Origin of the sequence: Yersinia canariae, assembly GCF_009831415.1 — a bacterium.
Lineage (GTDB): Bacteria > Pseudomonadota > Gammaproteobacteria > Enterobacterales > Enterobacteriaceae > Yersinia > Yersinia canariae.
This window is the reverse complement of the sequence record NZ_CP043727.1, coordinates 1,153,429-1,211,099: the sequence shown is the minus strand read 5'-3', so window position 1 is coordinate 1,211,099 and position 57,671 is coordinate 1,153,429. Positions and strand designations below refer to the sequence as shown.

Below are 57,671 nucleotides of genomic sequence, written 5' to 3'. Positions count from 1 at the left end.
ATCAGCCGCTTAGATACCCATATTTTGTTATAACATAACATAAACCGCATGAATCAATCCTTGGAAATTCCGCAATAACTGTGATGTAAGTTGTAAGTCGATGTAAAAGCCCATTCCCCCAGTAAACCGGATAGAATCTCTTTTGCTATGCTTAAGACTGATGAATAACAACACATCCATCACGGACGGTTATATGCACTTGGACACTTCTTCTGTGCCCCAGTTACTCAGTCAACCACTATCCGGTCAACAACGCCGCTGCCATATGTTACTGATGCTCTTTATGCCCGCAAGCACAGTACAACTGGACACGATCAGCCAATTTAACCGTGTCGGGCAGCCAACTACCCGGCAAGATATAGCCGAGGTTGCCAATGAAATCCAGCGTTTCTACCATTTGCAACTGAGTGCTCATGCCGATAATAGTTGCTTAATTGAGGGTAATCGGCTCGATAAAAGACTGTGCTTAATCCACTGGCTACGCCGGGGGGTACGCTATTGCCCTGAGTTTGTTGAGCACCATTTCGCCCCCAGCTTATATGATGCGCTGTCATGGGATAACCGGCTGATTTCAGAAGACTTACCAAAAATAATTGCCCAATGCGAACCCTATCTGAGCCGCCAGCTTAATGAAAAAGATCGCCAGTTTTTGCAACTGTATTTGGCTTATTGTGCTTGGGAAAATCGGCAACATGCTCCGCCAGAGTTATCTCTCACCCAGCAATATTGGCTAACACGCAAACCGGCCCTGGCGGCGGCTGACAGTTTATTTGATTTATTTAATCCACTGCTAAGTAATCCACTCGATAGAGTCGAGCGCGACGTGCTCATCCTGATGCTTACAATGATTAAGGCGCACAGTTATCACAGCACCCAATCAGCGGAAGATTCGCGTCTGCTTAATGCTATTGACCAGTTAGTGCTGCATTTTCAACAACTTTCCGGTATGACACTGGGGAACAATAAGATTTTGATGAGCCAGCTTTTTGCTCACCTCGCCCCAGCCATTGAGCGCTGTTATTTTAATATAGGTATTGATAACTCATCACTAGAAGAGGTTAACCGCCAATATCCCCGGCTGTTACGGACCACTCAGCAAGCGCTGATAGCCTTCGAACAAGAGTATCAAATCCAATTTTCTGCTGATGAAGTGGCCCTGATAGCCATTAGTTTTGGCGCCTGTTTGATGCAGGAAAATGCATTGCAGGAAAAACAAATTTTGTTGCTCACGCGGAATAATACCGATTTAGAACAACAAGTTGAGCAGCAAATCCGTGAGTTAACTCTGTTGCCATTGCATATTAAATACTTGCCCCATGATGTGTACCTTCAATCTGGCGCGCCCTCCGGGACAGCTGTGGTGCTAACCCCTTATGCCGTACAACGACCTGAATCAACGCCCCCACTGATTCAGGTGTCATTGCCCATAAACGAACAACAAAACAAGCAGTTACGCAGCCTGTTAGATTTACCCTAATGGGCAAGATCTTCCGAATTTGCAACCACCCGAGGGCGAATAAATAGCGCAGGGATAACTATCAATGCCATTACCCAGAACACCCCTCCCTGATAATGTTCGAACAAGAAGCCCGAAATAACCGTCATTACCGCAATGCCGCCGCCCATCGCTAATGCAGAATAAACCGACTGCAAACGAATAACATCCGCCCCACGCCGGGCGGCAATAAAGCGCATCGCCGCCAAGTGGCAAACAGTGAATGAGCCGCAATGCAGAATTTGAATCAGAATTAGCCACGATAATTCCGTGGTTGAGGCCATCAGGCTCCAGCGGATAATGCCACTCACGGCAGAAAGCAGTAACAGGCTACGGGCCGTCCAGCGGCGGAAAAGAACATTGCTGAACGCGAATACCAGAATCTCAGCCACCACACCCAGCGACCATAAATAGCCAATCGTTGCGGCGGAATAACCGGCCTCCTTCCAGTAAATGGAACTGAAACTGTAATAGCCGGCATGTGCGCCTTGTAATAGGGTCACACACAGTAAAAAACGCCATATTTGCGGCTCAGCTAGCAGTACTTTCCACTTGGTCGCGACCACATTGCGGTGCTTAACTTCCCCCTGCGGCATCACACTGGGTTTCAGCAATGCACCCAGTAACATGGCTGAAACACCGAACAACAAGCTGTACAGGATCGCCGGGTGGCCCCAGACCGAAACTAACTTGCCGGTCAATGCAGATCCAATAACAAACGCCAGTGATCCCCAGAGCCGGACTTTGCCATAATCCATAGTTATCTGTTTTTGCCAGGTAGCCGCCAGCGCATCCGTCAGGGGCACTAGTGGGCCAAAAAACAGGTTAAAGCCAGCAATAATTATCATCAGCCAGGCCCAACCATGACCAAACCAAAAACCAACAGCAAAAGCCAATGTCAGTAATGCCAGAATGCGGATTGCAGTGACCAGATGGGAGGGGTCTTTAACACTGGGGGCTATAATCAAGCTGCCGAGAAAACGGGAAATCAATCCTGCGCCCAGCAAAATACCAATGGTTTCAGGCGGTATCCCTTCCCCTTGCAACCAGATGCCCCAAAAAGGCAGGAAAATCCCATAAGAAAAGAAATAGGTGAAATAGCTGAGCGACAGCCAACGTGTTGATTGCAGTACCATGAATCCCTCCGAGGTCAGCCCGCCACTGTGACAGAGGCCCCGTCCGCTAGCAACCTTGTCATTTTACAAACACATAATTTGGGATTAGCTTCACATTTACATAACGTGAATAACAAAAAACCCGCATTTCGCGGGTTTTTATTAGAAAAATCAATCGGCCGAAATTATGCGTAAACCGGGAAACGGGCGCAAATAGCCAGAACTTTCTGTTTGATACGTTCGATAGTTGCTTCGTCGGTAATGTTATCCAACACATCACACATCCAGCCAGCCAGCTCGCGAGACTCTTCTTCTTTGAAGCCACGGCGAGTGATTGCCGGGCTACCAATGCGCACACCAGAAGTGACAAACGGGCTTTTCGGATCATTAGGCACACTGTTCTTGTTCACAGTGATATTGGCACGACCCAACGCAGCATCGGCATCTTTACCGGTGATGTTTTTATCTACCAAATCAAGCAAGAACAAGTGGTTATCTGTACCACCAGACACCACTTTGTAGCCACGGTCTAAGAATACAGACACCATGGCTTTGGCATTCTTAGCAACTTGCTGCTGATAAACTTTGAACTCAGGCTCCATGGCCTCTTTCAATGCAACCGCTTTACCCGCGATAACATGCATCAATGGGCCGCCCTGGTTCGCTGGGAACACAGATGAGTTCAGTTTTTTGTACAGCTCTTCATCGCCACCTTTCGCCAAAATCAAACCGCCGCGTGGGCCAGCCAATGTTTTGTGCGTAGTCGTGGTCACAATGTGAGCATGTGGAACCGGGTTAGGATAAACGCCCGCCGCCACCAGACCTGCTACATGAGCCATATCAACAAAGAACCATGCGCCGATGCTGTCAGCGATTTCACGCATTTTTGCCCAATCAACGATACCGGAATACGCGGAGAAGCCACCGATGATCATTTTTGGTTTATGAATTTCGGCCTGACGCGCCATATCTTCATAATCAATTTTGCCAGACTCATCAATACCATAAGGAACGATATTGTACAGTTTGCCGGAGAAGTTAACCGGTGAGCCGTGGGTTAAATGGCCGCCGTGCGCCAGATTCATCCCCAGAACAGTGTCACCGGGTTGCAGCAAGGCAGAGTAAACCGCCACGTTCGCCTGAGAACCAGAATGCGGCTGAACGTTTGCGTAATCCGCACCAAACAGCTCTTTTGCACGGTCAATAGCCAGTTGTTCAACAATGTCGACATACTCACAGCCACCGTAGTAACGCTTGCCCGGATAGCCTTCAGCATATTTGTTCGTCAACTGAGAACCTTGCGCCTGCATAACACGCGGGCTGGTGTAGTTCTCAGAGGCAATCAGCTCGATGTGCTCTTCCTGGCGCACCACTTCTTGCTCCATTGCACGCCATAGATCTGCATCATAATCGGCAATGTTCATTTCACGCTTTAACATCCGGCTCTCCTGACTTAGCTAACAAAATAGACCTAGTGAACTGCCCTTTTGGGCTTTATGACACAGTGTAAACTGTTTCCCCCCCCTTAAGATAGGTCTTGACAGAGGTTTTTACGCAAACGATTGGCTCCAGGCTGTGTAAGGCTTTGACCTGTTCAGACTTCATCCAGCGCAACGGAATTATCCTCATATTCATTATGTGATTTTTTCACATTCTGTGAACTGGCACCGCGCAGCAATCCTTATAAGAAGGATGCGCATTTACAAATTAAGCAACAATCTATAAGATGCATTTTAAATACATGTATTGTTTTACACACTAAAAACACCCGAAATCATTGGCTTTGCAGCAAAGACGAAGGGGATAAAAATATTTAAGGAGCACCGCATGCTGGATAGCCAAACCATCGCCACCGTTAAATCCACCATCCCGTTACTTGCCGCCACCGGCCCCAAGCTAACGGCGCATTTCTATGATCGTATGTTCGAGCATAATCCTGAACTCAAACACATTTTCAATATGAGCAACCAGTTTAATGGCGACCAACGTGAAGCCCTGTTCAACGCCATTTGCGCATATGCAGCAAATCTTGAGAATCTGGCCGCTTTATTGCCGGCAGTTGAACGTATTGCTCAGAAACATACCAGCCTAAACATTCAACCCGAGCATTACTCGGTAGTCGGTCATCACCTGATAAGGACATTGGATGAAATGTTCTCCCCCGGTCAGGAAGTATTGGATGCATGGACCAGAGCCTATGGGGTGCTGGCGGATGTATTTATTGCGCGGGAAAGCCAGATTTATCAACAAGGTGAAAACAGCACTGGCGGCTGGCGAACCTTACGCCGTTTCCGCATCATGAAAAAAGAGATGCAAAGTGATGTTATTTGCAGTTTTGTGTTAGCACCAGAGGATGGTGGCCGGGTGCTGGATTTCAAACCGGGCCAATATTTGGGTATCTATATCGAAGATGAGCGGCTTGAATATCAGGAAATTCGCCAATATTCCCTGACCGCGGCCCCTAACGGAAAAACCTACCGCATTGCCGTAAAACGCGAGGAGCAAGGTACCGTTTCTAATTATTTACACCGTGAATTGCACGAAGGCGACAGTGTTCGCATCGCTCCCCCTCGCGGTGATTTTTTCTTGGATATTGCCCCAAGCACCCCGGTGGCGCTAATTTCTGCCGGAGTGGGTCAAACCCCGATGTTGAGTATGCTCAATACTCTGCATAATCAGCAACATGCCGCGCCAGTGCATTGGCTGCATGCCGCTGAAAATGGGCGCGTTCATGCTTTTGCCGATGAAGTCGCCACGATAGCAGACAATATGCCAAACCTTAGCCGCCACGTGTGGTATCGCGAGCCGACGGCGCAAGATACTCACGGAAAGGATTATCACAGTACCGGGCTGATGGACCTCAGTTCGCATCAGTGGCTGGCAGCCGATCCCGACAGGCACTATTACTTCTGCGGCCCATTAGCTTTTATGCAATTTGCCGGCCGCCAACTATTAGCGCAAGGGGTGGCAGCGGAGCGAATTCACTATGAGTGCTTCGGCCCACATAAAGTCATTTAATAACTGAATGTTATTTCATTTCCCATGGGGATGCCATTCCGGCATCCCTACATATTCGTTATAAAAAATCCGTCTACTTATTGCGTTTAAATTTGGTAGAACGTGATTTAGTTCTCATATATCCTAATTTAATATTGCCACGATGAGGCATTCAGATGAATGTCTAAATATTCATATAACTGAAAATTAATAGTGTGGCTGACATTATTCCTTACTATTTATTGCCTGCTAGCACAGGGTAAATTAAGGCTGAATTGACCTACCATGAGTAAGAAATTCATAAAAAAAGAAGGGCTGGCATTGGTATCCATGGCGCGCTATTTAATTGGTGAACGCCCCGGTAATCGGCTTAAAACTATCGATGAGTTATCCGATGATTTCGGGATTTCCGTCGGAGTGGTACAGCACGCATTAAAAGTGTTGGAAGCTGAGGGCGCTATCATTGTTGAGCGCCGAGGCCGAAATGGGACCTTACTCATTGACCTGAATATGCCGCAGTTACTGCAACAGGCTGATTTGGGTAATATGGTGTGCGCCATGCCACTGCCTTACACCAAGCTTTATGAAGGTTTAGCCAGCGGTTTAAGAGAGCAATTTACCTTACTTCCCCTATATTTTGCCCATATGCGTGGGGCAGAAGTGCGAATTGAGTGCCTGATAGACGGTATTTACGACATGGCGGTTGTCTCGCATCTGGCGGCTAAAAGCTATCTGGAGCAAGGGAAAGTCACTCTGGCACTGAATTTGGGAAATGGCTCCTACGTGGATGGCCACCAACTTATTTGCCGCCGTGGCGAACAGAATAATATCCGCCGCGTGGGGTTAGATCCGCGCTCCCCCGACCAATGTCTGCTAAGGAAGGTGCGAACAAGTCCCTGATATGAGATCATGTTTGTCATCTGGAGCCATGGAACAGGGTTCATCATGAGTCATCAACTTACCTTCGCCGACAGTGAATTCAGCAGTAAGCGCCGTCAGACCAGAAAAGAGATTTTCTTGTCCCGCATGGAGCAGATTCTGCCATGGCAAAACATGGTGGAAGTCATCGAGCCGTTTTACCCCAAGGCTGGTAATGGCCGGCGACCTTATCCGCTGGAAACCATGCTACGCATTCACTGCATGCAGCATTGGTACAACCTGAGCGATGGCGCGATGGAAGATGCTCTGTACGAAATCGCCTCCATGCGTCTGTTTGCCCGGTTATCCCTGGATAGCGCCTTGCCGGACCGCACCACCATCATGAATTTCCGCCACCTGCTGGAGCAGCATCAACTGGCCCGCCAATTGTTCAAGACCATCAATCGCTGGCTGGCCGAAGCAGGCGTCATGATGACTCAAGGCACCTTGGTCGATGCCACCATCATTGAGGCACCCAGCTCGACCAAGAACAAAGAGCAGCAACGCGATCCGGAGATGCATCAGACCAAGAAAGGCAATCAGTGGCACTTTGGCATGAAGGCCCACATTGGTGTCGATGCCAAGAGTGGCCTGACCCACAGCCTAGTCACCACCGCGGCCAACGAGCATGACCTCAATCAGCTGGGTAATCTGCTGCATGGAGAGGAGCAATTTGTCTCAGCCGATGCCGGCTACCAAGGGGCGCCACAGCGCGAGGAGCTGGCCGAGGTGGATGTGGACTGGCTGATCGCCGAGCGCCCCGGCAAGGTAAGAACCTTGAAACAGCATCCACGCAAGAACAAAACGGCCATCAACATCGAATACATGAAAGCCAGCATCCGGGCCAGGGTGGAGCACCCATTTCGCATCATCAAGCGACAGTTCGGCTTCGTGAAAGCCAGATACAAGGGGTTGCTGAAAAACGATAACCAACTGGCGATGTTATTCACGCTGGCCAACCTGTTTCGGGCGGACCAAATGATACGTCAGTGGGAGAGATCTCACTAAAAACTGGGGATAACGCCTTAAATGGCGAAGAAACGGTCTAAATAGGCTGATTCAAGGCATTTACGGGAGAAAAAAATCGGCTCAAACATGAAGAAATGAAATGACTGAGTCAGCCGAGAAGAATTTCCCCGCTTATTCGCACCTTCCCTAACTGAAATTAAATTTTCCGGACAACCTATCGAATTAGTCGAATTACCTTATAGCGACTGTATCGCGCATATAAATCGTGGTGATATTGATGCTGCAATTTGGAATCTGGCTGATAATATTCCTCACGAAGACTTACAGGCAATAAAACTGCAAGGTGACGAGCGCTATATTCAAGCTTCACAAGCAGTTATCCTTATCCGGCCAGATAACCACCCCATTAAATTGCTGCTGGAAAAAGGAATTAATGAAACATTATTGCTTTGCCACCAGCGAGCCGTACAAAATGGTGAGATAGAACCTCGCTATTAATCATATTACTCTGCCAGCAAGCCAGGCTATTTTCGGGAGGCCACTCTTTGAAGATTTGTATTGATGCGCGTCTTAATATTCTGTGTCAGTCAGGTGTTATTGATCACGATATTGGCCAAGGATTAGACCAAGTTATCAACCGGTTAGAGCATTTTTGGCAACTACCGGTGCAAGGTTATCAAGGGGTGGTGGCTATCACCCATATGGCAAATGCATTAATGCGAACCCGACGAGGTGAAGAGATAGCTGCGCTGGATCCGGCAATATTAGCGGAAATTGTCCAAAGTGAAGAGATTCACTATATCCGGGAGATAAATCAGGATTTATTGGCCTTTTTTTCACTGAAGCCCGCAGAAAATGAAATCGGATATTTACTCGCGAACCTATACGGTCTATACCTTTCTAGTGATACACCTTTGCTGCGTTAAAATAGTTTTGGGATAAGGTTCGAAAATACAACATCAGGGTCTTTTTTATCATAAATATTCAAAATAATAATAATTTAATAAGTATAATTATGCCTAGGGCGTTCAGGACATATAATGTTTTTAAAAACCCTATTAAAACAAAACAGTAAGCTTATTGATGTCGCAATTTCCTTCTGGCGTCAGGGGAAAATCGGCCCTGATAGCTATGTCATAGATGTAGAACAAACTGAAGCTAATGCCCGTTTACTGCTTCAAACTGCGCATCATCACCAGATAAAACTATATTTGATGAGCAAACAGTTTGGGCGTAATCCGGAGCTGTGTCGCCGCCTGCTAGCGTGCAGTTATCAAGGTACACGTTATCACGGTATGGTGGCGGTTGATTTTAAAGAAGCGCGCCAACTCTATCGCCATGCTATTCCTGTTGCCCACATTGGCCATCTGGTACAACCGCCTTGTGCCATGCTAGCGGAGATAATCCGTCAGCGGCCGGAAGTGATAACCGTTTTCTCATTGGAAAAGGCACTGGAAATCTCGCAGGTCGCGCATCGCCAACATATTATCCAACCGCTAATGCTGAAGGTTTGCCAATCGGGAGATTTACTCTATTCCGGGCAGGAATCAGGGTTCGAGTTACATCATTTACCAGCAGTCATTGCAGCCCTTCGAGAAATGCCGGGGGTGCGATTGGTCGGGATAACGCATTTTCCTTGCCTAATGTATGACCCCTTGCACCAACAGACATTGCCAACAACCAACATGCAAACCTTACTGGCTGCGCGGGATATTCTGCAAGCAGAAGGAGTGGCCATTGAACAAGTAAATGCCCCCTCAGCAACCAGTTGCACCACCTTGGCCCAACTGGCCACATTGGGCATCACACACAGTGAACCCGGCCATGCCCTTACCGGGACTATCCCTGCCAATCAACATGGCGACCAACCAGAACAAATATCAATGCTGTATCTATCTGAAATTTCTCACCATTTTTCTGGCAACAGCTATTTATTTGGTGGCGGTTACTATCGCCGTGGTCATTTGAAAAATGCATTAATTTGGCATGATAACCACTTCAGCCAAGCCTCTGTATTGCCGATTGATAATGACAGCATTGATTACTGTCTGCATTTGGCCGGTCAATTCCCGATAAGTAGCCCGGTTATCATGAGTTTTCGCACCCAGATATTCGTGACTCGCAGTGACGTTGTGTTAATTGATGGTATCCAAAGTGGGGCTCCCCACATCCTTGGTTACTATGACAGCCAGGGTAATACGCTGGGTTAACTTATAAAAAAGCTGATTAGCCCAATGCGTTAGTTTATTTAATGTATTCCCATGATAGTCTTAACTATTCATATTTAATTTCTTCGGAGTCCGCCCGATGATTAATCCCGATGGATACACCTACGCGCACGAACATCTCCATATTGATTTATCCGGATTTAAAAATAATCTGGACTGCCGGTTGGATCAATATCAGCCCATTTGTGACGAAATGTGTGAATTAGTGAGTAAAGGGGTGGTGAATATCGTCGAAGTCACTAACCGATATATGGGCAGGAATCCGCAGTTTTTATTGAATTTAATGCGAGATAGTGGCATCAATGTTATCGCCTCAACCGGCTATTATACCGACAGTTTCTATCCACCGATGGTTCGTGAGAGTAGCGCGCAACAGTTGGCGAAAACCATGATTGATGAAATCGAGGTTGGCATTGACGGCACTGAACTGAAGGCCGGTGTAATAGCCGAAATTGGCACCAGCGAGGGCGTGATTACCCCTGACGAAGCCAAAGTCTTTCATGCCGCAGCACTGGCTCACCATGCCACCGGCCTACCCATCTCGACCCATACCAGTTTCAGTACTATGGGATTGGAGCAAATCGCGCTGCTCAAGCAACATGGTGTATCGCCCGAGCGCGTGGTCATTGGCCATTGTGACCTGAAAGAGCAGCCCGACCTTATTATGAAAATGATCGATATGGGCGTATATGTCCAATTCGATACTATTGGTAAAAATAGCTATTTCCCAGATGAACGCCGTGTCGCCATGTTAGTCATGCTCGCTGAGCGCGGGTTATTGGATAAAGTCATGCTCTCTATGGATATAACCCGCCGCTCACATTTAAAAGCCAATGGCGGCAGTGGATTTAGCTATTTAGTTGATTCATTTGTTCCCATGTTACTGGCCGCAGGGATTTCCCCCGATAAGGTGGAAATGATGTTGCGCCACAATCCTAATAAATTTTTCACCACGCAAGGAAAGTGATTATGAAGAAGATTGGCATTGCCGGGCTGCAACGAGAGTTAATCCGCGAAATGATTGAGCAGACGGCACCGAATACTTTTGAAACATTTATTCTCTCGGATATGGATGCCGCTATCAAAGTGAAAGAAGGCCAATTGGATTATTATATTGGTGCCTGTAACACTGGGGCCGGAGCCGCATTATCAATGGCTATCGCGATTATTGGGTACAACAAAAGCGCCACGATCGCCAAGCCCGGTATCAAAGCAAAACCAGAACAAATAGAAAAATTTGTCACTGAGGGCAAAGTGGCGTTTGGCTTATCGGTTGAACATATTGAGCATGCTATCCCACTGCTTATCACGCAGTTGCGCTAAGGGGACCACCGTGGATTATATTCATATTGTTGTGGTTGCCCTGCTGACAGGGATGACCGCGCTGCTTTCTCACCGCAGCGTCGCCGTGTTCCATGACGGCATCCGCCCGATTTTGCCACAATTGGTTGAAGGTAATATGAGTCGCCGTGAAGCGGGCAGTATCGCTTTTGGCCTGAGTGTCGGCTTTATTGCCTCCGTCGGCATTTCTTTCACACTCTCAACCGGTTTGCTTAACTCTTGGCTGCTGTTTCTGCCGACCGACATCATTGGCGTGCTGGCGATCAATAGCTATTTGGCCTTCGCACTTGGCGCTGCCTGGGGTATTTTAGCCCTGACCAGCTTACCGGCTGTTAATACCGCGCTGACTTCATTGCCAGTAAACTTTATTGGCTCATTAGGGGAGCTGAGCAGCCCGGTAATTTCAGCCTTTGCCCTGTTCCCGTTGGTCGCCATTTTCTACCAGTTTGGCTGGAAAACTGCCATCGTCTCTGCTTTTATCGTGCTGCTGACCCGCCTACTCATTACCCGTTTCACAGGGTTATTCCCTGAATCTATTGAGATTTTCGTCGGTATGATTCTGCTTATCGGCATTGCTATCGCGCAAGACATAAAAGCCAAAACTCACCTGGGAGGGGGTGGCGGGCACTCTGTTTTTGAAGAGCGAACCCAGCGAATTATTAAAAATCTCCCCATGTTGGCAATTGTCGGCGGGTTAATTTCTGCGGTCGCCAGCATGAAGATCTTCGGCGGCAGTGAAGTGTCAATTTATACACTGGCCAAAGCCTATGCGCCGGGCATCACACCGGAAGAGTCACTGGCATTAATCCATCAGGCATCATTGGCCGAGTTTATGCGCGGCCTCGGCTTTGTGCCGTTAATTGCCACTACAGCGCTGGCAACCGGTGTTTATGCAGTAGCCGGTTTCACCTTCGTGTTTGTGGTCGGCTATCTGGTGCCGAATCCATTGCTGGCAGGGATAATTGGGGCGGTAGTGATATCGCTGGAAGTGCTGATGCTGCGCTCAATCGGCAAATGGCTGGGCCGCTTCCCGTCCGTGCGTAATGCCTCCGACAATATTCGTAATGCCATGAACTTGCTGATGGAATACGCGCTGTTAATCGGGGCTATTTTCGCGTCTATCAAGATGGCGGGCTATACCGGTTTTACTATCACAACGGCGCTCTATTTCCTCAACGAAGCTATTGGCCGCCCAGTCATGAAGATTGCCGCGCCGGTTGTCGCCGTGATTATCGCCGGTGTTGTGCTGAATCTGTTCTATTGGCTGGGGTTGTTTGTTCCCGCCTAATCACACCAATTTGAAGTTATTTATAGAGACATAAAACTAAAAAGCCCGTTCGTCGCAAAACGAAACGGGCTTTTTACTGCATCAGACAGAAATTAAATCGCTTCTTCGTCTTGCTCACCAGTACGAATACGCACCACGCGGGAAACATCAAAGACAAAGATTTTGCCATCACCGATTTTGCCGGTCTGAGCCGTTTGCATAATCGCTTCTACGCAGGTATCCACAATATCGTCAGCAACAACAATTTCAATTTTTACTTTTGGCAGGAAATCCACCATATACTCAGCGCCGCGGTACAGTTCGGTATGCCCTTTCTGGCGACCAAAACCTTTTACTTCTGTTACCGTCATCCCGGTGATACCGACTTCAGCTAGCGCCTCACGGACATCATCGAGTTTGAATGGCTTAATAATCGCGTCAATTTTTTTCATGGTGAATCCCTGTTTACCAATTCTTGCGGCCAAAGCCTGATGTAATCGGATAGCGTCTATCTTTACCAAAATTGCGGGCGGTGATGCGCGGCCCGACAGCAGACTGACGCCGTTTGTATTCGTTGATATCTACCAAGCGGATGACTTTACGCACGATAGTTTCATCAAAACCGTCAGCCACCAAATCGGCAACTGACTTATCCTGCTCGACATACCCTTCGAGAATGGCGTCCAAAATATCATAAGGTGGCAGGCTGTCCTCATCTTTCTGATCAGGTGCCAACTCCGCTGATGGTGGGCGGGTAATAACCCGCTGCGGAATCACGTAGGAAACAGTATTGCGATATTCTGATAGTTTAAATACCAAGGTTTTGGGCACATCTTTCAGAACATCAAAGCCCCCCGCCATATCACCGTACAGTGTGGCGTAGCCTACGGCCATTTCGCTTTTGTTACCGGTAGTTAATACAATACTGCGGCGCTTGTTCGACAAAGCCATCAGCACCACACCACGGCAGCGCGCCTGAAGATTTTCTTCGGTAGTATCACGCGCGGTGCCAGCAAACATGGGTGACAATTGGCTCATAAAGGCATCAAACATCGGCTCGATGGAGAGTACATCAAACTCGATACCCAGAATTTCAGCTTCTTCTTTGGCATCAGCAATACTGATATCTGCGGTGTAACGGAAAGGCATCATCAATGCCTGAACCTTATCTTTACCCAACGCATCCACGGCAATCGCCAGTGTCAATGCGGAGTCAATCCCGCCCGATAACCCGAGAACTGCACCATTAAAACCATTTTTAGTCACATAATCGCGAACCGCCAACACCAAAGCTTCATAGACTTGTGCCAATGGCGGTAGCTCAGCGGCAGGGGCCATCATTGGCACCACTTCGCACTCATTGAACTGCAATAAGGTGGTTTGTTCGGCAAATGCCGCCAGACGGTGAGTCATATTGCCGGCAGCATCAAATACTTTGGAGCAACCATCAAAAATCAGCTCATCCTGCCCACCAATTTGGTTGAGATACACCAATGGTAAACCGGTGCGCTGGCAGTGAGCCGCCATCAGCGTTTTACGAATATAGGGTTTTTCACGGTTATACGGCGAGGCATTGATAGACAACACAATTTCCGCACCCGCGGCTTTGACTGCATCAACTGGGCCATCAAACCATAAGTCTTCACAGATAAGCAGGCCCAGACGATAGTCTTGTAACTCCACCACACAGGTTTCATGACCGGCGGAGAAATAGCGTTTTTCGTCGAATACACCGTAGTTGGGCAATTGCTGTTTGAAATAGCGCCCCTGCAATTTGCCGTCAGAAAACAGTGACAACGCATTGTACAGCTTGCCACCCTCGCGCCATGGATGCCCGACCAATACGGCAATCTGTTGCGTGGCCGCCTGCAAACGATCCAATTGCGCTTCGCAGCGTTGATAGAAATCATCACGATACAACAGATCTTCTGGCGGATAACCGGACAAAGCCAGCTCAGAGAACATGACCAGTGAAGCTCCCGCTTTCTGCTGCTCATGCAAGGTTTGCAACATACGTTCAGTGTTGCCTTCAATATCGCCGACCAGCCAATTCAACTGGGCTAACGCAATGGCAAGTTTTCTGCTCATGGTATTTAAACTCGGTTATCAGTGTGTCAGTAACCCGGATTATCCGCGACTAACAACAGTTATTCTTTAAAATCATTGGCATCCAGTTCATGGCGTGACAACAATTTGTAAAATTCAGTGCGGTTACGCCCTGCCATTCTCGCGGCCTGGGTCACATTGCCCTTAGTGATTTGTAACAGTTTACGCAAATAATTCAATTCGAATTGATTACGCGCCTCTACAAAAGTCGGTAAAGCCGTGTTTTCGCCTTCCAGCGCCTGTTCAACCAGAGCTTCACTGATAACCGGCGCGGAGGTAAGTGCCACACATTGCTCAATCACATTGACTAACTGGCGCACATTACCCGGCCAACTGGCGGTCATGAGCCGTTTCATGGCGTCGGTTGAGAAGCTGCGGACAAATGGCTTATGGCGTTTGGCTGATTCGCGTAACAGGTGGTTAGCCAGCAGCGGGATATCTTCTGAGCGCTCATGTAGCGCGGGGATCTTAAGATTCACCACATTCAAACGATAGTAGAGATCTTCACGAAATTCATTTTTTGCCATCGCTTTGGGCAAATCGCGGTGAGTGGCGGAAATCACTCGAACATCAATACTTAAATCACGGTTACTGCCCAATGGGCGCACTTTGCGTTCCTGCAACACTCGCAGCAGTTTCACCTGTAAAGACAACGGCATATCGCCGATTTCATCTAAGAATAATGTTCCACCTTCGGCGGCCTGAAATAGCCCTTCGCGGCTACTGACTGCACCGGTAAAAGCACCTTTAGCATGGCCGAATAATTCTGATTCCAGCAATTGCTCAGGTAATGCACCACAGTTGATGGCGATAAAAGCTTTCTTCGCTCTTGGGCTGGCGGCATGAATCGCTTGCGCCAATACTTCTTTACCGGTGCCGCTTTGCCCATTGATCAACACGCTAACATCAGACTGTGCCACCATTTTGGCCTGCTCGAGCAAACGCAACATCACAGGGCTGCGGGTCACTATTTCTTCACGCCAGGTATCATCACCGGCAGGAATAGAAAGTTCTAATGCTGCATCAATCGCTTTGTATAACGCATCGCGATCAACCGGTTTAGTCAGGAAACTGAACACGCCCTGTTGAGTGGCGGCTACCGCATCCGGAATAGAGCCATGTGCGGTCAGAATAATCACCGGCATACCCGGCTGGTGCTTTTGAATTTCAGCAAACAGCGCCATGCCATCCATTTCATCCATCCGCAAGTCACTGATAACAAGATCAATTTTCTCACGCATCAACAGACGCAATGCTTCCTGCCCACTTTCAGCGGTGGTGACATTAAAACCTTCACTGGTTAAACGCATTCCCAGCAACTTCAGTAAGCTGGGGTCGTCGTCAACCAGCAGTAGATTGGCCGGTTTGCGTGGCGTCATGTGATTCCTTATTGGTCGCAGGTGGGACGTCAGCTGGCGGTACGACTGGCGGTGTATAAGTATCCGCCGGTTTTTCTACCGGTTGCGGCGCGGGTTTGGTGTCAGCTTGTGGCTCTGCAGGTTTACTCTCAACAGGACTGGCCTCCGCAGGTTTGGCTTCCACCGGCTTGGTTTCAGCCGGTTTAGCGGGCTCTACTTTGGGCTGGGGTTTGGCCTCTGCTGGCTTAGCTTCTGTTGGTTTAGTTTCTGCTAGCTTAGTTTCCGCTGGTTTGGCCGCTGCTGCTTTGCTATCAGCATCGGTTTCCGGGATCTCATTTTGCAGTTGCTTACGTGATGAAAGCTGCCGTTCGATATCGGTTAAATTTTCCAGTTTCCGGGTAGTGTCCAGCAAATTATATTGTAGCCGAACCTGACTTTCCCTCAAACGGTCAATCTGCGCGTCGGACTCTTCTTGTAAACGCTGATAACGCGTGCGCTCCTCAGCCAGCGAAATGCGCAGAACCTGCTGCTCACGCCACAGTTGAATCAAGGGACGCACAGCACCGGGGAAACTTTGGCTGTAACTGTTCAGGCGCTCCACCACCTGACGGCGCTCAGCAATTGAAGGCTCGGAACTGCTCACTAAAATGCCCTGTTTAAAGGCCGCTGACCACGTCACTGCCGGCAATGTTTTGGCGAGTGCCCGTGCTTGAGTTGACCCCATACGTTCAGCACAATCCATCGCCCGTAGCCAGTAAAGTGAATTTTCTAACGTCTCTTTATCGTCAAGATTCCACAGCACATCACAGGATAACGTCCGATAATCAACAATCTTCGTTTCTGGGATAACCATCTGCACAGCTTGAGAAAAACGGCCACTGGTCGGGTTATCAGTACATCCCGTGAGTAATAGAGGGGCCAGCAACAAAGCTCGCCAAAAAATACTCGTGCCAAATTTACCTGCGGGCATGACTGCCGCAGTTGACACGTTACTTGTTAAAAAGACGGTCTTTTTCATCAAGTTGCTCATAGACCATGTGTACATTATTTATTCATTCTCGGCGGTTAATGGCAATTCCACACGGAAGCAGACTGCGGCGTAATCCACGGACACCAATTGCAAGTCACCCTGCATACGTTTGATGCAGTCCTGAGCAATACTCAACCCCAGCCCGCTGCCTTTGACGGCCCCTTTTCGCTGATGACTTCCCTGGAAAAAAGGCTCAAATATCATTGTTTCTTCCGATACCGGGATCGATGCGCCGGTATTGGCAATATCAATTTGCACGCGGTTATTCACCAGACGGCTACTCACCCAAATGGTACCGGATTCCTCGCCATAGTGCACCGCATTGGAGTAGAGATTATCTAATACCCGCATCAATAGTGTCGGATCTGCCCAACAAATATCCGCTTGAAGATCCGTCTCGGTACGAATCATCTTGGCGCGCGCGGGCAAACTATGGGCCGAAATCACATCTTCGACCATTTCGACCAATTCAACATTTTCAAGTTCACCGGGGCCATCGGCTAATTTACGGTTATAGTCCAATAATTGCTCAATCAATAATTGTAAATGGCGGCTGCTATTATCAAGGATGGCAACCACTTCTTTTTGATCTTGGGTCAATGGCCCGGCCACCTCATCAGCCAATAATTCAGTACCTTCGCGCATACTGGCCAGCGGCGTTTTCAACTCATGAGAAATATGGCGCAAAAACTCATGGCGCTGTGATTCGAGCCAGGCCAAACGCTCGCTGAGCCAAATAATGCGCTGTGCCAGTGAGCGTAATTCGCGCGGCCCTTTAAACAACGCAGTATTGCCCAGCGGCCGCCCTTCCCCCAGCCGATTAATCATCCGTTCGATACCCTTAACTGGCCCAATAATCATGCGGGTGAATAACACCACCAGTAACACACTGACCAAGAACAGTAGCAGGGATTGCCAGCCAAAAAATTGCCCACGCTCGGCGATATCTTTTTGCAACTGTTGCCCGCGAGAGAAAATCACATCACGAGTTGCCTGCACCATTTCCGCATTGGAGCGGGAAAACTGCTCTAATAAGGCGGATGCATTTTGTGCCGGGCCGCTATTTTTACATTGAATATCAGAAAGTTGTGTCAATAATCCACGCAAAGTCTGGTAATAGCGGGCGTCGGGTAGGATGGGCGCATGAGTATCCAGCATTTGGGCATATTGTTTACGCTGATGCTGATAGAGTTTTGCCAGCGTCGCGTCATCTAAGACACAATATTGGCGATAGCTGCGCTCCATTTCGAGTGCCACACTGGTCATTGCTTCGCTGCGCCGGGCATCTGCCAGCGTAGTGCGATTAATATCTGCCGCCTGGGTGCTGAGGTGGTCAAGACTTTGATATGCCTGATAGGCCAGCACCAGCAGAGGGAGCAGCACCAACAGAAACGCCATGAGCACCAATTGGCGTAAAGATCGGGGGAATAAACGCCATCTTTTCAACGAAATCATCTCATTACCTATCATTCTGTTGTGATGCTAACTGACTTTGCCAGGATTACAATGCCTGTAAGCCAATTAATATCGCCATACCCGAACCCGAGATAAAAAAAAAGCACTTAGCGTTGAGCAAAGTGCTTTTAATTAAGACTGTTTGTTCATTATCGTCAGACTTATCATCTGACCTACTTTTATTGTCAGTGGCAGTAAAAACCGGAGCTTTAGCGTGTCTTTGACCATAATATGCCCTAAATAATTCGAGTTACAGGAAGGCGACAAGTGAGAAAAAAATTGGTCGGGAACCGATTTGAACAGCATTTATGCTGCCCACAGGGTCAGCCAACACACATGCAGCTTGAACTATGACGGGTATAGATGTGACAACGGGGCAATAAATGCCCCGTCGCAGAATATGTGGATGCCCTTAAACATCGTCTCCAGTTTGATGAAGCCGAGGCAATCATCGGGAGGATGAGACGAATAGCATCCAGACATGTCCAAAATTGATGAACTACTCATCACAGCAGGACATAGGCGGCGCCTCACTCAACGTGTCGTCCGATGTTTGATATGTGCATTCACACGATATCGGTTTAGATGGACGATAGGCACCAGTCTTAGGCATCATTCGGTGGCTTATGAAGTGCATATTCCGCTTGACGGCGGGACTATCATAAAGAGGTGAATGAGCAACTGATAGTAATAATGCAGTTAGCGTGCCAACTCTAAAAAACAAAACATAATACACTGAATTTAATCACTAATTATTTTTATATTTTGGCTTTAATATGAGTAGCACTCACCCGATAGAGCCGCTGACTGCTGTTTTGTCGCCAATCCCCGACACTCGACCACCTTAAAAATAAATATCATATAAATCAATTATTTAAATGTCTCTTTTTTGAGACAAATAACTTGTTGATTGTCGTGATTTACCGACAAGATATATAAAATACTTAAAAATCAGTGTATTAAATAAATCTCAGTAACTAAAATGCCCTTTGCTTTCTTATCGATCTCAACCCTTCCCCCGAGAGCAGACTGCGGCACAAATCATCAGAGAGTTATAAATTATGAGATTTAATCAGTTTCATAAATGAGTCACGCTAATCATCTGGCTCGGGTAACGGATATGCAGAGAGCCAAAGTACAGAATGCCAATTAGACATATCACATTAATGAATACAACAAGTGGGGATTATTCTCGTTAATATTTCACTGTCATGCAAAGGAATATAACTATGATAAATATCACTGCCTTCTTACTTTCTCATCTTATCCTTTTCTCCTCTCCATCGGCATCCGGTTTTGATAACCTTTTCAGTAAAATAAAAATCAATAATTTATACACTAATAGCATGAAATGCATGCCAACCGTAAATCAAGTGAATGGTTATTTAGCTAAATATAATAATGATGTTTTTCCTGACTTTATTCTCAATTTTAATTACTCATCTTATCATAAGGCTATTTCTGCATATAAAATTTCATTTTCTCTAGAATCAGAAGTGATGTTGCATTACAGCGCATCTCTCCTCGACAGCCACAATATCGAATTAGATAACAAGAGTGGTTTTGTCAATAACAACATAAAAACAGTGAATTTAGAAATACTTGATATCCAGCCAGGGGAGTATCAATTTATTCTTGAGATTATTGATGATAACAAACAGATGAAAGAGATAACTCAAACAATAGTTATTCCATGAATAAATAAAATTACCGTATGAAAACGAAATAAGAGGGGCATAACGCCCCTCTATTCATTAACCTAATTGCTTACGCGCATTACGGAACATCCGCATCCATGGGCTATCTTCACCCCATTCTTCTGGATGCCACGAGTTACTGACCGTGCGGAAGACGCGCTCTGGGTGCGGCATCATGACGGTTGCCCGCCCGCTGATGCTGGTCACCGCGGTGATACCATGTGCTGAGCCATTCGGGTTAGCCGGGTACTGTTCAGTCACCACACCTTGGTTATTGACAAAGCGCAATGCCACTAAGTTGTTCTGTTCCAGTGTCGCCAAATGCGCAGCATCACGCACTTCAACCCGCCCTTCACCATGAGAAACCGCGATTGGCATGCGGGAGCCCGCCATATCTTGCATAAACAATGAGGGGCTATTTGCCACTTCGACCAAGCTGAAACGCGCTTCAAAGCGATCTGACAGATTACGGACAAATCGCGGCCAGTGCTCAGCACCGGGGATAAGTTCGCGCAGGTTAGACATCATCTGGCAGCCGTTACACACCCCTAATGCCAATGTTTCTGGGCGGTGGAAGAAAGCTTCGAACTCATCGCGCACCCGGTCATTAAACAAAATGGACTTCGCCCAACCTTCACCGGCACCCAGCACGTCGCCGTAAGAGAAACCGCCGCAAGCGACTAAAGTCTGGAAGGATTGCAAATCAGTGCGCCCAGCCAACAGATCACTCATATGCACATCTACAGCATCAAAACCGGCGCGGTGGAAGGCGGCCGCCATCTCAACATGGGAGTTAACTCCCTGCTCACGCAGCACGGCAACTTTTGGTCGCGCCTGCTTGATGATATAAGGTGCGGCAATATCTTCGGCGGGATCAAAGGTCAGTTTCACATTTAAGCCCGGATCCTGTTCATCCTGTTTAGCTTGATGCTCTTGATCCGCACAATCCGGGTTATCACGTAGGCGCTGCATCTGCCAAGTGGTTTCAGCCCACCACAAGCGCAAGGTGCTGCGTTTTTCACTGTATACCACGTCAGTGCCGCTGCGAATATCGAAGACATCTCCCTCAACAGCACCGCCCAGATAATGCACACAATTTGCCAGGCCATGGTCTGCCAGCACTTTTTCCACGGCAGCTCGCTGCTCAGCGCGCACCTGAATAACCGCCCCCAACTCCTCATTAAACAAGGCCGCCAGCGCATCGTCACCCAAGGATTGAATATCAACTTGTACACCGCAATGACCTGCAAAAGCCATCTCAGCCAGTGTCACTAACAGGCCGCCGTCAGAGCGGTCGTGATAAGCCAACAAGGCCTGATCAGTGACCAAACGTTGCATTGCATTGAAGAAGCCAGCCAGCTGTTGCACGTCGCGCACATCAGCCGGTTTATCCCCTAACTGGCGATAAACCTGAGTCAATGCCGTGGCCCCCAGCGCATTATGGCCCGCGCCCAGATCAATCAGCAGCAACGCGTTGTCGCCCTTATCTGTGCGCAACTGTGGGGTCACCGTGTGACGGACATCTTCGATGCGGGCGAAAGCAGTGATCACCAATGACAACGGCGAGGTCATTTCGCGCTGCTCGCCACCTTCCTGCCAGCGGGTCTTCATCGACATAGAGTCTTTGCCCACTGGGATGGTAATCTCCAGCGCCGGGCATAATTCTTCGCCCACTGCGCGCACTGCGTCATATAAGCCGGCATCTTCACCGGGGTGACCGGCCGCAGACATCCAGTTAGCAGACAGTTTAATCCGCTTGAGTTCGCCAATTTGCGTCGCCGCGATATTGGTCAATGCTTCGCCAACCGCCAAACGGGCGGAAGCCGCAAAGTCCAGCAAAGCCACGGGCGCACGTTCGCCCAGAGACATCGCCTCGCCATAGTAACTGTCCAGACTGGCGCTGGTTACCGCGCAGTCAGCCACTGGGATCTGCCATGGGCCAACCATCTGATCACGGGTCACCATACCGGTTACGGTGCGGTCACCAATAGTGATGAGGAAGGTTTTCTCCGCCACGGCCGGCAAATGCATCACGCGTTTTACCGCATCAGCAATATTGATTTCGGCCCGTTGCAGAGCATCACCCTGAGCTTGCAGGCGGGTGACATCACGCAGCATTTTCGGCGTTTTGCCTAACAGCACATCCAGCGGCATATCAATTGGTTGGTTATCGAAATGGCGGTCATTCAGGGTCAGATGCAACTCTTCCGTGGCTTCACCAATAACCGCATAAGGGGCGCGTTCACGGCGGCAAATCTCATCAAACTGGGCCATCTGCGCAGGAGCGATCGCCATGACGTAACGTTCCTGAGACTCGTTACACCACACTTCCAGCGGGCTCATGCCCGGCTCGTCATTAAGAATGTCACGCAGCTCAAAGCGGCCGCCACGACCGCCGTCACTGACCAATTCTGGCATAGCGTTGGACAAACCGCCGGCCCCGACATCATGAATGAACAGGATTGGGTTGTGGTCCCCTAACTGCCAGCAGCGGTCAATCACTTCCTGACAGCGGCGTTCCATTTCCGGGTTATCGCGCTGGACGGAAGCAAAATCCAGATCCGCATCAGACTGGCCGGATGCCATAGAAGAAGCCGCGCCGCCGCCCAGACCGATATTCATCGATGGGCCACCGAGCACCACCAGCTTGGCACCCACGGTGATTTCACCTTTTTGCACATGATTGGCGCGAATATTGCCAATCCCACCAGCCAGCATGATGGGCTTATGATAGCCACGTAGCTCAGTGCCGTTATGGCTGTTTACGCGCTCTTCATAGGTGCGGAAATAACCCAGCAGCGCCGGGCGACCAAATTCATTGTTAAATGCCGCGCCACCCAGTGGGCCTTCGGTCATGATATCCAATGCAGTAACAATGCGGTCCGGCTTGCCGAAATTCTCTTCCCACGGCTGTTCAAAGCCGGGAATACGCAAGTTAGACACGGAGAAGCCCACCAAACCGGCTTTCGGCTTAGCACCGCGCCCGGTGGCACCTTCATCACGAATCTCACCACCCGAGCCGGTAGCGGCACCCGGCCACGGAGAAATCGCCGTCGGGTGATTATGAGTTTCCACTTTCATCAGGATATGCGCCTCTTCCTGATGGTAGCCATACACCCCATTTTCGGGCGCAGCAAAGAAGCGCCCAACCTGAGAACCTTCCATTACCGCGGCATTGTCTTTATAGGCAGACAGCACGTAATCCGGTGTATGTTCAAAGGTATTTTTGATCATTTTGAACAGCGATTTTGGCTGCTCAACACCATCAATTTTCCAGTCCGCATTAAAAATCTTATGACGGCAATGCTCAGAGTTGGCCTGAGCAAACATATACAGCTCGATATCCGTCGGGTTGCGCCCCAGACCAGTAAAGGCTGCCAGCAGATAATCAATTTCATCGGGAGCCAGTGCCAGGCCCAATTTGATATTGGCCTGATCCAGTGCACTGCGGCCCTGAGCCAGAATATCCACCCGTTGTACCGGGGCTGGCTGGTGGTGAGAGAACAGTTGCGCGGCTTGCTGTAAATCAGTGAAGACCGTTTCCATCATGCGGTCGTGCAGCAGTGCCGACAATTGCTGCCATTGATTTTCGGTCAGATTCGGGCCTTGTATATAGAAAGCCAGACCGCGCTCTAAACGCAAAACCTGCGGCAATGCACAGTTGTGTGCAATATCAGTCGCTTTGGAAGACCATGGAGAAATTGTCCCCGGCCTTGGGGTCACCAGCAGTAAACGCCCTTCTGGCGCATGTTCGGGGAGAGAGGGTCCATACTTGAGCAGCCGCTGGAGTCTGGCGTGTTCGTCAGCGCTCAATGGGGCGCTAACATCGGCAAAGTGAACATATTCGGCGTAAATGTCATCTACTGGCAGATGAGCATCCTGGCAACGGGACAGCAGTTTGGTAATACGAAAAGCCGACAAAGCGGGCGAACCACGCAGTATTTCCATAATCTAAGTTTCTCTCGTCTTCGAAGCGACTGGGACAGCACTTCATTGGGCGCAACAGGGGAAAACGCGCGCCATTATAGTGAATCTAAGCCGCCGACGAAACCGTTTGCGTAGCTATTATTCATAATTGCGTCAGAAACCTCGGTGAGAGATATCCGTTGAATGCCGGATAAATAGCTAGCAATTAAAGTTGCACACTGACGATTTGTTGCGCAAAATGCCACTCCACTGGGGATTTAACCATGTCGATTTTCAGCTTCATGACACACATATAAAGAGCGCTGCCGAGAGATAACTATTTGACGCGCATAAAATTAAATTACTTTGTTATCGGTGTAATCGCCTTACTTCTGGCCCTCGCGCTGTGGCCTAATATTCCCTGGCGCAGTAGTCAAGAAGGGCAACTGGACCGTATAAAAGCCCGTGGCGAACTGCGAGTTGGCACAATAAGTTCACCGCTTATCTACTCTACCGGAAAGGATGGCCCTTCCGGTCTCGACTATGAGCTGGCAAAACGTTTTGCTGACTATCTGGGGGTTAAGTTGGTGGTGACCCCACATCATAATATCAACGATCTATTTGATGCTTTAGATAGCGATGATGCAGACCTGATTGCTGCCGGGCTAATTTATAACAGCGAACGTCTTAACCGGGCGCGCACCGGCCCTGCCTATTATTCTGTCTCACAACAGTTGGTCTACCGGTTGGGGGCTACACGGCCAAAATCATTCAGTGACCTGAAAGGCCAGTTGATTGTGGCTTCCGGTTCGGCCCATATGACGACCTTAAAGCAGCTTAAACAGACCAAATACCCCGACCTTAACTGGGGCTCGTCCGTTGACCGCTCTGGAAAAGAGTTATTGGAGCAAGTCGCTGATGGTAAGCTCGATTATACCCTCGGGGATTCCGTCACCATTGCCCTGCTGCAACGCATTCACCCGCAATTAGCCGTAGCATTTGACGTCACAGATGAAGAACCGGTGACTTGGTATTTCCAACAGAGCAATGATGACAGCCTGTATGCGGCGATGCTTGATTTCTACAGTCAGACGGTGGAAGACGGCAGTTTGGCGCGTCTGGAGGAAAAATATCTCGGCCATGTCGGCAGTTTTGATTATGTCGATACCAAAACATTTCTTTCCGCCATCGACGCCGTATTGCCCTCTTTCCGGCCATTGTTTGAAAAACATGCCGGTGAAATTGACTGGCAACTACTGGCCGCAATCGCTTACCAGGAATCCCATTGGAATCCACAAGCTACCTCCCCCACCGGGGTGCGCGGCTTGATGATGCTCACGCGAGCAACTGCCAGTGGCTTGGGAGTCAAAGACAGGATTGATCCCGAAGAGAGCATTAAAGGCGGCTCGGTTTACTTACAGCGGTTAATGCAAAAAGTGCCGGATACCATTCCTGAAGATGAACGCATTTGGTTCGCGCTGGCGGCATATAACTTGGGTTACGGCCATATGCTTGATGCCCGCAAGCTGACCAAAAGCCAAAATGGCAATCCCGACAGTTGGGTTGACGTAAAAATGCGGCTACCAATGTTGAGCCAAAAACGCTACTACCCGAGCACCACTTATGGTTACGCCCGGGGTCATGAAGCCTATAACTATGTCGAAAACATTCGCCGCTATCAGGTCAGTCTGGAAGGATACTTGCAGGAAAAAGAGAAAAAAGCTGCACAACATGCTGCTATTGAGGCCGAACTGGGTAAAGGTTACCCGGTGGTCGGCCCCGGCTGGTCAATCAATAATTAGTGAGATGGCGAGATAACTCATTGATCATTCGATACCCGCATGGCGAGTTTCAACGCTTTTTGTTGCTCGCGCCGCAAGCGAAAAAACGCACTCAATTGGTGGGAGCAAGCATCAGCCAACACTCCCGCAGTAATCTCTATCTGATGATTCATCCCAGGATGGCGCAAAATATCCATCAATGATCCTGCTGCGCCAGTTTTCAAATCATTAGCGCCATACACCAAGCGGCGAATCCGGCTGTGCACCATGGCCCCGGCACACATCACGCACGGCTCCAGAGTGATATATAAAGTGGCATCTATCAGGCGATAGTTCTGCACTGCTTGCCCACCTTGGCGCAACGCCATGATTTCGGCATGAGCGGTTGGATCATTATCACGAATAGACCGGTTCCATCCCTCACCAATAACCTGATTGTCCAGCACCAATATTGCGCCCACCGGAACTTCGCCCTCTGCTTGCGCGCGCAGCGCTAATGCTAATGCTCGCTGCATCCAGTATTCATCGCTGTATTCCGCGGGCGAAGTACATTCAGAAGACAAATTCTTATCAGTAGACACATTAACCTCTCTGGCACTTTTGCGGCGTGCATTATACACAGCAATCGCTATCCCCACTAAATTCACTATAAAGTAGCTCAATACATGATGATCAGTTAATGTGCCGACAGAATAGGAAACATTCCTGATGTAAATGATATGCAACTATATGGAAGCCAGGTCAATGAAGCTCAGCAAGAAAAATGCGGCCACAGTACGCAAAACCCTTGATGGATGGGCCCAGGAAGGTGTAATTCCTGAAGAAGAGCATCAGCGTTTGTTGGCAAATATTGATGTTCAACCCTTTGACTGGCGCAGACTGGCGGGTTACGCCTTCCTTGCCGCGCTGGCCTCACTGGTCATCGCGATTGGCAGCCTGATGGCTGATACTTTCCTATTAGCCTGGATCAGCCAATTCTTCCGCTTTGATCCCCCCGTTCGGGTGATCGTCACGGGTATATTGGCTGCGGCTTTTTACAGTTGGGGCTTTTACCGCCGTCAACGAGACTCCAGTAAAATCTACAGTAATGAGGCCGTGTTATTTCTTGGCGTCATTATGACCGCCGCGGCTATCGGCCAACTCGGCATATGGCTGGATAATGGCAGTGGCCGTGTCTCGGTATTATTACTACTCGGCACCCTTATCTATGGCGTGGTCGGTTGGTTTGGCCGCTCGCCACTGGTATGGCTATTTGCCTTACTATCATTGGGGAATACTTTTGGCGCAGAAACCGGTTATCTGTCCGGCTGGGGCGCTTACTGGCTAGGAATGAGTTACCCTGTCCGCTTTATCGCCTTTGGCTTACTGCTTTGCGCCAGCGCGTTAACATTACAACCTCAATTAGCGGCACGCCGGCTGGATAGAGTTTCTCAAGCTATGGGGCTGCTTTATCTGTTTATTGCCTTATGGTTGCTGTCTATTTTTGGTAATTACGGCGATATCGACAATTGGTATCAAGTACGCCAGATTGAACTGCTGCATTGGAGTCTATTATTTGCTCTCGCGGCAGCCGCCGCAATCTGGCTGGGGTTAAAACGCGATGATGCCATGCTGCGCGGTTTTGGCCTGACATTCTTGGCCATCAACCTGTACACCCGCTTCTTCGAGTTCTTTTGGGATTCCATGCCAAAAACTGTCTTTTTCCTGCTGCTGGGGATCAGTTTATGGTTGCTGGGCAGACATGCTGAGCGGATCTGGCAGCTCGGCCACCACAAAAATGATGTGACTCACTAAAACACACGGCGAATAAAACGGCAGTGGGCTTTACCCCGCTGTCGTGATTCCCACCAAGATTTATTCCAATTGCTGTAATTCGCCTGTTTTACTCACCCGCCAGCGGTGCTCACAAAAATGCAGCAGTGGGTTATCTTGCTTGCTGTCACTGTAGCCACTGTGGAGTTTCAGCGGTATTCCCAAGCGCTGCTCTAATTGCACCACTTTTTCTGGCCCTAAGCAGCGCAGTGGCAACACCCATCCCCCATTGCGCCGCGCCATACGGCTGCCCACCAGCCGTAAACGGTGAATAAAATCCGAATCGTGATAAACCTGCTCGACCAGCCGTTGCGGTGAACCCGTAATCAGCCAAACCTGAGTATCTGTACTGTCCAGATATTGGCGTAATCGCATCATTACCACCGGAAATTCAGTCACTTTTTGGCGAAAATCATTCACAAAACGTAATTCCAGATCCTTCAGATGAGCTTCACGTCGACCAAAAGTTGTCGCCCACAGCAACAAACTCATGGGCCACCGAGCACATCGCCCACCAATCAATAACCCCAACCCAATAACCGGCAGCAAGGGGATGACCAACAATAGATTGAGTGGTAAATGGCGCAGCAGAAAGCGTAAAAAGCGGCCAAACATATCCTGCTGATGCAAAGTGCCATCTAAATCAAAGAAGACAACGCGTTTGACACTTTCCAATTGTGGTTCTGCCGCCATGTCAGCTTGTTCTGCACTCAAAACGTTAGTCATTGAAATCCCATAAATCTAGTCGATAAAATCCACCGGTATGGTGACAACCCTCGCGGCTAAATACACTATCACTTTACTAACCCCACGGGCTCGCGGCAACCCCAGCTAATCAGACTTACAATGCTGCGCGCAAATACCCATTATGCTGTTGTAAGCTCTGGCGGGCTTGTTCGGCACTGACACCTTTTAGAATCATTAAAATAGCCGGTTTAACTTCAAACTCAGTTTGCGACAATGCATTTTCAGCCTCAAGGCGGCTGGCACCGGTTGCTTCAATCACAATGCGGCATGCGCGGTCCACTAATTTCACATTAGTCGCCTTCACATCCACCATGAGATTCTGATAGACCTTGCCAAGCTTCACCATCGCGCCGGTAGATAACATATTCAGCACCAGTTTTTGTGCTGTACCCGATTTCATGCGGGTAGAGCCGGTAAGGGCTTCAGGGCCGACGACGGGCGAAATCGCGACCAGTGCCTCTTGCGCGATAGGGGAGTCTGGATTACAGGAAATGGCCGCCGTTGGGCACCCGAGTTGACGAGCATAACGCAGTGCGCCGATAACATATGGGGTGCGGCCAGAGGCCGCTAACCCGACCACCATATCCGTTGCAGTTAACTGTAAATCTTGCAAATCGCGCTCACCGAGTGACATATCATCTTCAGCTCCCTCTACCGCTTTGAGTAACGCACCAGGGCCACCAGCAATTAAACCTATCACCCTGCCATGAGGTACACCAAAGGTCGGCGGGCACTCGGAAGCATCTAAAACGCCAAGCCGCCCACTGGTACCCGCCCCCAGATAAATCAGCCGCCCTCCATCCTGCAAAGCTTTAGCTGCTAAATCAACCGCTTGGGCAATACTGGGTATCACCAACCGAATCGCCTCGGGGACTTTACGGTCTTCATCGTTAATGCGGGTCAACATCTCCAATGTGGAGAGTTTATCCAGATCCATCGTGGCTGGATTGCGGCTTTCAGAAACCAAAGCGCCCAAATTCATGATTTTTCCCTCATTGGATTTTTTATTCATAATAATTTAGTTGTAACTGAAAATAGGTAAAAGCGTGTGTTTTCTTGTCCCATTCACCGGACTCTCACAAAAAAAGAGTGTTATGCTCCATTACTTGGCCTTTGACTTCATTCTTTATGGGTATTATTAACCAACTTGGCAGAATAACGGCCCATATTCAGGAACTGATTTATGAGTAGTCTTCTTCGCATTCGTCAGCTCTATCCAACGCTGGCACAAAATGATCGTAAGTTAGCTGATTTCCTGCTGACTCATCCCGAGCAGGCACGCCATCTCAGTTCACAAAAACTGGCACAACAAACCGGTGTTAGCCAATCCGCCGTGGTCAAGTTTGCACAAAAATTAGGCTATAAAGGTTTTCCCGCACTGAAACAAGCATTGAGTGAGATTGTAGCTACACCCGAACAAGTCGTGACTCTTCACAATCAAATTTTAAGTACTGACAGTTTAAAAACAGTTGGCGAAAAGTTATTGGCCGAAAAGGCTGCTGCGCTACGAGCAACTTTGGATATCAATAGCGAACAACGTCTAACAGAAGCATTAGAGATGCTACGGGCGGCGCGAAGAATTATTTTGACCGGTCTGGGAGCGTCTGGTTTAGTGGCGAAAGACCTTGCCTATAAGCTGTTGAAAATTGGCATTATGGCCGTATCTGAGACCGATATGCATGCCCAACTGGCTGCCGTTCAGGCCCTGGATGGCCGGGATTTACTGCTGGCTATCTCCTTTAGTGGTGAGCGCCGTGAGATTAATTTGGCCGCAGAAGAAGCACAACGATGTGGTGCCAAAGTATTAGCATTGACCAGTTTCACCCCGAATAGCTTGCAGCAGAGGGCTGATCATTGTTTGTATACAATCTCGGAAGAACCCGCCATTCGCAGCGCTGCCATTTCGTCTAGCACCGCACAATATGCCCTGACTGACTTATTATTTATGGCGATGATCCAGCAAGACCTTGAAAGTGCACAAGATCATATTAAGCACAGTGCCGCGCTAGTGAAAAAACTGGTCTAAGGATACCAGAGGGGTATAATCCCCCGCTGTTAAGAATACCCGACCTAAGGTAAGAGGAATCATGGCCCTGTTGATCACTCGTAAATGTATAAATTGCGACATGTGCGAGCCGGAATGCCCTAACGAGGCAATTTCCATGGGTGCAGAAATCTATCAAATTGACCCGATGCGCTGCACAGAATGTGTCGGTCATTACGAAACCCCAACCTGCCAGTTGGTCTGCCCTATCGATAATACAATTTCTATCGATCCGGCTTGGATAGAAACTAACGAACAGCTGTGGGACAAGTTTGTCCAACTGCATCACGCCGATCGTTTGTAATCTCTCGAACTTTCCTGTGAAGTGAATTATCAGTGCCTCCGCAGAAGCACTGATAATAAAATCAACGTCTAATCCGCATTAAATAAACAGGCTTATCAGCAACACCATCGCCAAACCAACCACTGAGTTCGTCAGCTCCAGCAAGCCCCAGGTTTTCAACGTATCTTTAATCGACAGGTCGAAATACCCTTTAAACAGCCAGAACGAAGCATCATTAATGTGAGTAAAGGTGTTAGAGCCCGCCGCAGTTGCCAATACTAACAACGCCGGATCGACTGAGGTAATAGTATGCGTCACAGGGTCCATCACTGCGGCTCCGATAATACCTGCCGCTGTCATTGCCGACACAACCCCTTGCCCGGTTGAAAGGCGGATAAGTACAGTAATCAGCCAGGCCATGATATAAGGCGATACTCCGCCAGCTGACATCAGCATACCGATGGTATCGCCAATGCCGGTATCAATGATGACTTGCTTTAGCGCGCCACCCGCACCAATGATCAAGATGACCATGGCAATACCTTTCACCGCCCCTTCAAATGAGTGCATGACCCATTCCATCTTATGACCACGTCCGGTGCCAAACAAAACAAAAGCAACCAGCATCGCGATAAACATGGCAATTGGCGATGAGCCCACGAAGTTGAGGATGGTGTACGACGCCGTCCCTTTCACCAGCCAGATGTTGGCAACGGTCGTGAAAATCATAATAAAAGCAGGGATTAACGGCACCAGAATCGAAGTACCAAACGACGGCAAATTGTTTTCATCCAGCGGATTATCCGCTTTCAGGAAGGTTGGAATTGGCCGTTCCAGGTTGCCAAGGAATTTTGGCAAAATCAGCCCGGCACAAATAACAGAAGGGATGGCAACCAAAACACCATAGATATAAACCATCCCCATATCAGCACCATAGGCACTAACGAGCGCAACTGGCCCCGGCTGCGGTGGGAAAAGGGAGTGCGCGGTAGTCGCGGCCGCCACTGCCGGGATGGCTAATTTCAAGAATGGGATCTTAGCTTCAACGGCAATAGCAATAATCAATGGCGCTAAAATGATAAAGGCAACTTCATAGAACATCGCCAAACCAAAGATCAGGCCGATGATTATGACGGCAAACTCAACATACTTTAGCCCGAACCGGCGCAATAGCGTCTGAGCTATCTGATGAGCGGCCCCAGAATCCACCATAAGCTTGCCGATAACCGCACCGAATACGACGATTATTGCCAGTTCACCGAGTGTCCCGCCAAACCCCGCTTTAATAGTGTGCAGAAGTTTAAGCAAGTCCATCCCGGCGAGAGTCCCCACCAGCAGAGCTGCTAAAAGCAATGCAATCATTGAGTTAATCTGATAACGGATATTAAGCAATAGCATTAAGCCAATGCCCAATATCACCCATAGAATATTAATCCATTCCATTTTTTATTTTCCCCAGTAGTTAAACATCAATTTTTCTGATATCACTTTCTTATATTGGTCAGGCCAAATATGGTGATTTTTTATTCGTCGAAAATCGCACTCATACAGTTATTTTTGATCTCATTCCGTATTTACACGACCAAACTGCCGATGAAGCCCAACAATTTGGTATTACAAGTACCACCAATTGGCCGACCAAATGAAGTATTGGTTAACCAACTTGTCGGGCAGATCGCAAAATTAAGATTTATTCCAGTGAGTTTTCACCCAGTGATGGTGTGTAAAGTACACAAGCTCAGAATAGAAAATATGAAAGTTACCGGGGTCACGACTTAGCGTTGGATAGCATGAATAATAAAAAAGGGCGGCATTTTCATGCTCGCCCCTCAATCCCGATTCACTGCAATTTGGCAGCAATAGGAACTTTAGCTCTCGATAATCACAGTGGCACAGGCATAGCGCCGTTCGTCAGCCAGAGTCACATGCAACGATTTGACCCCCAGTTCAACTGCCAATTCTGCTGCCCGGTGATGTAAACGCAGTGTTGGTTTGCCCAATGCGTCGTTAACCACTTCGAACTGGTTGAATGCCAAACCATTACGGATACCGGTGCCGAATGCTTTAGCGGCAGCCTCTTTAACTGCAAAACGTTTAGCCAAAAAACGGATTGGCTGTTGGTGTTGCTGATAATGCTGCCATTCCGATGGGCTGAGGATACGCCGAGCCAGCTTTTCGCCACTGCGCTCAACCACTGCCTCTATTCGGGAAATTTCAACAATATCAGTACCTAACCCAAGAATAGCCATTAACGACGCGCTTCCCGCATCAATACTTTCATATCGGTAACAGCAGCAGCAAGGCCCGACATCACTGCCTGGCCAATGATTGCATGGCCAATATTTAGCTCATGCATCTCCGGCAAAGCGGCAATGGGTTGAACATTGTGGTAAGTCAGGCCGTGGCCTGCGTTAACTTTTAATCCTTTGCTGGCGGCATAGGTCGCTGCTTTGGCAATCCGCACTAATTCAGCCTGACGCGCCAAATCTGAAATAGCATCTGCATAAGCACCGGTGTGAATTTCGATGTAAGGAGCCCCAACAGCCACTGCGGCATCAATTTGGCGCATATCGGCGTCGATAAACAGTGAAACCAGGATACCGGCTTCAGAAAGTCGACTCACCGCGACAGTCATTTTATCAATTTGACCGGCGACATCCAGCCCACCTTCAGTGGTCACTTCCTGACGTTTTTCTGGTACCAAGCAACAAAATTGAGGTTGTAGCTCACAAGCAATATCAACCATTTCATCAGTGACAGCCATTTCCAGATTCATACGGGTCTGGATTGTCTGGCGCAAGATACGCACATCCCGATCCGTGATATGGCGGCGATCTTCACGTAAATGGACAGTAATACCATCAGCACCAGCTTGTTCGGCGATAAAAGCGGCCTGAACAGGATCAGGATAAATGGTCCCACGTGCATTTCGTAATGTCGCAATGTGATCAATATTAACGCCCAGCAACAAATCAGCCATGACAGCCCTCCAGATATGGATGCATCTTTAATAGGTTAATAAGCATGCAAAAATGCTTGCCAATAAACGCGTAAGTGCCTGGCAGTTTACACCGAGTAGACGGGCCGCGGATAGGCTACAGTAGGGGAAAGTTGATGATGAGCAGTGTAAACCGTGGAATGGCTGAGACTAGGACAAGGGTTCAACTGGGGGCTTAATGACAAATTGACGGAACAGTTCACGACTTTTGAGTGGCTTACCGCCCAAGTAGGGTTTCAGAGCAATACGCGTAAAGCGCTTGGCAGCACGTAAGGTATCAGCGTCAGGAAACTCACGGTTAGCCAGAGCCAATAATTGGCGACCAGTAAAACTGTAGTGATCAACAACCAAGCTGGCAATAAACCCTTTTTCTTCGCGGTAGCGGTAAGTCATGGTGTCTGATACCGGTTGACCACTGCCTGCGCAATGGAGGAAATCCACACCATAACCAAGGTGAGCCAGTATCGCCAATTCAAACTGGCGCAAAGCATACTCAGGCGAGCCATCGCTGCCTGCAAGTGATTGTAAGCAATGCAAATAATCGAAGAATAAAGCAGAGTAATTGGTTTGGTGTTCAAGGACGCGCGAAAGCAATTCGTTGACATATAAGCCGCTGTACAGCATGGAGCCGCTCAACGGAAGAGCCAGTGATACCGGCTCAGCACTACGTAATGTTTTGACTTCACCCCGCCCAGTCCAGCGGACCAGAAGTGGTGTAAAAGGCTGCAAGCAGCCTTTTAGATTAGAGCGACGACCCCGCGCACCCTTTGCCAATACCCGCATGCGGCCCTCCCCTTCAGTGAATAAGTCCAGCATTAAACTGGTTTCACTGTAAGGTCGCCCATGCAGGACAAATGCGCGTTGCCAGCCTTCCATCGGCGAGCCTTATTTCAGGTCGTCGGTATAGCCTAAGCTGCGCAATGCACGTTCGTCATCTGCCCAGCCTGATTTCACTTTCACCCACAGCTCAAGATGCACTTTGGCTTCGAACATCTGCTCCATGTCCTGGCGAGCTTCGATACCGATGGTCTTGATTTTTGAACCTTTATTGCCGATGACCATCTTTTTCTGGCCTTCGCGCTCCACCAAAATCAGCCCGTGGATGTTATAGCCACCGCGCTCATTTGGTACAAATTGTTCAATTTCAACCGTCACCGAGTAAGGTAATTCCTCACCCAAGAAGCGCATCAGTTTTTCACGAATGATTTCTGACGCCATAAAACGCTGGGAGCGGTCAGTGATGTAATCTTCGGGGAAGTGATGTCCAGCCTCCGGCATAAGCTTGCGCACGATGCCGGCAATAGTATCCACGTTCATCCCTTTCTCAGCAGAGATCGGCACAACATCGAGGAAATTCATCTGCTTGCTTAAGAACTGGATATGCGGCAACAGCTTACTTTTGTCTGTTACATTATCAACTTTGTTGATCGCCAATAACACTGGGCAATCTAAGCTGCGCAGTTTGTTAACCACCATTTCATCGTCGGCAGTCCAGTTCGTACCTTCAACAACAAAAATCACTAATTCCACATCACCAAGAGAGCTGCTGGCCGCGCGATTCATTAAGCGGTTAATGGCACGTTTTTCTTCAATATGCAGCCCTGGGGTATCAACATAAATGGCCTGATAAGGCCCTTCAGTGTGAATCCCCATAATACGGTGACGTGTGGTTTGCGGTTTACGTGAAGTGATGGAGATTTTCTGCCCCAACAATTCATTCAGCAAGGTAGATTTGCCCACATTCGGGCGACCTACAATCGCAATAAAACCACAATACGTTTTTTCTACTTCGCTCATTCAAGCTCCAACTGTTTCAGCGCTTGTTCCGCTGCCGCCTGCTCAGCTTTACGGCGACTTGAGCCGGTACCTATTACCGGTTCATTCAAGCCACTCACCTGGCAGTGGATAGTAAATTCCTGATCATGTGCTTCACCACGAACCTGCACAACCAGATAAGAAGGTAATGGCAGATGACGGCCCTGTAAATATTCTTGCAGGCGCGTTTTTGGATCTTTCTGCTTATCACCAGGGCTGATTTCTTCTAATCGACTGTGATACCAGGCGAGAATCAGCCGTTCAATCATATGAATATCGCTGTCTAAGAATATACCGCCGATTAAAGCTTCGACAGTATCTGCCAAAATTGATTCACGGCGGAAACCGCCACTTTTCAATTCACCCGGCCCAAGGCGTAAACATTCACCGAGGTCAAACTCACGGGCCATTTCGGCTAGCGTATTTCCTCTGACCAATGTCGCTCGCATCCGACTCATATCCCCTTCATCAACACGGGGAAAACGGCGATACAACTCATTGGCGATAACGAAACTTAATATAGAGTCACCCAGGAACTCCAAACGCTCATTATGTTTACTACTGGCGCTACGATGAGTCAGTGCTTGCAGCAAGAGCTCCTGCTGTTGAAAAGTGTAGCCCAGCTTCCGCTGTAGCCTATTTATTACGATGGGGTTCATGAGTTACCAATAGATCAAGAATGCGTCAAAAACTACAGCATACGGAACAGGTCTGATCGGCCAATATTACCAAGACAAAACTGTTTCGTTTGCAGTGGCTCCCATAAAAGAGCCAACTTTTATCGCTCGAAAGGTTATTCTACAACGAGTGGAAATATAATGCTGCGTTTATATACCCTGTTGACTTGAAGTTACTGCGGTATTAGCTGTTCTTACTCACCCGAATCACTGACTTTTGTCAGCTCATCGGGATTTGTTCGTTTGCTGCTTTGCTGTAATTTCAATGACTCAAGACAGGGTCAATATTAATGTATTCCACCAATACGACTTAAACGCACACCTGTTGGCCATTCACCTTCTTGCTTTTCAAAGCTCATCCAAATAGCAGTGGCTTTACCGACCAGATTACGTTCTGGTACAAAACCCCAGTAGCGGCTATCTGCGCTATTATCCCGGTTATCACCCATCATAAAGTAATGACCTTCTGGAACAACCCATACGCCTAATGGCTGATTAGGTTGCTGATAATAAGCACCTAGCTGCTCCTGACGCCCAGGAACGGTCAAAATCTGGTGTGCAACCGGGCCGAGAGTCTCAGTACGCTCACGCAAACGCACGCCACCATCCGGTACTGCCTGGTTTAACGGAATTTGGAAGAAACCAGCTGAAGCCTCGCCATTACCGCTGTAACGGAATGTTTGTACGAAATGACTTGGCTCAGATGCACTATAAGTAATTGGCAATGCACTGTCACAGGAAGTCCCGGTATTACACGCGGGTTGAACCGTCACTTCTTTACTAATTGGATTATAACTTACCCGGTCACCCGGCAAACCCACGACTCGCTTGATATAGTCCAAACGAGTATCGAGCGGATATTTAAATACGGCAATATCACCACGTTTTGGATGCCCGGTAGGAATCAGCGTGGTTTGAGTAATCGGGTCTTTAATACCGTAAGCAAATTTCTCTACCAGAATGAAATCACCGATTAGTAGCGTGGGCATCATCGAGCCAGAAGGAATCTGGAAAGGCTCGTAAATAAACGAACGCACGATAAATACCAGAGCCAACACCGGGAAGACTGAAGCACAAGTCTCTATCCAGCCCGGCTGTTTTGCAGCCGGCGACAGAGTCTTGCTATCTACCGCACTCCCCGTTTGCGCCTTGATCTCGGCAGTTTGCGCATTAACTGCCGCAATTTTCGCCTGACGGGCCGGTCCCCATTTAAATCGCTCGAAGCACCAGATAATCCCTGTCAGCAACGTTGCTACCGCTAAAATCAAGGCAAATATGTTAGCCATCAAAACTCCTTATTTACTGTCTTTTCCGACATGCAGAATAGCCAGGAAAGCCTCTTGCGGTAATTCAACGTTACCGACCTGCTTCATACGTTTTTTACCGTCTTTCTGTTTCTGCAGAAGTTTCTTCTTACGGCTAACGTCACCGCCATAACACTTCGCCAGTACGTTTTTACGTAACTGTTTCACAGTCGAACGGGCAATGATGTGGTTGCCGATAGCCGCCTGAATAGCAATGTCAAATTGCTGGCGTGGGATCAGTTCTTTCATTTTCTCAACCAAATCACGGCCTCGGTACTGCGCATTATCACGATGGGTGATCAACGCCAGAGCATCCACTCGCTCATTATTGATTAATACATCAACACGCACCATGTCAGAAGTCTGGAAACGTTTGAAATTATAATCCAATGAAGCATAGCCACGAGATGTCGATTTCAGACGATCGAAGAAATCGAGAACCACTTCAGCCATTGGGATTTCATACGTCAGTGCGACTTGGTTACCGTGGTAAACCATGTTGGTCTGCATCCCGCGCTTTTCAATACACAATGTAATAACATTGCCCAAATATTCTTGGGGCAATAGCATATGACATTCGGCAATTGGCTCGCGCAGTTCTTCAATATTATTCAAGGCAGGCAGCTTGGAAGGGCTATCAACATAAACCGTTTCCTGAGAAGTCGTAATCACTTCATACACTACCGTAGGCGCTGTGGTGATGAGTTCCAGATCATACTCACGTTCCAAACGCTCCTGAATGATTTCCATATGCAGCAAGCCAAGGAAGCCACAGCGGAAACCAAAGCCCAATGCTGTCGAACTTTCTGGTTCATAGAACAAAGAGGCGTCATTAAGACTCAACTTGCCCAATGCATCACGGAAAGCTTCATAGTCATCAGAGCTAATCGGGAACAGACCGGCGTAAACCTGTGGTTTGACTTTCTTAAAGCCAGGTAATGATTTCTCAGCCGGGTTACGGGTTAAGGTCAAGGTATCGCCGACCGGCGCACCGAGAATGTCTTTAATCGCACAGACCAACCAGCCAACTTCACCGCAGTTCAGCACATCACGATCAATACGTTTTGGCGTGAAGATACCCAGACGCTCAGCGTTATAGCTCTGGCCGGTACTCATCACCTTAACTTTATCGCCTTTACGTAACGAGCCATTCTTGATACGAATTAATGACACCACACCTAGATAGTTATCAAACCAGGAGTCAATAATCAGTGCCTGCAATGGGCCATCCGGGTCGCCCTTAGGTGGCGGAATATCACGCACCAGCCGTTCGAGAATATCAGGAACCCCTACGCCGGTTTTTGCTGAACAGCGAACAGCATCAGTAGCATCAATACCAACGATATCTTCAATTTCTTCAGCAACTCGCTCAGGATCAGCGGCTGGCAAATCGATTTTGTTCAGAACGGGAACAACTTCCAGGTTCATTTCCATCGCGGTATAGCAGTTAGCCAGGGTTTGCGCCTCAACACCTTGCCCTGCGTCAACCACCAATAAAGCCCCTTCACAAGCCGCCAAAGAGCGGGAAACTTCATAAGAGAAGTCAACGTGGCCGGGAGTATCGATAAAGTTGAGCTGATAGGTTTGACCATCTTTCGCGTGGTAATCAAGTGTCACGCTCTGCGCCTTGATGGTAATACCACGCTCGCGCTCCAGATCCATGGAATCCAGTACTTGAGCGGCCATTTCTCGCTCAGTTAAACCGCCACAAATCTGAATAATACGGTCCGACAGTGTCGACTTACCGTGGTCAATATGGGCAATAATAGAAAAGTTTCTTATGTGCTTCATTTATATGAATTTTTCTCTAGTCGTTGTCTTTAATTGATTATTGGTGGACACAGCGATGGACTCAAACCCAAAACTACCCACATAAATATGCACGCATCTTACACTGTAAGTCAGTCTCGTGAAAGGCATCACACTTAGGGAAGGTGCGAACAAGTCCCTGATATGAGATCATGTTTGTCATCTGGAGCCATGGAACAGGGTTCATCATGAGTCATCAACTTACCTTCGCCGACAGTGAATTCAGCAGTAAGCGCCGTCAGACCAGAAAAGAGATTTTCTTGTCCCGCATGGAGCAGATTCTGCCATGGCAAAACATGGTGGAAGTCATCGAGCCGTTTTACCCCAAGGCTGGTAATGGCCGGCGACCTTATCCGCTGGAAACCATGCTACGCATTCACTGCATGCAGCATTGGTACAACCTGAGCGATGGCGCGATGGAAGATGCTCTGTACGAAATCGCCTCCATGCGTCTGTTTGCCCGGTTATCCCTGGATAGCGCCTTGCCGGACCGCACCACCATCATGAATTTCCGCCACCTGCTGGAGCAGCATCAACTGGCCCGCCAATTGTTCAAGACCATCAATCGCTGGCTGGCCGAAGCAGGCGTCATGATGACTCAAGGCACCTTGGTCGATGCCACCATCATTGAGGCACCCAGCTCGACCAAGAACAAAGAGCAGCAACGCGATCCGGAGATGCATCAGACCAAGAAAGGCAATCAGTGGCACTTTGGCATGAAGGCCCACATTGGTGTCGATGCCAAGAGTGGCCTGACCCACAGCCTAGTCACCACCGCGGCCAACGAGCATGACCTCAATCAGCTGGGTAATCTGCTGCATGGAGAGGAGCAATTTGTCTCAGCCGATGCCGGCTACCAAGGGGCGCCACAGCGCGAGGAGCTGGCCGAGGTGGATGTGGACTGGCTGATCGCCGAGCGCCCCGGCAAGGTAAGAACCTTGAAACAGCATCCACGCAAGAACAAAACGGCCATCAACATCGAATACATGAAAGCCAGCATCCGGGCCAGGGTGGAGCACCCATTTCGCATCATCAAGCGACAGTTCGGCTTCGTGAAAGCCAGATACAAGGGGTTGCTGAAAAACGATAACCAACTGGCGATGTTATTCACGCTGGCCAACCTGTTTCGGGCGGACCAAATGATACGTCAGTGGGAGAGATCTCACTAAAAACTGGGGATAACGCCTTAAATGGCGAAGAAACGGTCTAAATAGGCTGATTCAAGGCATTTACGGGAGAAAAAATCGGCTCAAACATGAAGAAATGAAATGACTGAGTCAGCCGAGAAGAATTTCCCCGCTTATTCGCACCTTCCTTAGCTTGTTACCTGATTTATACTATTAAAATGTATCAGCGCCTTTCTGTTCGTCGTTATAGTCAAGATGCTGTCCCGCGCCAAAGACATATGCATTTCAATCTAAATCTTTATCCAATCACTTTAGGAAAATGCTCATTTACCCCATAAGGAAATATCCTAGAGTATTAATGTGATTCTGTAATAACCAAGTGAAATATTCTCTTGGCGGCCAGATGGAGAATATTATGATTGATGAAGGAAAAATACTTAGCCGTCATGAGTTGAGAAATAAAAACTCGAAGTTAACTATTGGCATAATAGCATTCGTATTAGGGGTGAGCTTTATAATAATTAGCTTATCAATAACGACGTCTATTTTCTCAACACCTTCTATTCTTTCAATATTAAGTGTCGCTATTGCAGGGATGTCTCTGAGCGCATTACTATACTTACGTGTATATGACACACCAATATTTACCTATTTCCTTTATGAAAAAGGCATTCGTGTTTTTAACCATCACAATGGGAACGTTTACTTTATATCATTTAATAAAATAGAATATATTTATAAGTATCACGCCGGAATAAACCCTAATGGGAAAATTAATGCCATGGCATTCCGCACATCAGAAAATCAGCCTTGGAATATTATCATTAATAACATAACCAATGCATACCCTCTGATAAACACGATAATTCACCAGCAAGTTATGCATGTCGGATTAATCAGCTTAAATACATTATCTCGGGGTAAAACCATCGTATTTGACATCGTACGAGGGAATGAAAGTTGGTTAAAATCACTGATATTTAAATTAATTAAGTTGAAAAAAATGCAGATGGATACTATCCCACTCTCACTCAGTGCGCACTCATTGGTTACCACAGAAGGTACAATTAATATTGAGGATATACTGCGTATTGAGACGCTACGTGAAGCACACCACGATAAAATACGGTTATTTGATGCAAAAGGCAGCATACTGTTTTCGATAGATTATTCATCTCTCATCAGTGCTGATCTTTTTATTGCCCTACTGGAACATATGATACAGAACAGGATACCGGCCTACTATGGCTAATAAATAATGTGGAATTACTCTTGCTGAACACGTATCGCTGCTGGAGGTAAACCAATCTGCAAAACAGCTGGTTGATAATCACTTTTCCCTTCAATCTTAATAGCCACAGTGCGGGCCAATAAAAAACCCAAACCAGCCCCAGAAATAGCACCAAGAGCGGTTAAAGCATCGGTAATAAATAAAGCCTGAAATAAAGCGCCACCAGCAATGAGCCCGATTAATGGCGTTAAATAAACCAAAGCTGCAGAACGCAATAAGCTACTTTCACTGATTCCGACCTCAACCTTTTGCCCAGGTTCAAGCGGTTGCGAAATTGCTATTTTTAACTGATGTTCTGACTCTGGCCCCAATTCATTTAATAAATGACTACCACATCCAGAACGCGCATGACAACTCCCACAACCAGAATGTGGTTCGCAACTTAAAAGCGCTACCCCATTGTGCCAAGAGATAACTGTCGCCCATTCCTTCATCATTTTTTAGACTCCAAAACCACACTATCAGCAATACGCTTCGCAGTTGAAGGAGGCAATTCACCGACTACAGTGATTTCAACATTATTACGAGCTTCAGTATGAACAGTGCGACGCCCTTGGCGCAGGGATTGTTCTGAGGGGGCATCTTTACCCACTGGGCTCACATTGACAGAGAAGCTAAACAAGCCGTCGGAATAGAGTCGTGATTCGGTTGGTGTATCCATGTTAGGCAACGTGCGCCGACTGCGCGAAACCTCAGTAACGCCCTCGGGGAGCCAACTCGGTTTCCAACTAAAATCTACTTTATTTTTTGCCGGCAAACCCAGTAAAGGAGGTAAAGACAGTTTTAATACCCCTCGCAGAATCTCCTGAATAGGTTCGCCGACAGCAAAAGAAATCACACGAAACTGCTCGAGTGTTTCACCATCACGATCTAACAAATCTATTCGCATAGGAAGTTTTGTTGTCTCATCCATCCAAATAATATAACTGTATCGAGTACTGTCGCGCGCAACGACTCGAATAACCTGACATGGCCTATCAGCCACTCGGGCACGGCCTAGAGCGATATAGTTATAGTGTTCGGATAGTTTTTTAAAATCGGGGAATACAACAGAAGGTAAAGCATCAACAATGTGCTCACCGCTCAACGTGAAAGAGTCAAACCCTGGCTCGAAATAACTTATTTCATTGCCACGTTGTATGATCTCTGTACGCGGACCATCCATACGCAGCAATTGCGCTAACGTTTTTTTATCCAGGATGGCATGGCGATAGCGAAGAGAATCAATCCCTTGCTTATTAACATTTATGTACGATAGCTCATAATTGAGCGATTGGCTGGCAGCGCTCATGTCCTGCAACATTGCTATCGGCGTAATCTCCGCCGCAGCAATTGTTGGCATGAACAGGCTGCCCGCCATTAAACAGACGGAAAACCAAAGTTGCTTCATTACTGCTGCTGCATTCCTAAGGACTGAGTTCCAGGGACCTGAATAGCGGCTTGTGTTGATGCTGAAGGCACCTGCGATACATCAGTTTGTGGCAAACGGCGTTGCAATTCAAAATCTTGCAGCTGCGTCATCATATTAACACGTCGACGTTGCTCTTGAACTTGATGCTGTTGAGTCGTCCCGAAAGAGCCATCAGCAGGCACACCAAAACTGACTGGTGATGCTTTACCCATCATCGGTAACGTATTAAAAGCAGGCGCTTCTGACTGTAAATTGCCAGATGCAGGTTGGTTATATTGCTGAACGCCTATAATAACGGCGAGAGAAACACACGCAGCAACACCAACTTGCGTAATCTGGCTGGCCCATGGACGAACTTTTTGCCAGAAAGGCATTTTCTGCCAGACATGTGGTTGCGGCTGAGATTCAGGCACAGCAATAGGAACAAAACGAGCAGGCTCATTTTTGAGCGCCTCTGCGACACGGCTGGCGATATCCAGATGCAAGACTTCACCAACATCCCCCCGCAGGGTATCACGGATTAAATGATAGCTCTGCCAGCTTTGCTGTAGTGCTTTATCTTTCGATAAAGAACCTATCAGCTCACTATCAAGAGTTTCTCCGTCCATCAGAGCGGAAAGCTTTTCTTTCTGCATGCCAAATACCCTTTATGTGTCCGCTTATCGCTGAATCAGCGGCTGAACTTTGTTATCGATAGCCTCTCTGGCGCGGAAGATACGGGAACGAACAGTACCAACCGGACAGTCCATAATTACAGCTATCTCTTCATAGCTTAGACCATCTAACTCCCTGAGTGTAATCGCCATGCGGAGATCTTCAGGAAGTGACTCTATGGTTTTGAAAACTATCTGCCTCAATTCTTCAGACAACATTAAGTTCTCAGGGTTCGATATTTCTTTCAATGCACCCGCATTTTCGTAATTTTCAGCATCATTTGCATCCACATCACTGGATGGCGGGCGCCGCCCCTGAGCGACTAAGTAATTTTTCGCCGTATTAACAGCAATACGGTAAAGCCAAGTATAAAAAGCACTATCGCCACGAAACGATTCCAAGGCGCGATATGCCTTAATAAAAGATTCTTGAACTACATCAGGGACATCACCCTGAGGTACGTATCGGGATACGAGGCTCGCAACCTTATGCTGGTATCGAATTACCAGTAAATTGAACGATTGCTGATCGCCTTTCTGGACCCGTTCAACCAGCATCTGATCCGTTAACTGCTCGCTCATCCGAGGTGAACTCTCCCGAAATCTATCCCCACGCTAAAAGTAGTACTGCCAGCCATATCTTTATTTTCCTGAGCAAGCACACGCTTGGAGTTTATAAAATTTGCAAAGTTCCATGTTGCCAGATTATTTGTCTGAATATTCTTTAGACATCTTATAGCCATAGCTTTTGCTCTGGCAGATAGGCTAACATGAATTTCACTCTTCTTCTGCACACATCATACGATATGCAATCATCATCTGAACACGTTAGCGATGTATTGATCATCGGGAGTGGCGCTGCCGGTTTGTCATTGGCTTTGCGTCTTGCGCCACATTGTAAAGTCACTGTTCTGAGCAAAGGGCCCCTTAATGAAGGCGCCACGTTTTATGCCCAGGGAGGCATTGCTGCCGTTTTTGATGAAACTGACAGCATCAGCTCTCATGTCGATGACACCCTGATTGCCGGGGCGGGGCTTTGCGATAAAGACGCCGTTGAGTTTATCGCCAGCAATGCCCGTTCTTGCGTGCAATGGCTGATTGATCAAGGTGTCCTTTTTGATACCGAGACCAATGCCAGCGGCGAAGAACGTTATCACCTTACCCGTGAAGGCGGACATAGCCATCGGCGTATACTACATACGGCGGACGCTACAGGTAAAGAAGTAGAAACCACTCTGGTGGGCAAAGCAACTGCCCACCCTAATATTTTAGTTAAAGAGCGCTGTAATGCCGTTGATCTTATCACGTCTAACAAAATTGGTCTGGCGGGGACAAAACGTGTAGTTGGCGCTTATATCTGGAACCGCGAATTAGAGAAAGTTGAAACTTTTCGCGCCAAGGCGGTGGTGCTAGCGACCGGTGGCGCGGCGAAAGTTTATCAATATACAACCAACCCAGATATTTCCTCTGGTGATGGGATCGCCATGGCGTGGCGCGCTGGATGCCGGGTCGCGAATCTGGAATTTAACCAATTCCATCCTACCTGCCTGTTCCATCCGCAAGCCCGCAACTTTTTACTGACCGAAGCTTTACGTGGTGAAGGCGCCTATCTTAAGCGCCCTGATGGCAGCCGTTTTATGCTTGATTTTGACGCGCGAGGTGAACTCGCACCACGAGATATCGTTGCGCGCGCCATTGACCACGAAATGAAACGCCTCGGCGCTGATTGTATGTATCTGGATATCAGCCATAAGCCCACTGATTTCGTGATGCAGCACTTCCCAATGATTTACGAAAAATTGCTGTCTTTGGGCATCGACTTAACTAAAGAAGCAATTCCAATCGTTCCAGCCGCACATTATACCTGCGGTGGCGTGATGGTAGATCAGCACGGTCGTACGGATTTGGACGGGTTATATGCGATTGGCGAAGTCAGCTACACCGGCTTACATGGTGCTAACCGTATGGCATCCAACTCACTGCTTGAATGTTTGGTCTATGGCTGGTCTGCCGCCGAAGATATCCTGACGCGCTTGCCTACTGCCAAGTTAGCAAAACATTTGCCTGACTGGGATGAAAGCCGTGTTGATAACTCAGATGAACGCGTTGTCATTCAACATAACTGGCATGAATTGCGTCTGTTTATGTGGGACTACGTCGGGATTGTTCGTACAACCAAGCGCTTAGAGCGAGCATTACGCCGGATTAATACATTGCAGCAGGAAATTGATGAATATTATGCCAATTTCCGTATCTCGAATAATCTCTTGGAATTACGTAATCTGGTACAAGTTGCCGAGCTAATTGTGCGTTGCGCGATGGATCGTAAAGAAAGCCGCGGATTGCACTATACGCTTGACTATCCTGAACAAATTGACAATCCAAAACCGACAATTCTCCATCCATAATGCTTTTCTGGGCGCAAAGTATCGCGCCCTACTCTCCCTGAATCCTCAGCCTTAACTATCAACTGCTGAACAATCCACTAGTAATTGAGATAAAACTCGCTGATTAGCGCACAAAACTCAGGTGAATATACCCCTTCTGATTGGCGCAAATCCAACTGCTGGAATTCAGTCTCACCAGCTTGGCGTGATAATGTTAGTAGCATGCGATGTAAAGGCTTGCCGGGACGATCTCGGATATCAACCTGACAACGAATAAACCAATTTTGTTGAGTTGCAAGGCGGGTGAGTTCAGTACCTAAATCATGAGGTAAAACCACACAAAAGACACCATCCTCTGTGATAAGCTGCTCAACGCAGTTTAATAATGCATCGTGAGTTAAGGAGCCGGTATAGCGTGCGGTATCCCGAGCCTCATCGCGGCAAGCAACTGCGGGGGCAAAATAAGGGGGATTACTGACAATCAGGTCATACTGATGAAGATGGTTTTCGGCAAACTGGTGTACATCTTGCTCATAAATACAAATTCGCTCCGCCCAGGGCGATTGCGCCGCGTTACTGCTCGCTTGTTGCGCTGCTTCGGATTCCAGTTCTACGCCATCAATCATGACCTCAGATGCCGAGCGCTGGGCAATCATCAAGGCGATAAGCCCGCTACCGCAGCCAATATCCAGCACTTTGCGAGCTTTTTCTACCGGTGCCCATGCTCCGAGTAGAACACCATCCGTGCCCACTTTCATCGCACAGCGATCATGTGCCACAAAGAATTGTTTAAAAGTGAAACCACCACTACGCAACGCCGGTTTTTTTTTCAATTTCTCGTCCACATTAGTCACCAGAATCTATAACCGGCGTAGCATAGGACAATATGATTGAAGGGAAAAGACATCATTACCGCTTAAACAGGTGAAGAATTCGGCTAACCCGTCTATAATCGGCGCCCCAAGTAGAGGAAGACCATGACTGTAACCAATTTTTCCGAACTCGATCTCGATGAACGCCTGATTGACGCACTGCGCGACAAAGGCTATGAGCGCCCAACTGCCATTCAAGCTGCGGCTATTCCGCCAGCTATGGATGGGCGCGATGTATTGGGTTCGGCGCCAACAGGTACGGGCAAAACTGCCGCCTTTTTGCTGCCAGCCTTGCAGCATTTGCTGGATTTTCCACGCAAAAAATCTGGCCCACCACGAATTTTGATCCTGACACCAACCCGTGAGCTAGCTATGCAGGTCGCAGATCAAGCTCGTGAGCTGGCCAAACACACCCAACTGGATATCGCGACGATTACCGGCGGTGTGGCTTATATGAACCACGCGGAAGTCTTTAGTGAGAATCAGGATATTGTGGTGGCAACGACCGGCCGCTTGCTGCAATACATCAAAGAAGAAAACTTTGACTGTCGGGCGGTAGAAACGCTGATTCTGGACGAAGCTGACCGCATGCTTGATATGGGCTTCGCACAAGATATTGAAACCATTTCAGCAGAAACTCGTTGGCGCAAACAAACCCTACTCTTCTCGGCCACACTGGAAGGTGAAGCTATCCGTGAGTTTGCGGAGCGCATCCTGACTGAGCCGGTAGAACTGGAAGCCGACCCATCACGCCGCGAACGTAAAAAAATTCAGCAATGGTATTACCGCGCAGATAACATTGAACATAAAACTGCCTTGCTGGTGCATTTACTCAAGCAACCAGAAGTACAGAAATCCATTATTTTTGTCCGTACCCGTGAAAAGGTACACCAACTGGTCAGTTGGTTACGTGAAGCCGGTATTAACGCCTGGTTCCTCGAAGGCGAAATGGTACAAGCCAAGCGTACCGAAGCTGTTATTCGTTTAAGTGATGGCCGGGTGAACGTACTGGTGGCGACTGATGTGGCTTCGCGTGGATTGGATATCGACGATATCAGCCACGTCTTCAACTTTGATTTACCGCTCACCGCCGACGTCTACCTGCACCGCATCGGCCGAACCGGCCGCGCTGGACGTAAAGGTGTGGCTATTTCACTGGTCGAAGCGCATGACCACTTATTGCTGGGCAAAATTGGCCGTTATCTGAAAGAGCCACTGAAGCCACGTGTCATTGATGAGTTACGCCCGACCAGCAAAGCGCCAAGTGAAAAAACCACGGGTAAGCCGTCGAAGAAAGTTTTAGCGAAGCGTAAAGAGCTAAAAGAAGCCGGTAAAGAAAAAGCCAAGGTTAAGGTTCGGCATCGCGACGCTAAAAATGTGGGCAAGCGCCGTAAAGCAAAAGACAAACCGGATACTAAGATTGCTAGCTAGTTCAGCACACTGACAAAAAAGCCGCTTATAAACAGCGGCTTTTTTATTTGTTATTCACCGCATTTACACCACAACTCTACCCATCAAACCGAAGTATCACTTTTGTATTTCGGCCCCACACAGGTAAATCAAGCACTATTGCAGGTAAACCTCGGCAAGTTTTTTACCTCGAAGCCAAGTATTCAATTGTTGATATTTTTGCTGCATTTCAGCACTTTGAATGTTCAGGGGGGTCATTGCCAAATACTGTTGGAATGTTGCACCCTGCTTATTGCGCAATTCAGGATCTGCGCCGGCTTTTAGCAAACGTAATGCTAAACCCGGTGCATTACTTTTACCTGCGAGGTGCAGCGGAGTATCTCCCATACGATCGGCCAGATTCGGATCAACACCTGCAACCAACAACTGGATAACCTGGATCTCACGCCCCGCCATGATCGCCGCAGCCAAAGGCGTTACCTGCGTCACGCTGTTTCTGGCATCAGGTCGCATGTGGCTCTCAAGTAGAATTTGCATGTAATGTGCATCTTGCACACTGGCTGCCGTATGCCATGCTGTATCCCCCTGCATTCCCGGCTGAAAAGGATCTGCATGTTCTTGCAGTAATGCGGCCAAACTGTCGGGTTGTTGATTGAGGATAGCCCACTGCATTAACGTCACCGCCTGTTCGCCCTGCTGTTGTAGCAACGCTTTATTGGCTAACTGATGAATCTGCTTCACATCGCCATGGACAATCGCATCTGCTATCGGCATGACTAACGGATCGGTAAAAGCGATATTAATCTCTGTCATTGCCTGCCCCTCAAAACTGATTAATGGCATCAAAACACCGTAGATAGCGCAACGCAAATGGCGTTTCACTCTCATCGTCAGTGCTGATTCAGGCATACTGCCGCTCCCAAGGTTGTTGTTCACTCATGGAACTGAGCACTTTATCAATACTATGTGCTGCAAGGCTGCGTTCGAGGTGCTTGTGCGGCAGCCAGTCATTTAACCCAGTGAGTTTATCATTATTAGCCAACGTTATTTTATGGCCAATGGCATCAGGAATAAGTGAGGTCGATTCCTGCGTATCTGTCAGTAAATCATATTGTTCACTGTAGCGCCGCACGCCACCACTCTCCGCCGACTGTCGTGCCTGAGCTGGGTTCATACCCAAACGATTTAATGTGTGGTCAGAAACACCGGCAGCATTAAATGTTACAGCAAAAGCCCCACTGGCCAATGCAGCCGTAGTGGCCAGCCCACCCCCCAATGAATGACCGGTAATCACAAGTGCATCGCCAAATGCCATTTTGGCGGTTTTCCCTAGAGCAACGGCCTGATTATATTGAACATCCTCATAACCTGTTGCTTGCCGGATGTTACTTAACCAATCGTTAATATCATTAGTGCCGGCGAAGGATAGGACATACTGTTGATTATCACTGTAAATCCCCGCCAGAAAACCGGAGGCGCTATCAGATAAACTTGCTGGGTCAATTCCCGCATTCATCAATGCATCGTCACTCAGACGAGTGAATCCAGCCAAGCTGCCAGTCACTGGAGCGTAAACGTCTTTAGCAAGTAATGCTAATGAATAGTCTGCTTGCTGTGATCCCTGCCCCTCAGATATGGCTACATGACTGCCAGCCGCCAAGACACCATCACTACGTGACATGCTAAGGTCCGTAAGCATACGGAAATAAAGTTCATTGCCCGGCTGAGTGGCGGCGAAAGTGGCGGGATCCCTTTGAAACTCACCCGCGGTCGGCGCTGAGGTAACCGCCTCTTTCTTGATGTGTTCCAATGGTTTTACTTGGCTCATCAATCCTGTTAATGGAACAGGTCTAGCCAAACTGACAGATATACTCATGCCAACTCCTTGTCGATAGATAATTCCGATATTGAGCCGCGCTCAATAGCTTTATCTATCGACACATCGGATGAGTTCTTAAATGAAATTGGTAAGATTTATTTATGTAAATCGAATATTGTGATCCCGATCTAACTTCTCGACAAATAAATTACAGGGACAAAAAAAGGGAGTCATAAAGACTCCCTTAGTATTTTTAATACTTAGTTATGATGACAAGGATTACAGGCTTTCAGTGAAAGTACGAGTAATCACATCACGTTGTTGTTCTGGTGTCAGTGAGTTGAAACGTACGGCATAGCCAGATACACGAATCGTCAACTGAGGATATTTTTCTGGATGTTTAACAGCATCTTCCAGTGTTTCGCGGCGCAGAACGTTTACGTTCAAATGCTGACCACCTTCAACACGTACTGTAGGCTGCACTTCCAGCGGAACTTCACGATATTCTATCTGGCCTAACTCACTCGCTGGGACGATTTGATCTTCAGCATAGCCCGCTTTTGCGCAAACACAGCGCAGTTCGGATTTTTCATCATCCAGCAGCCAGAAAGAGTTCAGCAAGGCTTCATTGTTAGCTTTAGTAATTTGAATACCAGTAATCATTTGGTGCCTCCATAATACGGCTATAAATTCCAAGGGGGAGAAACTATCTTGGTTATTTGGTAAAACCATTGTTGTCTTATTGTTCTATATACCAGTCAGACCGCCGCGATTCCTTGACTTAAATCAATATTTTAGCCACCACGGAAATCACGCCACTGGCAAATTTATGTTTTATATCAATTTTATCAATCTGACTGACAGCAATTATTTTTGTAAATTTTCAACATTTTTTGCATGAACCGGTCAAAAAAACATCATCACGTCACAGACTCAGGTTTAACGGTTTCACTCATCGGTTTGAACCGGTAAGCTAGTGCATATCAATATATTACAGAAACCAAGGAGAGTGTTTATGCCCGCCTCCCTTAGCTGGCACGATGTGATCGGCCAAGAAAAAGAACAACCCTATTTTAAAGATACTCTGGCTTATGTCGCGGCAGAGCGTGATGCTGGCAAAACTATCTATCCAGCACAAAAAGATGTCTTTAATGCCTTTCGCCTGACTGAATTGGATCAGGTTAAAGTGGTTATTTTGGGCCAAGACCCTTATCACGGCCCTAATCAAGCTCATGGATTATCATTTTCGGTCTTGCCTGGTGTTCCAGCACCGCCGTCTCTGGTAAACATTTACAAAGAACTGGCGACTGATATTCCCGGCTTCCAGCGCCCCAATCATGGCTTTTTACAAAGCTGGGCCGAGCAAGGGGTATTGCTACTCAATACCGTGCTAACTGTTGAGGCGGGTAATGCACACTCTCACGCCAACCTCGGCTGGGAAACCTTTACTGATAAAGTCATTGCTGCGCTGAATGAAAATCGTGATGGCGTAATTTTTATGCTGTGGGGAGCGCATGCCCAGAAAAAGGGCCGAATCATTGATACCCAACGCCATTTTATTTTAAAAGCGCCGCACCCATCACCACTCTCTGCACATCGTGGCTTTCTTGGCTGCAAGCATTTTTCGCAAGCGAACCAACTCTTACAGCAGCATGGTCAGCAACCGATTGATTGGCAACCCAAACTGCCAATCGCGGAATAGCCCGCCATTGACTAAAAAAACAAATAAAAAAGGCACCCACAAAGGTGCCTTTTCCATATCAGGACACCTTAAGCTTTCGCTTTAGATACCGCGACCATCGCCGGACGTAACAAACGACCATTTAGCGTATAGCCTTTTTGCATCACCATCATGACATGGTTTGGCTCATGATCAGCAGACTCAAGCATCGTCATAGCCTGATGAACTTCAGGGTTAAACGGCACATTGGTATCGCTGACAACTTGAATACCGTATTTACCTACAGCATCGAGCAATGATTTTAGGGTCAACTCGACGCCCTCTATCATCGCAGTCAATTCAGCATTGGTTTTGTCGGCAGTATCCAGTGCGCGTTCCAGATTATCGATAACCGGCAATAATTCAGATGAGAATTTTTCCAATGCAAATTTATGCGCTTTTTCAACATCCAGCTCGGTACGACGACGGATATTCTCAACTTCAGCTTTGGCGCGTAGCAAGCTTTCGCGCTCACGCTGTATGGCTGCAGCCAACTGCGCTTCAAGCTCGGCAACACGCGGTTCTACACCCTCACCCGTCTCTTGTGTCGCTTCCGCTTGCTGCTCTGCTGCATTTTCCATTTCTTCCGAGACTTGCTCGTTTGGTGTTTTCTGTTCTTTACTACTCATGGATATCTCCGCGTTTTAGCATTAATCTCGCTACTTGGCTTATTATGGGGATCAAAACCGGGGATTCAAGGGAACCGGTCATAATGTGGGGCAAAAGACACCCCAGTGAGGAAAATCACGGCAATGAATAATAAAAGATTCAATTGTATTGGTATTGTCGGTCACCCACGGCACCCGGCCGCACTTGCCACCCATGAAATGCTCTACCACTGGCTAAACGCCAGAGGCTATGACGTTATGGTTGAACAACAAATTGCTAAAGACCTCAATTTAATCAACGCTGTTACCGGTAGTTTGGCTGACATTGGCCAAAAAGCTGATTTAGCCGTCGTGGTCGGCGGTGATGGCAACATGCTAGGTGCTGCTCGGGTACTTGCCCGTTATGATATCAAAGTGATCGGCGTCAACAGAGGTAATCTGGGTTTTTTGACCGATTTAGACCCCGACAATGCTCAGCAACAACTTTCCGATGTTCTGGAAGGTGAATACCTCAGCGAACAACGTTTCTTACTGGAAGCGCAAGTCACACGAACAAATCAGCAAAGCCGCATCAGCACAGCCATCAATGAGGTCGTTTTGCACCCTGGCAAAGTGGCTCATATGATTGAATTCGAAGTGTATATTGATGATCGCTTTGCATTCTCTCAACGTTCTGATGGCTTGATTATCGCCACGCCAACCGGTTCGACCGCTTACTCACTTTCGGCGGGTGGCCCAATATTGACCCCCACTTTGGATGCTATCGTCCTGGTCCCTATGTTCCCACACACCCTAACGGCCCGACCGCTAGTGATTAATAGTAGCAGCACCATTCGCCTTAAGTTCTCCCAAATCACCAGCGACCTGGAAATTAGTTGTGACAGCCAGATAGCACTGCCTATACAGGAAGGGGAAGAGGTTTTAATACGGCGCAGTGATTTTCACCTCAATCTTATCCACCCTAAGGACTACAGTTATTTCAATACATTAAGTACAAAATTGGGCTGGTCAAAAAAATTGTTCTAAAAAGTGCCTTGGGGACTTTACTGTATATAAAACCAGTTTATACTGTATTTAAATACAGTTATGTGTTTATGCACAGGAGATTTACCATGCTGGCCCAATTAACTATCAGTAATTTTGCTATTGTGCGTGAGTTAGAAATTGATTTTCAACCCGGGATGACGGCAATTACTGGTGAAACTGGGGCGGGTAAATCTATTGCCATAGATGCATTAGGGTTATGCCTTGGCAGCCGTTCAGACGGCAGCATGGTTCGCTTAGGGGCAACACGCGCAGACATTTGCGCTCGTTTCTCTTTGACAGATACCCCATCAGCCCGCCAGTGGCTAGAAAACAATCACCTTGATGACAGCAATGAATGCTTGCTACGGCGCGCTATTGGCATTGATGGCCGCTCAAGAGGATTTATTAACGGTACGGCAGTGCCTTTATCTCAATTACGTGAATTGGGCCAACATTTAATCCAAATTCACGGCCAGCATGCTCATCAACTGTTGTTAAGACCTGACCATCAAAAGCAACTGTTGGATGCCTATGCAGACCAATCAACTTTACTCGCTGAAATGAAAGCGGCTTATCAAATTTGGCACCAAAGCTGTCGTGCGCTGGCACTGCATCAACAACAATCGCTGGAACGCAATGCTCGCCATGAACTATTGCAATATCAATTAAAAGAGCTGAATTCATTTGCCCCACAAGCAGGGGAATATGAACAAATTGATATTGAATATAAACGTCTGGCTAACAGTGGGCAGTTGTTATCACTCAGCCAACAAACCCTACAATTACTGTCTGATGATGAGCAGAATAATATTCTTAGCCAACTTTACACAGCCAAGCATCAGTTAACAGAACTGGCAGGAATGGATGAGCAATTTAATAATCTACTGAATATGCTGGAAGAGGCTTCAATCCAAATCAGTGAAGCCAGTGATGAATTGCGTCACTATGCCGAACAATTTGATATGGATCCGAATCGTCTGTATGAACTGGAGCAGCGGTTATCCCGCCAATTAAATCTGGCCCGCAAACATCATGTTGCCCCGGAAGAGTTGCCACAATTTCATCAGCAACTGCTGGATGAGCAACAACAACTTTCGCAACAAGAAAATGATCACGAGCAGCTCAGCCATGCAGTAAACACTCACTATCAGCACGCATTGGCGATTGCTAAGCGGCTACATGCAGAACGCCAGCATTATGCGGACGAATTGGCAGCGCTAATCACAGAAAGTATGCATGAACTATCAATGCCGCATGGCAGGTTCACTATTGAAACCCAGTTTGAACCTGAGCACCTTAGCGCAGAAGGAGCCAGCCGAATTGAGTTCTGTGTCACCACAAATCCTGGTCAACCGCTGCAACCACTGGCAAAAGTGGCCTCAGGTGGTGAGCTTTCTCGTATCGCATTAGCTATTCAGGTCATTACAGCGCGTAAAATGGATACTCCCGCACTTATCTTTGATGAAGTCGATGTGGGTATCAGTGGGCCGACGGCAGCCATAGTGGGCCGCCTATTGCGCCAGTTGGGCGAATCGACCCAAGTCATGTGCGTGACGCATCTTCCACAAGTTGCAGGTTGTGGTCACCAACATTTCTTTGTGAGTAAACAAACTGATGGCACTGAAACTGAAACCCATATGCATCGGCTAGATAAAAAAGCTCGCTTGCAAGAGTTGGCGCGCCTTCTAGGCGGTAGTGAAGTGACGAAAAACACCTTAGCAAATGCAAAAGAATTGCTCGCAGCATAGAAAAGATTAACTTTTTTTCTTTCCAGAGGTCATACAGGTGCCCTGTAAAGGTTTCCAACTGCTGCAAGGTCTATTATCATCGTCATCCTACGCCCTAAAGGAATGTGATTACTATGCGCTGTAAAATGCTGACTGCCGCCGCTGTGATGCTTGCAATGCTTACTGCAGGTTGTTCAACGCTGGAGAAGGTGGTCTACCGGCCTGATATTAATCAGGGTAACTATTTATCACCTAATGATGCGTCCAAAATTCATAAGGGTATGACCCAGCAACAAGTGGCATATACCTTAGGCACCCCAATGCTTCAGGACCCGTTTGGAACTAAAACCTGGTTCTACGTATTCCGTCAGCAACCTGGTCACGAGAAAGTCACACAACAAACATTAACGTTGACCTTTGATAGCAGTGGTGTTTTGACTGATATCAAAAACGAACCAACGTTAACAGGAAATTAATTTATCCGAAGATTGCAGAGCTGGTTGAAGGGGCGAACACTGATGGGTGCTTTAGGTAAAAAGCCAATCATTGCTTATGTCGCTACACGATAGCGCACGTTTTTTTCCGTGGCAGTTCAGGGCTACAACAAAAAATAAGGCGCAGATTGTGCCTTATTTTTTTGCCTGTTCGGCTCGTTGCCGACGCAATTCTTTAGGATCAGCAAGTAAGGGGCGATATATCTCAACCCTGTCACCATCATTAAGCTTATCTGCAAGCTTCACTGGGCGGCTGTAGACACCCACTTTATTATTTACCAGATCAATATCTGGCCGCAATTCAAGCAGACCAGAAGCTCTGATAGCCTCTTCAACAGTGCTTCCCGCTTCAAGGAAAACAGTACGCAGATATTGACGTTCAGGTAAGGCATAAACTACCTCTACGCGAATATCAGGCACTGTAAACCTCTTTTGCCCGTTGAGTAAAAGCTTGCACCATATTACCGGCTAATTCCTTGAATATCTTGCCGAAAGCTAACTCAATCAGCTTATTGGTAAATTCAAAGTCGAGATGCAATTCAACTTTACAGGCATCCGCACTCAATGGAGTAAAATACCACCCTCCCATTAACTTACGAAACGGCCCATCAACCAGTTGCATATCAATACTTTGGTTATCAGTGAGTGTATTGCGTGTTGTGAACGTTTTACTAATTCCGGCCTTGGCAACATCGACGGCGGCCGTCATTTCATTTTCAGTAGCATCAAGTACCCGGCTTCCAGTACAACCCGGCAAAAACTCTGGATAAGAACGAACATCATTAACCAGTTGATACATCTGTTCTACGCTAAACGGAACCAACGCAGAGCGGGTAATCTGTGGCATAACATTTCCTGTGAGACATAAAACGCACTGATAATACCATTTATCCAGCGCCAGACAAAAAATCTGCTAGGCATTCCTTGCAACAAATGAGACAAAATGCACAGGCATCCTACTGGAAAGGATTTCATTCGTCTGCGCATACAGTATAATGATCAACACTATGACAAAGAAAAAAGCATACAAACCCGGTTCCGCAACCATTGCGCAAAATAAACGTGCCCGCCACGAATACTTCATTGAAGAAGAATTCGAAGCAGGTCTTGCATTGCAAGGTTGGGAAGTAAAATCACTGCGTGCGGGCAAAGCTAACATCAGTGACAGCTATGTTATGTTTAAAAACGGTGAGGCATTCTTATTTGGTGCCACTATTACGCCGTTAAACGTGGCATCGACTCATGTTGTTTGCGAGCCAATGCGTACTCGTAAACTGCTTCTAAATAAACGCGAATTGGACTCCCTGTTTGGGCGGGTCAATCGTGAAGGTTACACTGTGGTTGCACTCTCCATGTATTGGAAAAATGCCTGGACGAAAATTAAAATCGGTGTGGCCAAAGGTAAGAAAGACAACGACAAACGCGATGATATTCGTGATCGCGAATGGAAGTTGGATAAAGCGCGCATCATGAAGCACGCAAATCGTTAAGTCACTGGCTTAGCAGGACATAGTTCTGTTATACTGATGAAGTTCTTTGGGGCTGATTCTGGATTCGACGGGATTCGCGAAACCCAAGGTGCATGCCGAGGTGCGGAGGCCTCGTAAAAAACCGCAAAAAAATAGTCGCAAACGACGAAAACTACGCACTAGCAGCTTAATACCCTGCTTAGAGCCCTCTCTCCCTAGCCTCCGCTCTTAGGACGGGGATCAAGAGAGGTCAAACCTAAAAGAGCTCGTGTGGAAACCTTGCCTGGGGTGGAAGCATTAAAACTAATCAGGATAGTTTGTCAGTGGCGTGTCCATCCGCAGCTGGCCGGCGAATGTAATGATTGGACTAAGCATGTAGTGCCGACGGTGTAGTAATTTCGGACGGGGGTTCAAATCCCCCCAGCTCCACCAAATAATGATCCGGGTATTACCAGATAAGTCCGGAGAAGTACGGAAAGCCCGCACGCCACCTAGGTTTGCGGGC

The 57,671-nt window shown here is 47.9% G+C and carries 53 protein-coding genes, 1 other RNA gene and 2 pseudogenes (1 of these 56 running past the window's edge); 25 read left to right on the top strand and 31 right to left on the bottom strand.

All coding sequences use genetic code 11. The features are described 5' to 3' along the window. A protein-coding gene (locus tag F0T03_RS05640) for a DUF1007 family protein (RefSeq protein WP_425511053.1) crosses the window boundary here: on the bottom strand, positions 1-41 show its beginning. Its footprint begins 625 nt before the window's first position; only the first 41 of its 666 coding nucleotides appear in the window; its start codon is at positions 39-41; its stop codon lies off the left edge, out of view. Between the two features lie 152 nt (positions 42-193). On the opposite strand from F0T03_RS05640, the gene csiE reads away from it, so the two are divergent. After that, positions 194-1,477, top strand: a complete 1,284-nt coding sequence (gene csiE, locus F0T03_RS05635) for a stationary phase inducible protein CsiE (RefSeq protein WP_159677413.1) — start codon at positions 194-196, stop codon at positions 1,475-1,477. Here csiE and F0T03_RS05630 read toward each other — a convergent pair. Together F0T03_RS05630 and glyA are read right to left on the bottom strand one after the other, a co-directional pair. After that, entirely contained in the window at positions 1,474-2,631 is a 1,158-nt protein-coding gene (locus F0T03_RS05630; RefSeq protein ID WP_159677412.1) for a 3-phenylpropionate MFS transporter, read from the bottom strand. The genes csiE and F0T03_RS05630 overlap by 4 nt on opposite strands. Positions 2,632-2,795: 164 nt before the next feature. Next, entirely contained in the window at positions 2,796-4,049 is a 1,254-nt protein-coding gene (gene glyA / locus F0T03_RS05625) for a serine hydroxymethyltransferase (protein ID WP_145554557.1), read from the bottom strand. A gap of 388 nt (positions 4,050-4,437) precedes the next feature. On the opposite strand from glyA, the gene hmpA reads away from it, so the two are divergent. From hmpA to F0T03_RS05580, 9 genes and pseudogenes are all read left to right on the top strand, one after another. Beyond that, a complete protein-coding gene (hmpA, locus tag F0T03_RS05620) occupies positions 4,438-5,628 on the top strand; it encodes an NO-inducible flavohemoprotein (protein WP_145554558.1) in 1,191 nt (396 codons plus the stop codon). A gap of 264 nt (positions 5,629-5,892) precedes the next feature. Beyond that, positions 5,893-6,495: pseudogene (yhfZ, locus tag F0T03_RS05615) on the top strand (GntR family transcriptional regulator YhfZ); the annotation flags it as partial. A 57-nt stretch (positions 6,496-6,552) separates the two neighbouring features. Further along, on the top strand, positions 6,553-7,533 hold the full coding sequence (locus F0T03_RS05610; protein ID WP_000019403.1) for an IS5-like element IS5 family transposase: 981 nt from the start codon (positions 6,553-6,555) through the stop codon (positions 7,531-7,533). A 147-nt stretch (positions 7,534-7,680) separates the two neighbouring features. Then, a pseudogene (locus tag F0T03_RS05605) lies at positions 7,681-7,992 on the top strand (YhfZ family protein); the annotation flags it as partial. Positions 7,993-8,039: 47 nt separating this feature from the next. Further along, positions 8,040-8,420 carry a PRD domain-containing protein gene (locus F0T03_RS05600; RefSeq protein WP_159677411.1) on the top strand — a complete coding sequence of 127 codons (381 nt, stop codon included), beginning with the start codon at positions 8,040-8,042 and terminating at the stop codon, positions 8,418-8,420. Positions 8,421-8,534: 114 nt separating this feature from the next. Continuing rightward, complete coding sequence (locus F0T03_RS05595; RefSeq protein WP_159677410.1) at positions 8,535-9,704, top strand: YhfX family PLP-dependent enzyme; 1,170 nt, start codon at positions 8,535-8,537, stop codon at positions 9,702-9,704. Between the two features lie 97 nt (positions 9,705-9,801). Beyond that, positions 9,802-10,689: a phosphotriesterase-related protein gene (locus F0T03_RS05590; RefSeq protein WP_159677409.1), complete on the top strand. Its 888-nt coding sequence runs from the start codon at positions 9,802-9,804 to the stop codon at positions 10,687-10,689. Between the two features lie 2 nt (positions 10,690-10,691). Continuing rightward, a complete protein-coding gene (locus F0T03_RS05585; RefSeq protein WP_145554563.1) occupies positions 10,692-11,045 on the top strand; it encodes a DUF2620 domain-containing protein in 354 nt (117 codons plus the stop codon). Between the two features lie 10 nt (positions 11,046-11,055). Beyond that, positions 11,056-12,351 (top strand): YhfT family protein, encoded by a 1,296-nt coding sequence (locus F0T03_RS05580; RefSeq protein ID WP_145554564.1) that lies wholly within the window; start codon positions 11,056-11,058, stop codon positions 12,349-12,351. Positions 12,352-12,443: 92 nt separating this feature from the next. Here F0T03_RS05580 and glnB read toward each other — a convergent pair whose 3' ends face one another. The 5 genes from glnB to F0T03_RS05555 all read right to left on the bottom strand — a co-directional run bounded on the left by glnB (position 12,444) and on the right by F0T03_RS05555 (position 18,279). Then, on the bottom strand, positions 12,444-12,782 hold the full coding sequence (gene glnB, locus F0T03_RS05575; RefSeq protein ID WP_002231018.1) for a nitrogen regulatory protein P-II: 339 nt from the start codon (positions 12,780-12,782) through the stop codon (positions 12,444-12,446). 13 nt (positions 12,783-12,795) lie between these two features. Further along, entirely contained in the window at positions 12,796-14,418 is a 1,623-nt protein-coding gene (locus F0T03_RS05570) for an NAD+ synthase (RefSeq protein WP_159677408.1), read from the bottom strand. A 59-nt stretch (positions 14,419-14,477) separates the two neighbouring features. Further along, on the bottom strand, positions 14,478-15,815 hold the full coding sequence (gene glrR / locus F0T03_RS05565; protein WP_050108075.1) for a two-component system response regulator GlrR: 1,338 nt from the start codon (positions 15,813-15,815) through the stop codon (positions 14,478-14,480). Beyond that, on the bottom strand, positions 15,778-16,764 hold the full coding sequence (gene qseG / locus F0T03_RS05560) for a two-component system QseEF-associated lipoprotein QseG (RefSeq protein WP_159680703.1): 987 nt from the start codon (positions 16,762-16,764) through the stop codon (positions 15,778-15,780). The genes glrR and qseG overlap by 38 nt, the downstream gene beginning before the upstream one ends. 78 nt (positions 16,765-16,842) lie before the next feature. Beyond that, entirely contained in the window at positions 16,843-18,279 is a 1,437-nt protein-coding gene (locus tag F0T03_RS05555; protein WP_162526884.1) for a sensor histidine kinase, read from the bottom strand. 1,229 nt (positions 18,280-19,508) lie between these two features. Between F0T03_RS05555 and F0T03_RS05550 the strand changes: the two genes are divergently transcribed. Further along, a complete protein-coding gene (locus tag F0T03_RS05550) occupies positions 19,509-19,976 on the top strand; it encodes a hypothetical protein (RefSeq protein ID WP_159677406.1) in 468 nt (155 codons plus the stop codon). A gap of 57 nt (positions 19,977-20,033) precedes the next feature. Here the strand turns inward: F0T03_RS05550 and purL are convergent, their stop codons facing one another. Next, positions 20,034-23,924: a phosphoribosylformylglycinamidine synthase gene (gene purL, locus F0T03_RS05545; protein WP_159677405.1), complete on the bottom strand. Its 3,891-nt coding sequence runs from the start codon at positions 23,922-23,924 to the stop codon at positions 20,034-20,036. Between the two features lie 299 nt (positions 23,925-24,223). Here purL and mltF point away from each other — a divergent pair, with 299 nt between their 5' ends. After that, entirely contained in the window at positions 24,224-25,684 is a 1,461-nt protein-coding gene (gene mltF, locus F0T03_RS05540) for a membrane-bound lytic murein transglycosylase MltF (protein WP_159677404.1), read from the top strand. A gap of 17 nt (positions 25,685-25,701) precedes the next feature. Here the strand turns inward: mltF and tadA are convergent, their stop codons facing one another. Further along, the gene (tadA, locus tag F0T03_RS05535) at positions 25,702-26,283 is read right to left on the bottom strand and encodes a tRNA adenosine(34) deaminase TadA (protein WP_145555007.1); all 582 of its coding nucleotides are present in this window, start codon (positions 26,281-26,283) and stop codon (positions 25,702-25,704) included. 124 nt (positions 26,284-26,407) lie between these two features. Here tadA and F0T03_RS05530 point away from each other — a divergent pair, with 124 nt between their 5' ends. Continuing rightward, positions 26,408-27,457, top strand: coding sequence for a DUF2157 domain-containing protein (locus tag F0T03_RS05530; protein WP_159677403.1), 1,050 nt, complete (start codon positions 26,408-26,410; stop codon positions 27,455-27,457). Positions 27,458-27,517: 60 nt separating this feature from the next. Here the strand turns inward: F0T03_RS05530 and yfhb are convergent, their stop codons facing one another. Both yfhb and murQ read right to left on the bottom strand, forming a co-directional pair. Further along, the gene (gene yfhb, locus F0T03_RS05525; protein WP_162526883.1) at positions 27,518-28,201 is read right to left on the bottom strand and encodes a phosphatidylglycerophosphatase C; all 684 of its coding nucleotides are present in this window, start codon (positions 28,199-28,201) and stop codon (positions 27,518-27,520) included. A gap of 115 nt (positions 28,202-28,316) precedes the next feature. Beyond that, positions 28,317-29,234 (bottom strand): N-acetylmuramic acid 6-phosphate etherase, encoded by a 918-nt coding sequence (gene murQ / locus F0T03_RS05520; RefSeq protein ID WP_281347278.1) that lies wholly within the window; start codon positions 29,232-29,234, stop codon positions 28,317-28,319. A gap of 171 nt (positions 29,235-29,405) precedes the next feature. Between murQ and F0T03_RS05515 the strand changes: the two genes are divergently transcribed. Next, positions 29,406-30,248 carry a MurR/RpiR family transcriptional regulator gene (locus tag F0T03_RS05515; RefSeq protein ID WP_145555010.1) on the top strand — a complete coding sequence of 281 codons (843 nt, stop codon included), beginning with the start codon at positions 29,406-29,408 and terminating at the stop codon, positions 30,246-30,248. A gap of 61 nt (positions 30,249-30,309) precedes the next feature. Then, the gene (locus F0T03_RS05510) at positions 30,310-30,570 is read left to right on the top strand and encodes a YfhL family 4Fe-4S dicluster ferredoxin (RefSeq protein WP_145555011.1); all 261 of its coding nucleotides are present in this window, start codon (positions 30,310-30,312) and stop codon (positions 30,568-30,570) included. 78 nt (positions 30,571-30,648) lie between these two features. On the opposite strand, the gene gntP is transcribed toward F0T03_RS05510, so the two are convergent. The 8 genes from gntP to lepA form a co-directional block, all read right to left on the bottom strand. Next, entirely contained in the window at positions 30,649-31,992 is a 1,344-nt protein-coding gene (gntP, locus tag F0T03_RS05505; protein ID WP_159677401.1) for a gluconate permease GntP, read from the bottom strand. 425 nt (positions 31,993-32,417) lie between these two features. Further along, positions 32,418-32,798, bottom strand: a complete 381-nt coding sequence (acpS, locus tag F0T03_RS05500; protein ID WP_145555013.1) for a holo-ACP synthase — start codon at positions 32,796-32,798, stop codon at positions 32,418-32,420. After that, positions 32,798-33,529: a pyridoxine 5'-phosphate synthase gene (gene pdxJ, locus F0T03_RS05495; RefSeq protein WP_145555014.1), complete on the bottom strand. Its 732-nt coding sequence runs from the start codon at positions 33,527-33,529 to the stop codon at positions 32,798-32,800. Before pdxJ ends, acpS begins: the two co-directional genes overlap by 1 nt. A gap of 168 nt (positions 33,530-33,697) precedes the next feature. Then, positions 33,698-34,423 (bottom strand): DNA repair protein RecO, encoded by a 726-nt coding sequence (recO, locus tag F0T03_RS05490; RefSeq protein ID WP_159677400.1) that lies wholly within the window; start codon positions 34,421-34,423, stop codon positions 33,698-33,700. 9 nt (positions 34,424-34,432) lie between these two features. After that, entirely contained in the window at positions 34,433-35,344 is a 912-nt protein-coding gene (era, locus tag F0T03_RS05485; RefSeq protein WP_145555016.1) for a GTPase Era, read from the bottom strand. Then, on the bottom strand, positions 35,341-36,021 hold the full coding sequence (rnc, locus tag F0T03_RS05480) for a ribonuclease III (protein WP_145555017.1): 681 nt from the start codon (positions 36,019-36,021) through the stop codon (positions 35,341-35,343). The genes era and rnc overlap by 4 nt, the downstream gene beginning before the upstream one ends. Before the next feature lie 305 nt (positions 36,022-36,326). Continuing rightward, complete coding sequence (gene lepB / locus F0T03_RS05475) at positions 36,327-37,325, bottom strand: signal peptidase I (RefSeq protein ID WP_159677399.1); 999 nt, start codon at positions 37,323-37,325, stop codon at positions 36,327-36,329. Between the two features lie 9 nt (positions 37,326-37,334). Then, complete coding sequence (lepA, locus tag F0T03_RS05470; RefSeq protein WP_145555019.1) at positions 37,335-39,134, bottom strand: translation elongation factor 4; 1,800 nt, start codon at positions 39,132-39,134, stop codon at positions 37,335-37,337. Positions 39,135-39,340: 206 nt separating this feature from the next. Here lepA and F0T03_RS05465 point away from each other — a divergent pair, with 206 nt between their 5' ends. Continuing rightward, positions 39,341-40,321 (top strand): IS5-like element IS5 family transposase, encoded by a 981-nt coding sequence (locus F0T03_RS05465; protein WP_000019403.1) that lies wholly within the window; start codon positions 39,341-39,343, stop codon positions 40,319-40,321. A 373-nt stretch (positions 40,322-40,694) separates the two neighbouring features. Continuing rightward, positions 40,695-41,531, top strand: a complete 837-nt coding sequence (locus F0T03_RS05460) for a hypothetical protein (protein ID WP_145555020.1) — start codon at positions 40,695-40,697, stop codon at positions 41,529-41,531. 14 nt (positions 41,532-41,545) lie between these two features. Here the strand turns inward: F0T03_RS05460 and rseC are convergent, their stop codons facing one another. Genes rseC through rpoE form a run of 4 tightly spaced genes read right to left on the bottom strand, consistent with a single transcriptional unit; the run spans position 41,546 to position 44,216 of the window. After that, entirely contained in the window at positions 41,546-42,007 is a 462-nt protein-coding gene (gene rseC, locus F0T03_RS05455) for a SoxR-reducing system protein RseC (protein ID WP_159677398.1), read from the bottom strand. Then, the gene (rseB, locus tag F0T03_RS05450) at positions 42,004-42,960 is read right to left on the bottom strand and encodes a sigma-E factor regulatory protein RseB (RefSeq protein WP_159677397.1); all 957 of its coding nucleotides are present in this window, start codon (positions 42,958-42,960) and stop codon (positions 42,004-42,006) included. The genes rseC and rseB overlap by 4 nt, the downstream gene beginning before the upstream one ends. Continuing rightward, positions 42,960-43,616, bottom strand: a complete 657-nt coding sequence (gene rseA / locus F0T03_RS05445) for an anti-sigma-E factor RseA (protein ID WP_145555023.1) — start codon at positions 43,614-43,616, stop codon at positions 42,960-42,962. The genes rseB and rseA overlap by 1 nt, the downstream gene beginning before the upstream one ends. Positions 43,617-43,640: 24 nt before the next feature. Then, positions 43,641-44,216, bottom strand: a complete 576-nt coding sequence (gene rpoE, locus F0T03_RS05440; protein ID WP_005159396.1) for an RNA polymerase sigma factor RpoE — start codon at positions 44,214-44,216, stop codon at positions 43,641-43,643. Between the two features lie 224 nt (positions 44,217-44,440). Here rpoE and nadB point away from each other — a divergent pair, with 224 nt between their 5' ends. After that, the gene (gene nadB / locus F0T03_RS05435; protein ID WP_208787095.1) at positions 44,441-46,042 is read left to right on the top strand and encodes an L-aspartate oxidase; all 1,602 of its coding nucleotides are present in this window, start codon (positions 44,441-44,443) and stop codon (positions 46,040-46,042) included. A gap of 77 nt (positions 46,043-46,119) precedes the next feature. Here the strand turns inward: nadB and trmN are convergent, their stop codons facing one another. Further along, positions 46,120-46,866 carry a tRNA(1)(Val) (adenine(37)-N(6))-methyltransferase TrmN gene (trmN, locus tag F0T03_RS05430; protein ID WP_162526882.1) on the bottom strand — a complete coding sequence of 249 codons (747 nt, stop codon included), beginning with the start codon at positions 46,864-46,866 and terminating at the stop codon, positions 46,120-46,122. Between the two features lie 132 nt (positions 46,867-46,998). Here trmN and srmB point away from each other — a divergent pair, with 132 nt between their 5' ends. Continuing rightward, positions 46,999-48,324, top strand: a complete 1,326-nt coding sequence (gene srmB, locus F0T03_RS05425; RefSeq protein ID WP_159677395.1) for an ATP-dependent RNA helicase SrmB — start codon at positions 46,999-47,001, stop codon at positions 48,322-48,324. 135 nt (positions 48,325-48,459) lie between these two features. On the opposite strand, the gene F0T03_RS05420 is transcribed toward srmB, so the two are convergent. The 3 genes from F0T03_RS05420 to grcA form a co-directional block, all read right to left on the bottom strand. Then, positions 48,460-49,116 carry an ankyrin repeat domain-containing protein gene (locus F0T03_RS05420; RefSeq protein ID WP_145555045.1) on the bottom strand — a complete coding sequence of 219 codons (657 nt, stop codon included), beginning with the start codon at positions 49,114-49,116 and terminating at the stop codon, positions 48,460-48,462. An 88-nt stretch (positions 49,117-49,204) separates the two neighbouring features. Further along, the gene (locus F0T03_RS05415) at positions 49,205-50,179 is read right to left on the bottom strand and encodes a Tle-like phospholipase domain-containing protein (RefSeq protein WP_159677394.1); all 975 of its coding nucleotides are present in this window, start codon (positions 50,177-50,179) and stop codon (positions 49,205-49,207) included. A 222-nt stretch (positions 50,180-50,401) separates the two neighbouring features. Next, positions 50,402-50,785 carry an autonomous glycyl radical cofactor GrcA gene (gene grcA, locus F0T03_RS05410; RefSeq protein WP_145555028.1) on the bottom strand — a complete coding sequence of 128 codons (384 nt, stop codon included), beginning with the start codon at positions 50,783-50,785 and terminating at the stop codon, positions 50,402-50,404. A 352-nt stretch (positions 50,786-51,137) separates the two neighbouring features. Here grcA and ung point away from each other — a divergent pair, with 352 nt between their 5' ends. Further along, positions 51,138-51,824 (top strand): uracil-DNA glycosylase, encoded by a 687-nt coding sequence (gene ung, locus F0T03_RS05405; RefSeq protein ID WP_145555029.1) that lies wholly within the window; start codon positions 51,138-51,140, stop codon positions 51,822-51,824. A 68-nt stretch (positions 51,825-51,892) separates the two neighbouring features. On the opposite strand, the gene grpE is transcribed toward ung, so the two are convergent. Then, positions 51,893-52,471, bottom strand: coding sequence for a nucleotide exchange factor GrpE (gene grpE, locus F0T03_RS05400; protein ID WP_145555030.1), 579 nt, complete (start codon positions 52,469-52,471; stop codon positions 51,893-51,895). A 123-nt stretch (positions 52,472-52,594) separates the two neighbouring features. On the opposite strand from grpE, the gene nadK reads away from it, so the two are divergent. The 3 genes from nadK (at position 52,595) to bamE (ending at position 55,679) form a co-directional block, all read left to right on the top strand. Then, the gene (gene nadK, locus F0T03_RS05395) at positions 52,595-53,476 is read left to right on the top strand and encodes an NAD(+) kinase (RefSeq protein ID WP_145555031.1); all 882 of its coding nucleotides are present in this window, start codon (positions 52,595-52,597) and stop codon (positions 53,474-53,476) included. Positions 53,477-53,562: 86 nt separating this feature from the next. Beyond that, positions 53,563-55,224 carry a DNA repair protein RecN gene (recN, locus tag F0T03_RS05390; RefSeq protein WP_162526881.1) on the top strand — a complete coding sequence of 554 codons (1,662 nt, stop codon included), beginning with the start codon at positions 53,563-53,565 and terminating at the stop codon, positions 55,222-55,224. 113 nt (positions 55,225-55,337) lie between these two features. Beyond that, positions 55,338-55,679 carry an outer membrane protein assembly factor BamE gene (bamE, locus tag F0T03_RS05385; protein WP_025379253.1) on the top strand — a complete coding sequence of 114 codons (342 nt, stop codon included), beginning with the start codon at positions 55,338-55,340 and terminating at the stop codon, positions 55,677-55,679. A gap of 153 nt (positions 55,680-55,832) precedes the next feature. On the opposite strand, the gene F0T03_RS05380 is transcribed toward bamE, so the two are convergent. After that, positions 55,833-56,117, bottom strand: coding sequence for an RnfH family protein (locus F0T03_RS05380; protein ID WP_159677392.1), 285 nt, complete (start codon positions 56,115-56,117; stop codon positions 55,833-55,835). After that, the gene (locus F0T03_RS05375; RefSeq protein ID WP_208787094.1) at positions 56,110-56,544 is read right to left on the bottom strand and encodes a type II toxin-antitoxin system RatA family toxin; all 435 of its coding nucleotides are present in this window, start codon (positions 56,542-56,544) and stop codon (positions 56,110-56,112) included. Before F0T03_RS05375 ends, F0T03_RS05380 begins: the two co-directional genes overlap by 8 nt. Positions 56,545-56,704: 160 nt before the next feature. On the opposite strand from F0T03_RS05375, the gene smpB reads away from it, so the two are divergent. Then, positions 56,705-57,187, top strand: coding sequence for an SsrA-binding protein SmpB (gene smpB, locus F0T03_RS05370; protein WP_032910756.1), 483 nt, complete (start codon positions 56,705-56,707; stop codon positions 57,185-57,187). A gap of 48 nt (positions 57,188-57,235) precedes the next feature. Further along, positions 57,236-57,598, top strand: a transfer-messenger RNA (tmRNA) gene (ssrA, locus tag F0T03_RS05365). Positions 57,599-57,671: the final 73 nt, after the last annotated feature.

Bases quoted from the DNA above. Each gene is read 5' to 3' on its own strand.
- lepA (WP_145555019.1), bottom strand. From the start codon at position 39,134: ATGAAGCACATAAGAAACTTTTCTATTATTGCCCATATTGACCACGGT.
- rseB (WP_159677397.1), bottom strand. From the start codon at position 42,960: ATGAAGCAACTTTGGTTTTCCGTCTGTTTAATGGCGGGCAGCCTGTTC.
- F0T03_RS05630 (WP_159677412.1), bottom strand. From the start codon at position 2,631: ATGGTACTGCAATCAACACGTTGGCTGTCGCTCAGCTATTTCACCTAT.
- F0T03_RS05515 (WP_145555010.1), top strand. From the start codon at position 29,406: ATGAGTAGTCTTCTTCGCATTCGTCAGCTCTATCCAACGCTGGCACAA.
- F0T03_RS05420 (WP_145555045.1), bottom strand. From the start codon at position 49,116: ATGACAGAGATTAATATCGCTTTTACCGATCCGTTAGTCATGCCGATA.
- glyA (WP_145554557.1), bottom strand. From the start codon at position 4,049: ATGTTAAAGCGTGAAATGAACATTGCCGATTATGATGCAGATCTATGG.
- pdxJ (WP_145555014.1), bottom strand. From the start codon at position 33,529: ATGGCTGATTTGTTGCTGGGCGTTAATATTGATCACATTGCGACATTA.
- F0T03_RS05585 (WP_145554563.1), top strand. From the start codon at position 10,692: ATGAAGAAGATTGGCATTGCCGGGCTGCAACGAGAGTTAATCCGCGAA.
- rseA (WP_145555023.1), bottom strand. From the start codon at position 43,616: ATGCAGAAAGAAAAGCTTTCCGCTCTGATGGACGGAGAAACTCTTGAT.
- F0T03_RS05375 (WP_208787094.1), bottom strand. From the start codon at position 56,544: ATGCCACAGATTACCCGCTCTGCGTTGGTTCCGTTTAGCGTAGAACAG.
- F0T03_RS05610 (WP_000019403.1), top strand. From the start codon at position 6,553: ATGAGTCATCAACTTACCTTCGCCGACAGTGAATTCAGCAGTAAGCGC.
- nadK (WP_145555031.1), top strand. From the start codon at position 52,595: ATGAATAATAAAAGATTCAATTGTATTGGTATTGTCGGTCACCCACGG.
- rseC (WP_159677398.1), bottom strand. From the start codon at position 42,007: ATGATGAAGGAATGGGCGACAGTTATCTCTTGGCACAATGGGGTAGCG.
- qseG (WP_159680703.1), bottom strand. From the start codon at position 16,764: ATGCCCGCAGGTAAATTTGGCACGAGTATTTTTTGGCGAGCTTTGTTG.
- grpE (WP_145555030.1), bottom strand. From the start codon at position 52,471: ATGAGTAGTAAAGAACAGAAAACACCAAACGAGCAAGTCTCGGAAGAA.
- F0T03_RS05590 (WP_159677409.1), top strand. From the start codon at position 9,802: ATGATTAATCCCGATGGATACACCTACGCGCACGAACATCTCCATATT.
- F0T03_RS05460 (WP_145555020.1), top strand. From the start codon at position 40,695: ATGATTGATGAAGGAAAAATACTTAGCCGTCATGAGTTGAGAAATAAA.
- F0T03_RS05555 (WP_162526884.1), bottom strand. From the start codon at position 18,279: ATGATTTCGTTGAAAAGATGGCGTTTATTCCCCCGATCTTTACGCCAA.
- recO (WP_159677400.1), bottom strand. From the start codon at position 34,423: ATGGAAGGCTGGCAACGCGCATTTGTCCTGCATGGGCGACCTTACAGT.
- F0T03_RS05510 (WP_145555011.1), top strand. From the start codon at position 30,310: ATGGCCCTGTTGATCACTCGTAAATGTATAAATTGCGACATGTGCGAG.
- nadB (WP_208787095.1), top strand. From the start codon at position 44,441: ATGCAATCATCATCTGAACACGTTAGCGATGTATTGATCATCGGGAGT.
- recN (WP_162526881.1), top strand. From the start codon at position 53,563: ATGCTGGCCCAATTAACTATCAGTAATTTTGCTATTGTGCGTGAGTTA.
- hmpA (WP_145554558.1), top strand. From the start codon at position 4,438: ATGCTGGATAGCCAAACCATCGCCACCGTTAAATCCACCATCCCGTTA.
- bamE (WP_025379253.1), top strand. From the start codon at position 55,338: ATGCGCTGTAAAATGCTGACTGCCGCCGCTGTGATGCTTGCAATGCTT.
- lepB (WP_159677399.1), bottom strand. From the start codon at position 37,325: ATGGCTAACATATTTGCCTTGATTTTAGCGGTAGCAACGTTGCTGACA.
- glrR (WP_050108075.1), bottom strand. From the start codon at position 15,815: ATGACGCCACGCAAACCGGCCAATCTACTGCTGGTTGACGACGACCCC.
- F0T03_RS05570 (WP_159677408.1), bottom strand. From the start codon at position 14,418: ATGAGCAGAAAACTTGCCATTGCGTTAGCCCAGTTGAATTGGCTGGTC.
- grcA (WP_145555028.1), bottom strand. From the start codon at position 50,785: ATGATTACTGGTATTCAAATTACTAAAGCTAACAATGAAGCCTTGCTG.
- F0T03_RS05415 (WP_159677394.1), bottom strand. From the start codon at position 50,179: ATGAGTATATCTGTCAGTTTGGCTAGACCTGTTCCATTAACAGGATTG.
- csiE (WP_159677413.1), top strand. From the start codon at position 194: ATGCACTTGGACACTTCTTCTGTGCCCCAGTTACTCAGTCAACCACTA.
- srmB (WP_159677395.1), top strand. From the start codon at position 46,999: ATGACTGTAACCAATTTTTCCGAACTCGATCTCGATGAACGCCTGATT.
- gntP (WP_159677401.1), bottom strand. From the start codon at position 31,992: ATGGAATGGATTAATATTCTATGGGTGATATTGGGCATTGGCTTAATG.
- F0T03_RS05465 (WP_000019403.1), top strand. From the start codon at position 39,341: ATGAGTCATCAACTTACCTTCGCCGACAGTGAATTCAGCAGTAAGCGC.
- F0T03_RS05530 (WP_159677403.1), top strand. From the start codon at position 26,408: ATGAAGCTCAGCAAGAAAAATGCGGCCACAGTACGCAAAACCCTTGAT.
- ung (WP_145555029.1), top strand. From the start codon at position 51,138: ATGCCCGCCTCCCTTAGCTGGCACGATGTGATCGGCCAAGAAAAAGAA.
- F0T03_RS05595 (WP_159677410.1), top strand. From the start codon at position 8,535: ATGTTTTTAAAAACCCTATTAAAACAAAACAGTAAGCTTATTGATGTC.
- rnc (WP_145555017.1), bottom strand. From the start codon at position 36,021: ATGAACCCCATCGTAATAAATAGGCTACAGCGGAAGCTGGGCTACACT.
- glnB (WP_002231018.1), bottom strand. From the start codon at position 12,782: ATGAAAAAAATTGACGCGATTATTAAGCCATTCAAACTCGATGATGTC.
- F0T03_RS05550 (WP_159677406.1), top strand. From the start codon at position 19,509: ATGATAAATATCACTGCCTTCTTACTTTCTCATCTTATCCTTTTCTCC.
- rpoE (WP_005159396.1), bottom strand. From the start codon at position 44,216: ATGAGCGAGCAGTTAACGGATCAGATGCTGGTTGAACGGGTCCAGAAA.
- purL (WP_159677405.1), bottom strand. From the start codon at position 23,924: ATGGAAATACTGCGTGGTTCGCCCGCTTTGTCGGCTTTTCGTATTACC.
- acpS (WP_145555013.1), bottom strand. From the start codon at position 32,798: ATGGCTATTCTTGGGTTAGGTACTGATATTGTTGAAATTTCCCGAATA.
- era (WP_145555016.1), bottom strand. From the start codon at position 35,344: ATGAGCGAAGTAGAAAAAACGTATTGTGGTTTTATTGCGATTGTAGGT.
- murQ (WP_281347278.1), bottom strand. From the start codon at position 29,234: ATGAATAAAAAATCCAATGAGGGAAAAATCATGAATTTGGGCGCTTTG.
- smpB (WP_032910756.1), top strand. From the start codon at position 56,705: ATGACAAAGAAAAAAGCATACAAACCCGGTTCCGCAACCATTGCGCAA.
- yfhb (WP_162526883.1), bottom strand. From the start codon at position 28,201: ATGACTAACGTTTTGAGTGCAGAACAAGCTGACATGGCGGCAGAACCA.